This is a genomic window from Xanthomonas translucens pv. cerealis (assembly GCF_006838285.1).
Taxonomy (GTDB): domain Bacteria; phylum Pseudomonadota; class Gammaproteobacteria; order Xanthomonadales; family Xanthomonadaceae; genus Xanthomonas_A; species Xanthomonas_A cerealis.
In genome coordinates this window covers 4056537-4114207 of the sequence record NZ_CP038228.1, presented here as the reverse complement: position 1 = coordinate 4114207, position 57671 = coordinate 4056537, and the positions used below count along the sequence as shown (strand labels likewise).

Sequence of the window (57671 nt, the reverse complement as noted above, 5' to 3'; positions counted from 1 at the left end):
TGTGGCTGCGATCGCGTTGCGCGAGACCTCGGCGCCGGTGCCGGCCAGCGTGGCCAGGTCGGTCCACGGCTGGTCGATGCTGGCGGCGCTGGCCACCGGCATGCGCACATTGAGGCCCAGGCCGATCACCGCGCGCGCCGGCCCGGCGAACTCGCCGCCGCCTTCGACCAGCAAGCCGCCGAGTTTGTGTCCGTCGGCGAGCAGGTCGTTCGGCCATTTCAGCCCAACCGTGGCGAAGCCGGCCGCGCGCAGCGCCTCGGCCACGGCGACGCCGGCGGCCAGGCTCAGCCCGCCCAGCCGCCCCAGCCCGCCGTCGAAGCCGCGCGCCACCGACAGGTACAGATGCGCCGCCAGCGGCGAGGCCCAGACCCGGCCGCGGCGGCCACGGCCGCCGGTCTGGCGCTCGGCCAGCAGCACCTGGCTGCCGCGCGGCGGGGCCGGCCGCCCCAGCAGCGTGCTGTTGCTGGAGGCCAGGCTCCAGGCGATTTCCAGCCCGGCCAGTTCGGCGCGCGCCGCCGGCGCCAGCGCGGCGCGGATACGCTCGGCCTCGAGCAGTTCCAGCGGCCTTGCCAGCCCATAACCCTCGCCGGCGCGGCCGTCGATCTCCACCCCGGCCGCGCGCAGGCCCTGGATGCGCTTCCACACCGCCGCCCGGGTCAGCCCGAACGAACGCGCCAGGGCGTCGCCGGAAAGGCGGCCCTGGCTGAGCCGGGCCAGTAGTTCGCGCTCGTCCACGCCGGTTCCATCGCCTCGTTTCAATCCACACGCCCCTGAAGACGTGATTCGGAACGCAAAAGTATGCGGGAAGCGCCGGCCCAGCGCCCAGCGCCGGCCCCGCAGCGGGTGAAAACCGCGTTAGAATCGCGATTCACCGCCGCTCGCCCTGGATGCCGACGATGCGCCGCTTCCTGCCGTGCCTGATCCTGCTGTTGCTCCCACTGGCCGCCGCCCAGGCGTCCGAAGCATTGGCGAGCAAGCAGCGCAACGACTGCGTCTATACCGACGCGACCGACGCGGACGCCGTGCAGGCGCGCCCGGCCTCCACGGCGCGCCCGGCCTCCGCTGCGGCCAAGCCGGCGGCGCCAAGCGGCGGCGGCAGCGACAGCGACCTGGTGCCGCGCCTGCGCATGCCCAAGTGGCACAGCTTCCTGCCGGGGATGTTCCGCTGATCTCACGCTGGTTGCGCTGGCTGCGGCAGGCGCCGGTTGCGATCGACGACACGACCTGGCAGTTGGTGCGGCAGCGCTGCGCGTGGGTGGCGGCACTGGATACGCAACGCGAGCACACACTGCGCGCGCTGGCCGCGCACTTCCTGCAACGCAAGACCATCTCGCCGCTGGACGGGCTGACCCTGAACGCGGTGCAGCGCACCGTGCTGGCCGCGTTGTGCTGCCTGCCGTTGCTGGAATTTGGTGCCGACGGCCTGCGCGGCTGGTCGCAACTGCTGGTGTATCCGGATGCGTTCCGCGTGCAGCGCAGCCACGTCGATGCGGCCGGCGTGCTGCACGAATGGGAAGACGAGCTGATCGGCGAATCCTGGGACAGCGGCCCGCTGATCCTGTCCTGGGCCGACGTGCAGGCCGACCTGGACGACCCCCGCGCCGGCTACTGCGTGGCGGTGCATGAGATGGCGCACAAGCTCGACGTGCTAGACGGCGCGCTGGACGGCACGCCGCCGCTGCCGCGCGACTGGCACCGGCGCTGGGCCGCGGATTTCCAGCGCAGCTATGACGCGTTCTGCAAGCGCGTGGACCGCGGCCGCGCCAGCGAGATCGACGCCTACGCCGCCGAGGCGCCGGAAGAATTCTTCGCGGTGGTCAGCGAATACCACTTCTCCGCGCCGGAGCGGCTGCAGCGCGAGATGCCGGAAGTCGCCGCGCACCTGGAGCGGTTCTACGGCCGTTCTCCGTTCGCGGCGGCGTAAGCGCGACATGAAGTGCGCATGCGGCGATCACCGCATGGGGAGTGCCCGGCAGGAGTGGTTTCAACCGCGACAGCTGCAGCGAGAACCCCTCCGGCTCCGGATGCTGTCGGGACTGAAGTCCCTCCCACCATGCACCCCGCCGGCTCGCTGCAAGCCATTGATGTGGGAGCGACTTCAGTCGCGACGAACGGAGCGGTAGACCTCACTGCATCGAACGGCATCGACGCAGAGACCCCTCACACCGTGCACCCAGCCGGCGCGCCGTTGTTCCTGCAGCAATGCCATACCGCACACTTCACACCAGTTGCAGATCCCGCGCGTGCGCCTGCGGAAACAGCTGCTGCAATTGCGCGGCGACAGGCGCCACATGCGGCTCAGCAGGCCGGCGAACAGGTCGCGGAGTTGGGCGACACCGGATAGTCGCGATCCTGGAACAGCGTGTCCTTGCTCACCACGACCTGCTCGCCGGCGATGCGGCCGCCGTTGACCGCGCCGCCCATCACCCAATACGTGGTGCCGTGGCCGTGGTGGGCGCCCTTGTCGCCGTTCTCGCGGAAGGTGCGGCCGAACTCGGACAGCACCGCCACCACGGTATTGCGCCATTCCGGTCCCAGCGCCCCGGCATAGGCAGCCAGGCCCTCGGACAGGTTGCCCGGATTGGTCGCCAGCGGACCATCGATGCTGTCCTGGGTTTCGAAATGGCTGCGCGACAGGTCGTCGGTACCGGCGAACGGCACGAACGCGAGCTGCTTGGCGTTCCACCTCGGCGGCAAGCTGTCGCGCAACCGCCGGTTCAGGCCCCACTGCGCGTCCAGCGCGATGGCGCTGTTCAGGTTGGCCGGATCCGGCCGCGCGATCGCCAGGGTCGGCCGCGACGCATAGTAGAAATCGCTGGCTTAGAGAATCAGCAGGTTGTTGCTGTCGTAGCCGCAGGGCAGGAACACCACCAGCAAGCGCGGCGATGGCACCAGCGCGGCGGCGGCGAACAGGAAGTGGCGACGGTGCGTGGCAGGGACCTCGGTGATCGCTGGACGCAGCGCCGAGCGCGGCGCCCAGCGCTATGGGCCGGATCAGCAGTAATTGAAGTCGGGCGATGCCAGCGGGAACGCTTTCCACTCCTGCTGCGAGCGCGCCTGCGCCAGCGCCTTGCGGGTAGCATCGCCGAGCTGCGGCTCGATCGCCTGGTAGTACAGCGGCGTGGCAGTTGCGGGAAACCGCCGCGCAGCGGTCCGTGGCTGGTGAACAACTGGTTGTTGCCGCCGCCGATCGCGCGCGCGATCGGCCCGGAACTGTTCCAGGCGCTGGACTGCAGCGGCCAGCCGTCGGACCTGATCCGTCCGTAGCTCGGCTCGCCCATCTGGCTCCGCCAGCCCAGCAGCGGCAGCGGATTGACGATGGTCTGCCCCTCGTAGGCCAGGCGCAGCGACGACACCAGCAAGCGGTACCGATCCTTGAACTTGTGCGTCGCCTCGGCGGCCATTTCCCGCGCGGCGAACAGCACCTGCAGCACGGCGGCGATGTCGCCATCGATGTGCTGGAAGGTGCGCGCCATCTTCTCCACCAATGCCGGCGGCGGATCGTCGGCGACGAACTATTCGGCCAGGAGCCGCGACACGAAATGCGCACACGCCGGCTGGCGCACGATCAGCTGTACCGCGCTCGACCTCGTCGAAACCGCCGCCGGCGATGCGCTGGCCGAGCAAGGTCTTGTCGCCGGGCTGGTGCCGCGCCCGATTGAATTCGAACGTGCCGCGGCGCAGGTATTGCACCTGCTGCGGCGGCAGCAGCTTCGGCGGCGCATCGCGGCTGGGCGCGGCGATGCCGACGCCGGTGAGGATCAGCGCCAGTTGCTGCACGTCGTGCTGGCTGTAGCCGCTGACCACGCCCAGCGTGTGCAGTTCCATCAGTTCGCGCGCGTAGTTCTCGTTGACTCGGAGAACTTGCCCAGCGCGTGCGGGCGGATCGCGTTGTCGGTGTAGTCGGCGACGGTCCAGTGCAGGCAGCCCTTGTCGGCGAACACGCTGAAGTGGTTGCGCCAGCAGCGCATCGGCGCGCTGTTGCAGCGCCTTCTTCGCCGCAACCTTGGCATCGCCGCCGGGTATCGCCGATTTACGGCTGGCGCGTCTACAGCTCCTTGAGCAGCTCCTGTAACGGCATATGCACCGCCTCGTAACTATCGAGCGGCGCGCGCACCGGCGCAGGCGCGGCCGCGTCGCCGCGGGTGGCCTGCAGCGGATCGTTCAGGAAGCGCTTGCGCCCATCGTGCTGCAGTTGCGACCCGCTGGCGCTGTCCAGGCCGGTGGTCATCGATTGCAGCCAGCGCGCATCGTCGCGCTCGAGCACCTTCTGGCTGCCGGCGATGGCGGCCACGGTGAACAACACCAGCAACAGCGCCAGCAGCAGCCGCTGCGCGGTGCGCAACGCACGCAGTCCATGCACGCGCAGACGCACTACAGGACGATGCAGGGGCTCGGGCATGCGGCGCTCCTTGGACGGAAAGACCGGGTGTCACAACCAATGCAGTATCCGCGTCTGTGTACGCCAGGGGTTAAGCGGATGTCGGAAGCCCACCCGGCGTTTGCGCGGGATTCACCTGAAGCGCACGGCCCGGCTGCTACAGCCCCGGCGGCATGGTCACCAGGAAGCGCGCGCCGCCCAGTTCCTCGGAGCGGCTGACCTGCAGCTCGCCGCGATAGCCCTTGACCAGATCCTGCACGATCGCCAGGCCGATGCCGTGGCCATGCACGCGTTCGTCGCCGCGCACGCCGCGCTGCAGGATGTGCGCGACCTCCTCCGGCGCGATGCCGGGGCCGTCGTCTTCCACCGACATCACCAGACCGGCGCGGCGGCTGCCGGCGGCCGGGGCCGGACGCACGCTCAGCAGCACCCGCCGCCGCGCCCATTTGAAGGCGTTCTCGAGCAGGTTGCCGAGCAGTTCCTGCAGGTCGCCGGGTTCGCCGTGGAAACGCGCGCTCGGCTCGATGTCGAACTCGCACAGCACACCCTTGGCCGCGTACACCTTCTCCAGCCCGCGCACGATCTCCTCGGCGTTGGGTTCGATCGGCAGCGGCGCGGAGAACAGCTTGTGGCCGCTGGAAGCGGCGCGGCTGAGCTGGTAGGTCACCAGGTTGTTCATGCGCCGCAGCTGCGCGTCCAGTTCCTCGCGCAGCTCCAGGCCCTGGGTGCCGCTGTCGAGCTGGGTGCGCAGCACCGCCAGCGGCGTCTTCAGGCTGTGCGCCAGGTCGGCCAGGGTGTTGCGCTGGCGGTCCAGGTTCTCGCGCTCGCTCTCGATGAAGGCGTTGATGCTGTCGGTCAGCGGCTCCAGCTCGCGCGGATGGCGATCGCCCATGCGCACCGCTTCGCCGCGCTGCACCTTGGTCAGTTCGTTGATCACCCGCCGCAGCGGGCGCAGGCTCCATTGCAGGATGAAGGCCTGCAGCAGCAACAGGATCAGCCCGGCGCCGCCGAGGTTGAACCACACCCGGCCGCGGAACACGCGCAGCTGCGCGCCCAGCGCGCGGGTGTCTTCCATGATGTAGATGGTGACCGGGGTTTCCTTGTCGCGGCGCACATAGGCCAGGCCGATGCCGTAGCGGTAGACCTCGCCTTCGCTGCCGTCGATCTGGGTCATCGGCCAGGGGCCGTCGAAGGTTTCCTGGCGCGGCTCGAGCATGCCGCCCTTGGGCGGCAGCGGACCCTCGCTGGACATCGAGATCCAGCGTTCGTTGGGCATCACGATCTGCGCGTACAGGCCGCTGCCCGGCCGGTCGAAGTGCGGATCAGGCGGCGGCTTGTCGTTGTTGATGTACAGCGAGCCGTCGCGCGCCACGTCGACATTGTTGGCGTAGGCGGTGGCGTAGCTCTTCAAGCGCTCGCGCAGGTTGCTCAGCGCGGTGTCGGCGAAGGCTTGGTCCAGCGCATAGCCGGCCGCGGCCAGGAACGCCACCAGGCTCAGACTGGCGGCCAGCAGCTGACGCGCCTGCAACGAACGCGGACGCCAGCGCTTGTACCACTTGGGCCGTGCCACCACGCCGTCGCGTCCTTCGCTTGCTTGTCGCAGGCGCGTGGGATCAGCCTTCGGTGCGCGGGATGGCGAAGCGGTAACCGCGGCCGCGCACGGTCTCGATCGGCTTCAGTTCGCCGTCCGGATCCAGCTTCTTGCGCAAGCGCCCGATGAACACTTCCAGCACGTTGGAATCGCGATCGAAGTCCTGCTGGTAGATGTGCTCGGTGAGGTCGGCCTTGGAGACCAGTTCGCCGGCATGCATCATCAGGTACTCGAGCACCTTGTACTCGTAGCTGGTCAGATCGACGTTGCTGCCGCTGACGCTGACCGTCTGCGCGGCCAGATCCAGCGCCACCGGCCCGCATTCCAGGGTCGGCTTGCTCCACCCCGCGGCGCGGCGCAGCAACGCGTTGACCCGCGCCAGCAATTCCTCGACGTGGAACGGCTTGACCAGATAATCGTCGGCGCCCTGCTTCAGGCCCTCGACCTTGTCCTGCCAGCTGGAACGCGCGGTGAGGATCAGCACCGGGAATTTCTTGCCTTCGTCGCGCAGCGCTTTGATCAGCTCCATGCCCGACATCTTCGGCAGGCCGAGATCGATGATGCCCACGTCGAACGGCACTTCGCGGCCCATGTACAGGCCTTCCTCGCCGTCCTGCGCCGCATCCACCGCAAACCCCTCGCGCTTCAGGCGAGCAGCCAGGGTTTCTCGCAGCGGGGCTTCGTCTTCGACCAGAAGGATACGCATGAACTCTCCCTAGTGACTTACAGGTGGCCGGGGGCCGGGGCAGTGTGTGACAAGCTGAACCAGACTATCCAGGTCAGGGGTTATCGTCGCGTGGTGGTTCCTGCGCGTCGCTGGGGCGCGGCACGCGCGGGGGCGCCGTACGGCCGGGCTGCGGATCGTCCATATAACGCACGCGCCCACGGCCATCCATGTACTTGACGCGGTTGATATCGCGCCCGTCGAACGGCACGCGCTCGGCGCCGAGGATCTGTCCACCGGTGGACCGCTGCACCCGGCGCACCGCATCGGACAGCGAACTGCCGTTGTAGTCGCGCGGCCGGGCCGCCTCGCCAGGCGGCGCCATGGGCGCCACACCCGGCGGACCCGGCTGCTGCGCCCAGCCATCGGCCACGGCCATGAGCGCGAATGCGATCACGGCGGCGGTGCTGGAGCGGCGGAGAGTGGGCGAGGTCACGAGCTGGCATCCTAACGGACTGATCGGAAACGTTCAAAAATTGTGAAACCGTATGCCGGCCAGCGGCGCCACGATTCCGCAAAATTAAGCCAAATTCTTGATTTTTCGGGGTGAATCTGGTCTGAACTTTTCCCGCAGCAGCCGGAGGCGTTCAGTGAAATGAACTTCCGCTTCCATTCTTGCGAGCCGTTCCTGCCGTTGCCCGGCCCGCCTCGGCAAGGCTCTGCCGCTTCTGCCGCAGCGGCGCAGACTGCCGCGGCAAGCTGAACAAAATAACTGAACGGGCTTCCAAAAGGGAAGCGCGGCATTCGTCTGGACAGCTTGCGTTGGGTAGCGACGTGCGCGTGGCCCGCGAACCGCCGTGCGTACCCACACGTCGCTACGCCGCGACGCGGGGGGTTCCCTCGGTCACAAGCAACGCCTGTTCCAGCAGCGCCCAGTCCGCGCCCGGCCTGTGCGCGCCCTCGCTGAGTATCTGGCGGAACGCGCGGCCGCCCGGCTGGCCGTGGAACAGGCCGAGCAGGTGGCGAGCGATGTGCTTGAGGGCGACGCCGTCGGCCAGGCGCGCCTCGACATAGGGCCGCAGCGCGCGCAGCAGCTCGGCGCGGGGCCGCGGCATAGCGCCGGTCAGGGCCGCGTCCAGCCGGTGCAGCACGTAAGGATCGTGGTACGCAGCGCGGCCCAGCATCACGCCATCCACGGCATCCAGCTGCGCCCGCGCCGTGTCCACGTCGGCCAGCCCACCGTTGAGCACGATCTGCAACTGCGGGCGCTCGCGCTTGAGCCGGTAGGCCCAGTCGTAGCGCAGCGGCGGCACCTCGCGGTTCTCCTTCGGCGACAGGCCCTGTAGCCACGCGTTGCGCGCATGCACCACGAACAGCCCGCAGCCGGCGGCGGCGACCTGATCGACGAAGCCCAGGAACACCGCGTAGTCGTCGTCCTGGTCCACCCCGAGCCGGCACTTCACCGTGACCGGAATGTCTACCGCCTGCACCATCGCCGCCACGCAGTCGGCGACCAGCGCCGGCTCGCGCATCAAACAGGCGCCGAAACGCCCGGCCTGGACCCGGTCGGACGGGCAACCGCAATTGAGATTGATCTCGTCGTAGCGCCACCCCTGGCCGATCCGCGCCGCCTGCGCCAGCAGCGCCGGATCGCTGCCGCCGAGCTGCAGCGCCAGCGGATGCTCGACCGCATCGAAGCCCAGCAGCCGCGCGCGATCGCCCAGCACCACCGCATTGGCGTGCACCATCTCGGTATACAGCCGCGCCGACGGCGCCAGCAGCCGGTGGAACACGCGGCAATGGCGGTCGGTCCAGTCCATCATCGGCGCGACGGACAGGGGCAGGGAGGCGGCGTAGGCCGCGGACAGGTCGGAGGGCGGGAACGGAAGCGTCATCAGGCGTGGCGGTGTGCGCTGTCGCCTGCTGGCGGAAGCGTCAGATCATTGGCTTTCGGATCAATAGCTTACACGCTCGCCGTGAATGTTGCCGGTGAACGCCGGCGAATTCACTTGGCGCTTGACCCGCCGCCGCATCCGGCCTATCGTGCGCTCGCCGAAGGTATCCATCGCTTCATTCGGATGAAGGGATGGATTTAAACGGGAATCCGGTGAAGGCCGGCGCCGCAAGCGCCTGCCCATTCCGGAGCTGCCCCGCAGCGGTGAATGGAAACGACCTCCGTCAATGGCACTGGGCCGGCGCATGCCGGCCTGGGAAGCGGCGGACAGTAGGCGCGCAGCCGGCACGGTGCGCTCGTCCATCAGCCCGAATACCGGCCCCGGCCGGAGGACCTGTGCGTCCTCCGATTCGACCTGGCGCCTCCGCGGGGAGGCGGCCGGAAGCCGTGCCGTGGCCCTGCGCCGCGCCGCGCTCTTCCGCCTGCCCGCGTGGCGCCGGTTCGCCCGCGGGGGCGAAGGTCGCTGGCGTGGCGGGCGTCCCGTGCGAACGGGCGGTCGGCGCGCGGTTCCTTCGTTCCTCAATGCCTATGACCGCAATGAGGAAACGCAAATGACGATCGTGACCAACCTGGGCTTCCCGCGCATCGGTGCGCGGCGCGAGCTCAAACGTGCGCTGGAAAGCTACTGGCGCCGCGAAACCGATGAGGCAAGTCTGCACGACACGGCGCGGCAGCTACGCCAGCGGCACTGGCAACTGCAGGTCGAGGCCGGGGTGGAGCTGCCGCCAAGTAACGACTTCAGCCTGTACGACGCGATGCTCGACACCGCGTTCCTGGTCGACGCGATCCCGCAGCGCTACCGCGCACTGGCCGATGCCGATCCGCTGGCCGGCTACTTCGCGATGGCGCGCGGCACGCAGGAAGGCGGGCTGGACCTGCACGCGCTGGAAATGACCAAGTGGTTCGACACCAATTATCACTACCTGGTGCCGGAACTGGCGCGGCGCCAGCACTTCCGCCTGCGCGGCGACAAGCCGCTGGCCGAATTCCTGGAAGCCAAGGCGCTGGGCATCACCACGCGACCTGTGCTGATCGGGCCGGTGACCTTCCTGCTGCTGTCCAAGACCGTGGACGGCAGCGATCGCTGGGCGCTGCTGGACAGCCTGCTGCCGGTCTACGCCGAACTGCTGCAGCAACTCGACGCGGCCGGCGCCAACTGGGTGCAGATCGACGAGCCGGCGCTGGTGCTGGACCTGGACGAGGCCGCGCGCGAGGCCTATCGCCGCGCCTATGCGTTCCTGGCCAAGGCGCCGCGACCGAAGCTGCTGCTGACCACGTATTTCGGCGAACTGGGCGACAACCTGGAGCTGGCCGCGACGCTGCCGCTGGACGGCCTGCACGTGGACCTGGTGCGCGGCGTGGCGCAGCTGGACGCGGTGCTGCAGGCGTTGCCGGCCGGGCGCGTGCTGTCGGCGGGGTTGGTCAACGGCCGCAACGTGTGGCGCACGCCGCTGGAGAATGCGCTGACCCTGGCGCGCTACGCGGCCGGGCATGTCGGCCACGAGCGCCTGTGGCTGGCGCCGTCGTGCTCGCTGCTGCACGTGCCGGTGGACCTGGAACAGGAAAAGGCGCTGGACCGCGAACTGCACGCCTGGCTGGCCTTCGCCAAACAGAAACTGCAGGAGTTGCGCACGCTGGCCGACGCGCTGCAGGAGTTGCCGCATGCGCAGGCCGAATTGGACGAGGCGCGCGAGGCGTTGGCCACGCGGCGTTCCTCGGCGCGCGTGCATCGCCCCGAGGTCGCACGCCGGGTGGAGGCGTTGAGCGAGGACGCCGGACGCCGCCAGTCGCCGTATCCGCAGCGGCGCGACGCGCAACAGGCGGCGCTGCAGCTGCCGGCCTACCCGACCACCACCATCGGCTCGTTCCCGCAGACCGCGCAGGTGCGGCAGGCGCGCGCGCAGCACAAGGCCGGCAAGCTCGGCGATGCCGAGTACGACGCGTTCCTGGCCGCCGAAACCGAGCGCTGCGTGCGCGCGCAGGAGCAGATCGGGCTGGACGTGCTGGTGCACGGCGAGTTCGAGCGCAACGACATGGTCGAATACTTCGGCGAGCAGCTCGACGGTTTCGCCTTCACCAAGCATGGCTGGGTGCAGAGCTACGGCTCGCGCTGCGTGAAGCCGCCGATCATCTACGGCGACGTGCAGCGGCCGGCGCCGATGACGCTGCGCTGGACCCAGTACGCGCAGTCGCTGACCGACAAGCCGATGAAGGGCATGCTGACCGGGCCGGTGACGGTGCTGCAATGGTCGTTCGTGCGCGACGATCAGGAACGCGCGCAGACCTGCCGGCAGATCGCGCTGGCGCTGCGCGACGAAGTGCGCGACCTGGAGGCGGCCGGCATCGGCGTGATCCAGATCGACGAGCCGGCGATCCGCGAGGGCCTGCCGCTGCGCCGTGCCGACTGGCAGGCGTACCTGGACTGGGCCGTGCAATGCTTCCGCATCGCCGCGGCCGGGGTGCGCGACGCCACCCAGATCCATACCCACATGTGCTACTCGGAGTTCAACGACATCATCGAGGCGGTGGCGGCAATGGACGCGGACGTGATCTCGATCGAGACCTCGCGCTCGCGGATGGAACTGCTCGATGCGTTCGTGCGCTTCCGCTATCCCAATGCGATCGGCCCGGGCGTGTACGACATCCACTCGCCGCGCGTACCCAGCACGCAGGAGATGGTGCAGTTGCTGGACAAGGCGCGCGCAGTGCTGGATCCGCAGCAGCTGTGGGTCAATCCGGATTGCGGGTTGAAGACCCGCGGCTGGCCGGAAACGCGCAACGCGCTGGAAGCGATGGTGGCCGCGGCGCGGCAGCTGCGTGCGCAGCAGGCGCAGGCGGCGTAAGCAAGCGGCTTGAGCCGATGATGCCCGGCGTGCTGCACGCCGGGCATCGCCGCGCAGTGCATGGTTCATGCGCCGACGCTGGAAACAGGCTGCCCTGCCCCAATGTACTGCGCAGTGCGGTAAAGCATCCGCTGCGCAGACACTGGCCCATCCGTGCCACGGCCGTACCGGATCGCCACGGCGATAGGTTCGCGGTGCTGCAGCGCACGGTGAAGCTGTCATCTAGGCTGGGTATAACGCAGTCACGCTGCGGCGAGGTGGCGCTGCATCCGCTGCGCAGGCGTGCGATCGCGATCGCCCATCCTGCCTGGCTTCTCATTGTTCAAGGAAAAAAGCCGCCATGCCGACACTACCGGGCTTGTCCCTGCTGTCCACGCTGCTGCTGTCGCCCCTGCTCGCGCATGCGGCCGATCTGGTTCCCAAGCAACTGGCTGGCCCGCCCGAGGAATTCGCGCAGATGCGCGCGCCGGCACCGGCCGAGGCCGCGATCCTGTCCAAGAGCGCGTTGCTGCCCGTCGAATTCTCCTCCGCGCGCAGCGGCGCAGCCGCGCAATGGCAGGCGATGCTGCCAGTGGAAAACGGCAATTTGCGCTTCGTGCTGCTGTCCGGCACGCACGACTGGCAACCGCAATTGCACGCGCCCGGCGCGGCCAACGCGCACGCTGACGCCGTGAGCATCGTGCCGAACGCGGTCGCCACCCGCCTGGGCAGCGGCGACGCCGCGCTGCCGGCGCGCGAGTACCGCGTGGACGGCGCCGCCAACGGCAGCTGGACGCTGACCCTGCGCGCCGACGGCAGCGCCGCGCAACGCGGCTACCTGTTGATGGAAGGCGATGGGCGCACGCAGCTGGCGTCCTATCCCAGCGACCGCCGGCAACTGCACAGCGGGCAGCGCATCGGCCTGACCGCGATGCTCGGCGGCAGCGACCGCCACGGCGCCACCACGCTCGCCACCAATGCCGGGCGCATCCGCGAGGCGCAATTGCGCGTCACCGCGCCCGACGGCACGGTGACCCAGTGGCCGATGGCCGACGACGGCCGCCATGGCGACGGTGCCGCCGGCGACGGCGTGTATGCCGGCGATTTCCCGGCAAAGGCGCCGGGCAGCTATCTCGCGCAGGTGGTGGTGCACGGCGAGGACGCGGCCGGCCAGGCCTTCGTGCGCACCAGCGAACACGTGCTGCCGGTGCTCGACACCAGCTTGCGCATCGCCGCCGACGCGGTGAGCGCCAGCACGCAGAACGGCACCCGCCTGGCGCTGCCGATCCCGGTCAGCGCCGCCGGCCACGCGCCGGCGCACTACCGCGTGTTCGGCGAACTGTGGGGCACCGGCCGCGACGGCGGTGCGGTGCCGGTGGCCTGGCTCGGCGGCATGCTGGCGCCGCAGAACGGACGCCTACCGCTGAGCGTGGACGAACGCTGGATCGTCCGTGCCGGCGCGCGTGCGCCGTTCACGCTGCGCAACTTGCGCATTGAGGACCCGGACCATTTCGTGCCACTGGCCACACGCGACACGCTGGCGCTGACCTTGCCCACCCTGCGCCGCAGCAGCGTGGCGCGCGGCGGCACGATCGACGCCAGCATGCGCATGGGCGAGCGCCCGGCGACGCTGCAGCGCGCGGCGACCGCTGCGCAAGCGAGCGGCTCACGCCTGGTGCTGGTGCATGGCTACTGCTCGGGCGGGGTCTGGCCGGTGGCGCAGTTCAGCAATGCCTCGGCGTTCCTGGACGTCAACCAGAACCGCAGCAACGACCAGTTCGCGCAATTGCTGGCACAGTTCGGCAGCCAATGGAATTCGTTCGGCACGGTGGCCCATAGCCAAGGCGGCATGGCCGCGCTGCACCTGTACAGCTACTACTGGAGCGGGCTGGACAATGCCAGCGGCGGCCTTGTCATGCAGTCGGTGGGCACGCCGTACCAGGGCACCAACATGGCCGGCATCATGGCCACGGCGGGATCGTGGTTCGGCATGGGCTGTGGCAGCAACAGCGACATGACCTATGACGGCGCCAAGGCCTGGCTGGCGGGCATCCCGAGCTCGGCGCGGGCGCTGGTCAACTACTACACGACCTCCTTCGCCAAAACCCCCTGGTACAAAAACGACTACTGCAACGCGGCCTCGGACCTGGTGCTGGACGACCCGGAGGACGGCGTGGTCGAGAAGGTCAACGCGCAGCTACCGGGCGGGGTCAACCGCGGCCACACCACCGGCCAGTGCCACACCACCGGGATGCGCGATCCGGCGCAATACCTGGACGCCAGCCGCAACGCGACGATGAACGCCAACGCGGCGCGCTGAGCGACCGGGATGACCGGCCATTCGGCGGGTCATCCCGGCCTCACCGAAAAACGACCGTCCGATGGCCGTTGAGCAGGATGCGATGCTCGACGTGGCGGCGCACCGCGCGCGCCAGCACCAGCGATTCGGTGTCGCTGCCCAGGCGCACCAGCTCGCGCGGGGTCATCGCGTGGTCCACGCGGGCCACGTCCTGTTCGATGATCGGGCCTTCGTCAAGGTCGCTGGTGACGTAATGCGCGGTGGCGCCGATGATCTTGACCCCACGCGCGTGCGCCTGGTGATACGGCTGCGCGCCCTTGAAGCTGGGCAGGAAGCTGTGGTGGATGTTGATCGCGCGCCCGGCCAGCGCGGCGCACAGCGTCGGCGACAGGATCTGCATGTAGCGCGCCAGCACCACCAGGTCGATGCGTTCGCGTTCCACCAGCGCCAGCAGCTGCGCTTCCTGCTCGGCGCGGTTGTCGGCGCCGACCGGCAGGTGGTGGAACGGCACCGCGTAGGAGCGCGCCAAGCCGGCGAAATCGTCGTGGTTGGACGCCACCGCGGCGATGTCCACGCGCAGTTGCCGGCTGTGCGCGCGGAACAGCAGATCGTTGAGGCAATGGCCCTGCTTGCTGACCAGCACCAGCAGGCGCGCGCGGCGCCGCGCGTCGTGCAGTTGCCAGTCCATCGCGTAGTCGGCGGCGAGCGGCGCCAGCTGCGCCTGCACCGCGGCGACGCTGCCGTCGGCAGGCACATCGAAGTGCACGCGCAGGAAGAAACGGCCGCTCTCCTCGTCGCCGAATTGCTGCGCGTCGAGGATGTTGCAACCGTGCTCGAACAGCAGGCCGCTGACGCGGTAGACGATGCCGGTACGGTCCGGGCAGGACAGGGTCAGGATGTAGTCGGGGCGCATCCGGACAATGATAGAGGAGAATTCGGGACTTGGGACTTGAGATGGAATGGTCGGCTACGGATGTTGACAGGGCATCGGGGGTGGAATGCCGCTGGGGTATTGCCAGGTGTTTGCCAAATGCAGGAGCGGCTTCAGCCGCGACGGGCTTTACCGGTAGTGCCTGTCGCGGCTGAAGTTGCTCCTACCGGGACTTGCGCCAAGCCAACCGGTGCACGGTGGGAGGGACTTCAGTCCCGACGCTCTGCGGCAAAGGAAGCTACACCGCTTCGGTCGGCCGTCGCGGCTAAAGCTGCAGCATCCGCGTGCTGGCGGCAGGCGGCCTCGCCCGCGCGCCAGGCCGCGCTCACTCCGGGCGCAAGCGCAGCGCCAGGCGCCGGTTGACCTTCTCCAGCCGCGCAAGCGACTCTTCCACCGACATGCCGACCGCTTCGTGAGTGGCGATGTGCGCGCGCAGATGCGCTCGGTCGTCCAGGTCGCCGCGCACCAGGAACGCGTTCTCGGCCTGCTCCACCTCGCCCAGCTCGCGGCCCAGCACCACGTGACTAACCTGGTCGAAGCCGTATTTTGTCGCAAGCGGCAGCAGCCGCACCACCATGCGCTCGCTGATCGCATCCGGCACGCGGCCGCGACCATGCCGCCTGAACGCGCGGCGCCGCCGGCTCGCGCGTTCAGGCCTGCCCGGCGCGGCGTGCGGCGACCTTGGCCAACGCCGACCAGTCCAGCGCGCCGTCGCCATGCGCGATCGCGTCGATGAACTGGTCACGCAGCACCGCCGCCAGCGGCATCGGCACGTGCCGGCTCTCGCCGGCGTTCAAGGCCAGGCGCACGTCCTTGAGCCCCAGCGTGGTCTTGAAGCCGGCCGGGCTGTAGCGCTGCTCGGCGATCATGCCGCCGTAGTTCTGGTACGCCGGTGCGGCGAACACGGTACTGCTGAGCATGCCCAGGAAATCGGCTGCGTCCACGCCGTGCCCGCGCACCAGCGCCGAGGCTTCGGCCATGGTGCCGATGGCGCTGGCCAGGCACAGGTTGGCAGCCAGCTTGACCGCGTTGGCCTGCTCCGGCGCCGCGCCGAAATACCAGGTCTTGCGTCCGATCACATCGAGCAGCGGCTGCACCCGCGCCAGCGCGGCGGCGTCGCCGGCGGCGAGCAGGTTGAGCTGGCCGGCCGCGGCCACGTCGCTGCGGCCCAGCACCGGGATGGCCAGGTAGGCCACGCCGCATTCGGCATGCAGGGCACTCAGCTCGCGCGCCAGCGCCACCGAGATCGTGGCCATGTTGACGTGCACGCTGCCGGCCGGCAGCGTGTCGAGCGCGCCGCGCTCGAGCAGGGTCTCGCGCACTGCCGCGTCGTCGGCCAGCATCGAGAACAGCACCGGGCCGCGCACCGCGTCCGCCGGCTGCGCGGCCAGTTGCGCGCCGGCATCGAGCAGCGGCTGCGCCGCAGCCGCGCTGCGGTTCCACACGGTCAACGCATGCCCAGCGCGCAGCAGGTTGTGCGCGATGGGCTGGCCCATCGTGCCCAGACCGAGAAATCCGATGCTCATTGCAAGCTCCTTGCCCAACTCTGGGTGGATGCCGCGTCCTGCAAGGCGCAGCGCGGGCGCATCACGCGTCGAACAGGCCGCGCGCCGAACGCGGCTCGCAGCGCAGGTATTGCGGCGACGGGGTCAGTCTGGCGCCCAGCGCGGCGGCAGCGTGCCACGGCCAGCGCGGGTCGTAGAGGATGCCGCGGGCCAGCGCGATCGCGTCGGCCCGGTCCTCGGCCAGGATCGCCTCGGCGTGCTGCGGCTCGGTGATCAGGCCGACCGCGATCACCGGCATGCGCACTGCGCGATGGATCGCCTCGGCCTGCGGCACCTGGTAGCCGGCCGCCAGCGCAATCTGCTGGCGACGGTCGAGGCCGCCACTGGACACGTGCAGGTAGTCGCAGCCCTGCGCCTGCAGCGCCTGCGCCAGCGCGACGCTCTGCGCCACGTCCCAGCCGCCTTCGACCCAGTCGGTGGCGGAAATGCGCACGCCCACCGCGATCGAAGCCGATACCGCCGCGCGCACCGCCGCCCGCACGCGCAGCAGCAGGCGCATGCGGTTCTCCAGGCTGCCGCCGTAGGCGTCGTCGCGCCGGTTGCTCAGCGGCGATAGGAACTGGTGCAGCAGATAGCCGTGCGCGGCATGCAATTCGATCAGTTCGAAGCCCAGCCGTTCGGCGCGCTGCGCCGAGGCGACGAAGGCGGCGACGATGGCGTCGATGCCGGCCAGGTCCAGCGCCTGCGGCGGCGTGCCGTTGTCGGCGAAGGCCAGCGCCGACGGCGCCACGGTTTGCCAGCCGTTCGGCTGACCGGGTGCGATCGCGCCGCCGCCGTCCCACGGCTTGTGCGTGGACGCCTTGCGCCCGGCATGCGCGAGCTGGATCCCCAGCGGCATCGGCGACCAGCGCCGCACCGAGGCCAGCACGCCGCGCAGCGCCGCTTCGGTGGCGTCGTCCCACAGGCCCAGATCGGCGTAGCTGATGCGCCCGCGCGGCTCCACCGCGGTGGCTTCCAGGATCAGCAGGCCGGCGCCGGACTGCGCCAGCTGGCCAAGGTGGATGGTGTGCCAGTCGCTGGCCTGTCCATGCTCGGCCGAGTACTGGCACATCGGCGCGATGACGATGCGATTGGACAACGACAGCGGCCCCAGCGCGAGGGGCGAGAAGAGATGGCTCAAGGTGGCGTTCCGTGGGGCGCCCGCTGCACTGCGGGCAAGCTGCCATTGCACTCCTGCCGGCGCTGCCGATCAACCACTGCCGATGGATCAGTTCGTGCGCCGATTCGGAACGCGCCGCGCCGGAGCCGCTAGGCGGCCGCGCGCGGCAGCAGAAACTCCAGCGCCTGCGCGCAGGGCTGCGCCAGTTTCAGGCTCAGCAGGTCGTCGCCGCGGGTGCGGCCCAGGTTGACTGCGGCGATCGGCACGCCGGCCTTGGCCGCGGCCTGCACGAAGCGGAAGCCGGAATACACCATCAGCGACGAGCCCAGCACCAGCATCGCATCGGCCTGCTGTAGATGCGCGAAGGCGGCGGCCACGCGCTCACGCGGCACGTTCTCGCCGAAGAACACCACGTCCGGCTTCAGCACGCCGCCGCATTGCGTGCAGGCCGGCACCGCGAAGGCGGCGAAGTCCACGTCCTCCAGGTCGGCGTCGCCATCGGGCGCCTGCTCGGCCTGCAGCGTCGCCCAGTGCGGATTGCGCTGCAGCAGCTGGTGCTGGAAGTCCTCGCGCGGCAGGCGCCGTTCGCACTCCATGCAGCGCACCACGTCCAGGCGCCCATGCAGGTCGATCACCGCTGCGCTGCCGGCGGCCTGGTGCAGGCGGTCCACGTTCTGGGTCAGCAGCAGTTCGACCTGGCCGCGCGCTTCCAGCTGCGCCAGCGCCGCATGCGTGGCGTTGGGCCGGGCGTGGCCGAAGCGCGGCCAGCCGAGCAGGCTGCGCGCCCAGTAGCGCTGCCGCGTGGCCAGCTCGCCCATGAACGCCTGGTAGGTGACCGGCTGCGCGCGCTTCCAGTCGCCGGCAGCGTCGCGGTAATCGGGGATGCCCGAATCGGTGCTGCAGCCGGCACCGGTCAGCACGAACAGGCGCCGGTGGCGCGCGACGAACGCTTCCAGCGCGGCGGCCGCGGCGGCCGGTGCAGGCATGGGCAGGGCATGATCCGGCAATGTCTGGTGCATCGTACGGTGTCCTTGGGCGGTTGCGTTGGTGCGGCGTGGACCTGCGCTGCCAGCGACCCGATAGCTCCCATCTTGGGCCAGCCGCGCGGCAACGCAAGCGCCAGCATGCTGGCTTCGCAGTGCGGCATCTGCCGCGCGAAGACGGCGCGCGGCGCCGAATACGCGTGCAGCCGCAGCGCGCCACGCATTGAAAGCGCTGCAGAAACTGGCTACTGTCGAGCATCGGCAGGATGCATCGGCTGCGCGCAGCCTCGCTGCCACACGATGCCTCCGCAAGGAATGCCGCCCATCCCGATTCCGCGTCGTGAGCAGATTTTCCGATCCGATAGGCCAGCCGATCGCCGCCACCGCCACCGCCCCACTGCGGGTGGCGCTGCTGGAGGACGACGACGTGCTGCGCGACCGGATCCTGGTGCCAGGGTTGCAGCGGCACGGTTTCGAAGTCACGCCGCTGCGCACCGCGCAGGCGCTGTGGGCGGCGCTGGACGACCACCGCTTCGACCTGATCGTGCTCGATATCGGCCTGCCGGACAGCGACGGCTTCACCCTGACCCGGCAGCTGCAAGCGCAGCGCCCGGGGCTGGGCATCATCATCCTGAGCGGGCGCGGCGAGCAGCCGGATCTGGTGCGCGGCCTGATCCAGGGCGCGGACTCCTATCTGATCAAACCGGTACAGATCGAAATCCTGGCTGCCACGCTGTTCAGCGTGGCCCGGCGCGTGTCGCGTCCGTTGTCCTCGCCCAACGCGGTGGAGGAATGGCAGTTGCAGGACGATGGCTGGTGCCTGTTCTCACCCGATGGCCAGGCGGTGCCGTTGACCGGCTCCGAACGCAAGGTGGTGCAGAGCCTGTGGAGCGCGCGCGGGCGGCTGGTCACCCGCGATGCGTTGATCGGCATGCTCGGCGGCAACCTCGGCCTGGAAGTCGACCCGCATCGCCTGGATGCGCTGCTGCACCGGCTGCGGCTCAAGGTGCAGGAACGCACCGGCGTCGCGCTGCCGCTGAAGGCGGTGCGTGGCCAGGGTTACCTGCTCATGCCGCAGGAGCGCTGATCGCCGCCAGCGGCAGGCGCAGCACGAAGCAGCTGCCCTCGCCCGGCACGCTTCGCACCTCCAGGCTGCCGTGCGCCTCCTGTGCCATTTCGAAGGCGACCGCCAGCCCCAAGCCGGTGCCTTGACCAGCCGGTTTGGTGGTGAAGAACGGCTCGAACGCCTGCCGCTGCACGTCCGCACTCATGCCCACCCCGGTATCGGCGATCTCGATGCGGGCGCAGGCGCCGTCGCGGCGCAGGCAGATCGAGAAACTGCCGCCGCCGGGCATGGCATCGCGCGCATTAGCGGCGAAATTGAGCAGGGTCAGGTCGAGCCGGCTGCGGTCCAGGAACAGCGGCAGCGGTTCCGGCGCCACGTCCAGCTGCAAGCGCACGGTCGGCCCGAACAGTTGCCGCAGCATCGGCTGGATGCCGTGCAACGCCTCGCCGGCATCGAAGCGCTCGGGCACGTTCACTTCGCGTCGGCTGAAGCTCAACAGCTTGCGGCTGATCGCCACGCCGCGCTGCGCGGCCAGCGCCACGCCGTCCAGTGCGTCGGCCAGCGCCAGCGCATCGCGCGGCGGATCGAAATCCAGTTCGTGCACGCAGTGGCGCTGCTCGGCATAGCCGAGGATCGCACTGAGGACGTTGTTGAAGTCGTGCGACACGCCACTGGCCAGTTGCCCGACCAGTTCGATCTTCTGCAGATGCAGCAATCGCTGTTGCGCCTGCGCGCGCTCGCGCATCTCCACCCGCAGCCGCGCGGCGCTGCGCCGCGCGCGCCACAGGCTCTCGCGCAACGCGGCCACGGTGCGGTCGAGCACCAGGGTGATCATCAGATAGCTCAGCGCCAGCGACGGCAGGTTCTGGAACGGGCTGCGCGTGCCGCGCGGATCGCGGCCCCACGGGCTCTCCATGCCCACCCAGAAGATCAGCGTGACGCACAGGTACACCACCCACAGCGCGCGCCGCCCGATCACCAGGGCGGCCAAGGTCAACATCATCATCGGGTAGGGATCGAAGGCCTGCACCTGATAGCCGAAAGCCAGGTTGGCCACCACCGCCGAACACAGCACCACGGCGATGAACGCGGCGGCGGCCTGTTGCAGCAGGCCGCGGCGGATCATCCACACCCCGGCCCAGGCGGCCACGGACATCGCCGCGTCGGTGCCCACGTCCACCGCCAGCTGGCCGGCGGTCATCTGGATCTGCGGAGCGGTCAGCAGGTGGTAGAGCTTGTTGAGCGGGATCTCGCAACCGAGGAACAGGAACAGCACCTGCAGCGCAGGCGCATTGCGGCGGTCGACCGGATCGGCGATGGGGACGCGCCGCAGCCATGTCCACTGCCGACGCCACAGCCGGATCAGAAGATTTTGTGGCATGCGTCGCACCCAGACTCCCATGTCGGTGAGTCTAACGTGAGACTGAGGTGAATTTATCGGCATTGAAGGCGGCCTGGGCTTGCCGCCTTAATCGGGGCTAAACCCATTGCCGGGACCATCGTCCCAGCGCTTCCACGGAACCGCTCATGCCCGTCAAGCACATGCTCGCCCGCTCGCGCCACGCCCGCCCTTCCTCCACTCTGTCGCATGCTCCTTACAGCCTGCTGACGGTCGCGTTGCTGCTGGCAGCGGCGCCGTTGGCAGCCAGCGCGGCCGATGCGCCCGCTTCCGCCACGCCTGCCGCCCAGCCAGCCGCGACTACGGCTACGACCACGACAGCGGCAAGCAGCGGCGATGCGCAGCCCGCCGCGGACGCGGATCCCTCCACGCCAGTTCAGCCCGGCAGCCAGAACACCACCGGTTACTTCATGGCCGAGGGCCTGAACGACGGCAGCGACATCGCCGCCGCCGCGGGTCTGCGTGCCGTGGCGATGGGCGCCCGCGCCGACGCATCCGGTGCCTTCGCCATCGCCATCGGCCACCACAGCGTGGCCTCCGACGCCGCCGCCATCGCGATGGGCGACGGTGCGGTGGCCAGCGGCACGTCGGCGATCGCGATCGGCGGCAGCTTCTTCGGAAGCACCTACGGCGATGCGGCCGGCGCGCAGAGCACCGGCTTCGGTGCGTTGGCCGTCGGCACCGCCGCCAACGCCACTGCCGCCAACGCCAGCGCGCTGGGCTGGAACGCCAGCGCCAGCGGCGCCGGCGCCACGGCGATCGGCGCCATTTCCTCGGTCACCGCCGACCACGCCATCGCCGCCGGCGCCTCTGCCGTTGCCGGGGCAGAGCAGGCAAGCGCCTTCGGCTATGCCGCCAACGCCAGCGGCGTCGGTGCGATCGCCACCGGCGGCTACAGCGTGGCCTCCGGCTTCTTCGGGGTGGCCATGGGCTACAGCGCCATGGCCACCGGTGCCGGCGGCATCGCCATCGGCGACAACGCCTCCTCGTCCGGCCAGCAAAGCGTGGCGATCGGCGCCAGCAACGCCGGCATCCCGACCCAGTCCAAGGGCCTGGGCGCGGTGACCATCGGCGCCGGCAGCTGGGCACTGTCCGACTACGGCACCGCGCTGGGCTTCGACAGCCACGCCGACGCGACCTACAGCCTGGCGCTGGGCGCCCAATCGGTGGCCACCAGCAACAATGCCGCCGCAGTCGGCGCGCAGGCCTTCGCCGATGGCGAGGACGCCAGCGCCTTCGGCGCCATCGCCAGCGCCAACGCCGCCGGCGCAACCGCGCTCGGCAGCGGCGCCACCGCGCTAAGCGCCGGCAGCGTGGCGCTGGGCTACAACAGCGCCGCGACCGGCGCCAACAGCGTGGCGATCGGCGCCGGCGCGGTCGCCGATCGCGACAACACCGTCGCATTCGGCAGCGACGGCGCGCTGCGCCAGCTGACCTATGTCGCCGCCGGTACCGCCGACACCGATGCGGTCAACGTGCTGCAGCTGCGCAGCATCGCCACCGTGCTCGGTGCCGGCAGCGTGGTGGGCGACGACGGTACGCTCGGCGGCAGCGCCTACCTGATCCAGAGCCAGATCTACGGCAGCGTCGGTTCCGCACTGTCGGCGCTGGACGGCGCGCTGTCGACGCTGGACACCCGCGTCGGCCACCTTGCGCAGAGCGGCGGCGGCGGTGTGGCCGTCGGCAGCGGCAGCGGCGGGGCCCCCAGCGTCGGCGCCGACACCAATGCCGTGGCGGTCGGTGCCGAGGCCAGCGCCAACGGCCACAACGGCACCGCGATGGGCGCCAATGCGTTGGCCTACGGCCCCAACGACACCGCGATGGGCGGCAACGCCCGGGTCAACGCCGACGGCAGCACCGCGGTCGGCGCCAACGCCAGCATCAGCGCCGATGCCAGCAACGCGGTGGCGGTCGGCGAGAGCGCCACCGTCACCGCCGCCTCCGGCACCGCGCTGGGCCAGGGCGCCTCGGTCTCGGCCGACAACGCAGTGGCGCTGGGCCGCGGCTCGAGCGCCACCCGCGCCAATACCGTGTCGGTGGGCAGCGTCGGCAACGAGCGCCAGATCAGCAACGTGGCGGCCGGCAGCGCCGCCACCGATGCGGCCAATGTCGGCCAGATGCAGGCCGGGGACAGCGCCACGCTGCGCAGCGCCAACGCCTACACCGACAGCCGCATGGCCGGCTGGGACGACAACCTGACCAGGTTACGCAGCGACACCGACCAGCGCTTCCAGAACATGGACCGGCGTATCGACCGGATGGGTGCGGTCAGCGCGGCCTATGCCGGCATGGCGACGAACACCTCCGGCCTGACCGGTGCCAATCGGGTCGGCGTCGGTGTCGGCTCGCAGGGCGGCGAGAACGCGCTGGCGGTGGGCTACCAGCGCGCGATCGGCAACCGCGCCAGCGTCTCGCTCGGCGGTGCCTTCTCCGGCAATGAGAAGAGCGTCTCCGCCGGTGCCGGCTTCAGTTGGTGATGCCACGCCTCGCCGCATTGCCGCCGCATCCCTCCGACCTTCCGTAGAGATCCAGACATGACCGACATTTCCGCGTTTCCCCGCACCCTGCTGGCGCTGTCGCTGGGCCTGGCGCTGGCCTCGGGCGCGCATGCGCAGTCCGCCCCGCGCTTCTCCGTTCTGGAGACCGCCGCGCCTGGCCAGTCCAAGCTCTACGACGGCCTGATCGTCACCTATCGCGACGGCAGCAGCGAGCGCCGCGATGCGGCCGCCGCCGCCGTCAAGCTGAAGCAGATCATGGCCGCGCCGAGCGCCGCCAACATGTGGTCGAGCACCTACCGGCAGAGCGCGCCGGCGCTGAGCCGGGTGCGCCGGCTCGGGATCGGCGCCGATCTGGTCCGACCCGACCGCCGCCTGAGCCAGTCGCAGCTGGAGACGCTGATGGCCAGCCTCAAGGCCGATCCGGCGGTGGCGCACGTGGAGCCGAACCTGCTGCTCAAGCCGTTGCGCAGCACCGCGCAGGCCAGCGCCACGGCCGTCGCCGCGCCCAACGATCCAGGCTACGTGGTGCAGTGGCACCTGCGCACGCCGGACGGCCACCTGGAGACGCTGGCGCCGGAGACCACCGGCTACGCCAATCGCGGCGGCATCGACCTGCTGCCGGCGTGGCAGTACGGGACCGGCCAGGGCGTGGTGGTGGCGGTGATCGACACCGGCATCACCGCGCACCCGGATCTGGACACCTCGCTGGCCAGCGCCGGCTACGACTTCATCAGCGACGCGCTGAGGTCGGGGCGTGCCAGCGACGGGCGCGTGGCCGGCGGCTGGGACAGCGGCGACTGGACCACCGACGACAAGTACCTGGCGGCCAACGGCGGCTGCGCGCAGCCGGGCGAGCAGTCCAACAGCACCTGGCATGGCACCCACGTGGCGGGCACCATCGCCATGCGTACCAACAACGGGGTGGGCATGGTCGGCATCGCTCCGGACGCCAGGATCCTGCCGATCCGCGCGCTCGGCCACTGCGGCGGCACCACTGCCGACATCGCCGATGCCATCGTATGGGCATCGGGCGGCCACATCGACGGTGTGCCGGACAATACGCACCCGGCCGAGGTCATCAACATGAGTCTGGGCGGCGGCGGCCCCTGCGGGCAGGATACGGTCACCGCCAACGCCATCGCCAGCGCGATCGGGCGTGGCAGCTTGGTGGTGGTGGCCGCCGGCAACAGCAACGCGGACGCAGCTGGATTCAGCCCTGGCAGTTGCCCGGGCGTGATCAACGTGGCCGCCACCGGCATCACCGGCGGCCGTGCCTACTATTCCAACTACGGCAACAGCATCACCCTGTCGGCGCCGGGCGGCGGCGTCCATCCCAACGACGCGGCCAGCGGCTCCGGCTCGGTCCGCACCGGCCTGATCTGGTCCACTCTCAACAACGGCACGCACGGACCCGATCAACCGATCTATGCAGGCTATGCAGGCACGTCGATGGCATCGCCGCACGTGGCCGGCGTGGTCGCGCTGGCGATCAGCGCCGCGCTCAACGCCAATCGTCCGGTCCCGTCGCTGGCGCAAATGCGCGACATCCTGACCCAGACCTCCAATCCGTTCCCGGTCAAGCCCCTGCTGCCTCTGGGGGTCGGCATCCTCAACGCGGCCAAGGCTGTGGCGCGTGCCGCCGGCGCCGATGGCGGCGGCGAGGAAGGCAACGCCATCAGCATCGACCGCGGCACGCTGGGCAAGCTGTCCGCCGCGGCCGGCCAGGGCCAGTTGTACCGCCTGGAGGTGCCGCTCAACGCACGCAACCTGCAGATCCGCACGCTGGGCGGCAGCGGCCAGCTCAAGCTCTATGTGCGTTCCACGCGCGCCCCACGTGCGGACGGCAGCGATGCCGACTACGTCTCGGTGCGCAACGGCACCACGCAGAACGTGCAGACGGCAGTGCCGGCGACCGGGAGCTACTTCATCCGTCCGCTTGGCGGCAACGGTGGCTATGCCAACGTGACCCTGTCGGTGAGCTACTCGATGCAGTGACACGCCGATGAAGCCGGGAGTGGGGAAACGGGAATCGGGAATCGGAAAACACAGGCAATCGTCTTTGCTCTGTTCTATCGATTCCCCACTCCCCATTCCCCATCCGCTATTCGCCGCGCGGCGGGTGCGGACCGAAACGCCCGTACGGACGGCTGTCGTCGGCACCGCGGCGCAAGACCTGCGCGGCAACCAGTGCGATGCCCAGCAACAGCAGGCAGCAAGCGGCCAGCGCGTTCCAGCCGCCGTGTTGCCAGGCCGCGCCGCTGAGCGAGCCGATCAGGCTGGCGCCGCTGTAGTAGGCGAGCAGGTACAGCGACGCGGCATGGCCCTTGTTGCGCCCACCGAGGCGGCCGACCCAGGCGCTGGCCGCCGAGTGCGCGATGAAGAAGCCGATGGTCAGCAGCACGATGCCGGTGATGACCACCGCCAGCACGTGCGCGATGGTCAGCGCCACGCCCAGCGCTGCCACCGCGATGCCGGCCAGCACCACCGGGCCGCGGCCGAAGCGGTCCGACGCGGCGCCGGCCACCGACGAGGACACGATGCCGAACACGTAAGCGCTGAAGATCATGCCGAGCTGGCTCTGGCTGAGACCGAACTCCGGCCCGCCCAGGCGGAAGCCGGCATAGTTGTAGACGCTGACGAACACGCCCATCGCCAGGAACGGGATCGCGAACAGACAAAGCAGGTAGCGGTCGCGCAGATGCCCGCCCCAGGCCTGCAGGTGGAAGCGCAGGTTGATGCCGCGGCGGCGCACGAAATGCCGCGACGGCGGCAACAGCAGCACGAAGCCGACCGCGGCCAGCAGGTCGATGGCGGAGACCGTCGCCAGCGCGATGCGCCAGTCGAAGTGATCGGTGAGCACGCTCATGCCGATGCGCCCGGCCATGCCGCCGAACGCGTTGCCCGCCACGTACAGACCGGTGGCCGCGCCGAGCTTGGACGCCGGCACTTCCTCGGCCAGATACACCATCGCCACCGCCGGCACCCCGCCCAGGGCGATGCCGGACAGCGCGCGCACCACCACCAGCGCGCCCCAGTGCGGCAGGCACGCGGCGATCAGGTTGAGCACGGCGGCCAGCGCGATGGACACGAACATCAAGCCGCGCCGGCCGAGGTTCTCCGACACCGCGCCGGCGCAGAAGATCGCGATCGCCAGGCCGCCGGTGGCCAGCGACAGCGGCAGCGAACTGGTCGCCGCATCGACCCCGAATTCGCGCGCGAACGCCGGCAGCAACGGCTGCACGCTATACAGCAGCGAGAAGGTGGCGAAGCCGGCCAGGAACAGCGCCAGGCGGATGCGCAACAGCGGTGCATCGTCCGCGGCGTGCAGCGGCGGGCATTGGCTGGAAGAGGTCACGACGGCGCGGCACCAGGCATGGGCGGCCAGTATTTGCCTGCACCGATCCGGTGTCCAATATATGATCCAGGCATCCTCCATATCTTCTGGATATGACATGGAACTGCGCCATCTGCGCTATTTCCTGGCCGTCGCCGAGGCCGGCCATTTCACCCGCGCCGCCGCGCAGTTGGGCATCCAGCAACCGCCGCTGAGCCAGCAGATCCGTGCGCTGGAACAGGAGCTGGGCACACCGCTGTTCGTGCGTACCCCCGCGCGGCGCGGACCTCACCGAGGCCGGGCGCGCGTTCCGCATCGAAGCCAAGCGCGTGCTCGCCGACGTGGAACGCGCCGGCGATCATGTCGCGGCTGAAGCCTACAGAAGAGCCGAGCGCCGAACGCGCTCAGCCCAGGTGCGCGCGCACCGCTTCGTCGATCTTCGCCGGCGGCACGAAGCCGGGCACCCGCGCCACTTCCTCGCCCTGGCGGAACAGCATCAGCGTCGGCGTCTGGCGCAGGCCCTGGGCGCGGAAGAAGTCCTCGCCCACGTCCTCCATCTTCACCTTCAGCAAGGTCACACCCTGCGCGCTGTCGCTCTCGGCGAAGCGCTCCAGCGACTTGTCGAGCATGCGGCAGCCGGGGCAGTTGTCCTTGTTGAAATCCACCAGCACGCGCGGATGCGCAGCGATGGCGTCGGCGAACTGTTCGGCGGTGGCGACGGTGATGGTGGTGAACATGGAGCGGGACCTTGTCTGATGTCGGAGAATGCCTGGCGCAGCACGTCGCGACGCCGGCGATGCCATGAAAAAGCAGTTGCAAGAAATGCGGCGTCAGCCGCTGCCTTGCGGCGGCAACGCCACCGAGGCGCAGCCGCTGGCCCGGCCCACTGCAGGCTCGGCGGCCGCCACGTCGGTCGCCGCAGTGGAACCGGCCGCCGCCGCACGCGCGGCGCGCAGCGCCAGTACCTGCGCGCACCAGGCGTCGATCGCCGCGTTGTCGCGGTCCCCGTGCGGCATCTGCTCGATCTCCAGCAACGGATAGGCGCTCTCAAAGAAACGCGCGATGCGCTTGACCGCGCCGCAGTAGTACTCCAATCCCCACTGCGTCTCGCCGGTGCCGAACGCGGCGACCTCGATCCTCTTGCCGGCCGCCTCCACCAGTTCGGCGATGTAGCGCTTCATCTCCGCCGGGGTGCGCCCGGCGTTGTCGCTCCAGCTGCCGAGCAGGTGCAGGTCGAAGCCGGCCGCATGCGCGGCGTCGCCAAGCACGCCGTGCAGGGTCTGCACGTCGGTATGGATCAAGGTCACCTGATGCCCCGCGGCCTCGCACTGCGCCTGCACGCGGCGGGCGACGTCGCGGGTATTGCCGCTGAGCGAAGCGTAGGCGAGCAGGATATGCATGAGGCGGGGATTGGGAAGTCGGGATTGGGAATGACCAGCCGTTAGGCTTTGAGAAAGCCGGAAAGGTGGGGTTCGACCTTGCTGTTACGAATCCCTAATCCCGAATCCCCAACCCCTCACAGATCGTCGAAGCCGTTGTCCGAGTTGGTCTTCTTGTAGCTGGCGTTGCGCATCTCGAAGAAGTCGGTCTTGGTCTCGGTGAAGTTGTCCGCGTAAGCCTTGATCCACGGCATCACGTTGTCGCTGGCGTCGGTGTACAGCTTCTCGATGCCGAGCATGCCGGACATCTTGTTGGCGCGGTACTTCACGTACTGGATCATCTCGTCCACGTCGATGCCCTCGATGCCGTCCAGCACTTCGGCGGACCACTCGGTCTCCAGCCGGATCGCATGCTCGAACGCCTGGTGCACGTAGTCGGTCAGCTCGTTGCTCTGCAGCTCGGCGTTCTCGCCGATGATCGCGCGGATCAGCTCGCTGATGAACTTGGTGTGGGCCAGCTCGTCGCGGTTGATGAAGCTGATGATCTTGCCGGTGCCGGTCATGCGGTTCTGCCGCACCAGGTTGTAGAAATACGCGAAACCGGAATAGAAGTTGATGCCTTCCAGGATCGAGGACTGGATCAGCGAACGCAGCAAGGTCTCTGCGGTCTTGTCGCGCATGAAGTCGTCGTAGGCCTGCATGATCGGCTGGTTGCGCGCGATGATGGTCGGGTGCGTACGCGCGATCTCGAACACGCGGTTCTGGTCGGCCAGCCCGGCGATGGAGGCCAGCACATAGGAATAGCTCTCGTTGTGGATCACTTCCTGCTGGCCGATGATCGCCGCGTTGGCGTGCGCGGCCGGGTCGGTGATGTATTCGGCGACGTTGTAGATGAAGCGCGTCTGCGGCGAATCCAGCGTGGCCAGCAGGCCGATGATCGAGTCGTAGGCGTTCTTCTCGCGCGCCGACAGTTCGCCGTACTGTTTGGCGTCGCCCTTCATGTCCACCTCGTCGGGGATCCAGAAGTTGGTCGACAGCTCCTTGTACGCGCGATAGAACGACGGGTACGGGATGTCGTTCCAGTTGAGGATGCCGCTGGTGGTGCCGTTGATGATCCCGGTGGAACGGTTGGGATGCATCGGTTCGAGGATCTTGATGCGGTCGAGCGCAATAGCCATGGGTCGGATTCGGTAGTGGGTTAAACGGCGCCGGCAAGCGGCGCGGCGATGCGGGAGGACGCAGCGGGCGCATGGCGTTCCCGCGGGAAGGCCATGCGCGCGTCGGCGCCGCTACGGGGTGGCGATCAGCTCGAGCACCACTCGCATTCGCTGATGTCGATGTCGTTGGAGCGCACGTAGTAGGTGGTCTTCAGGCCTTCCTTCCATGCGGTCATGTGCAGGTCGAGCAGGGTGCTGGCGCGGATCGTGCTGGGCACGTAGAAGTTGAAGCTGATCGACTGGTCGACGTGGCGCTGGCGGCGCGCGTTCTGGCGCACGCTGGCGAACTGGTCGACCCGGTAGGCGCCCTTCTCGTAGTACGGATAGGTGTCCACGTTCAGGCCCGGGGCCACCACCGGGCGGCGGAAGTCCTTCTTCTCTTCGTAGTAGAACGCGCTGTAGATCGGGTCGATCGAGGCGGTGGAGCCGGCGATCTGCGCGGTGCTCATGTTCGGCGCCACCGCGATCATCCACGCGTTGCGCACGCCGTTGATGCTGACCTGCGCAGCCAGTTCCTGCCACTGCGCGCTGTCGTAGCCGCGCTTGCTGAAGTACTCGCCGTTCTGCCAGTCGCTGCCCTTGAACACCTTGTACGCGCCCTTCTCCTTGGCCAGCGCCAGGCTCGCCTGGATGGTCAGGTAGTTGATGCGCTCGTACAGCTCGTCGCAGTAGTCCTCGGCCTGCCGGGAATTCCACTCGATGCCCTTCTGCGCCAGCAGGTGGTGCCAGCCGAAGGTGCCCAGGCCGATCGCGCGGTACTTCTGGTTGGTGATGGTGGCCTGCGGCACCGGCAGATCGTTGAGATCGATGACGTTGTCGAGCATGCGCACCTGCACCCGGATCAGCCGCTCCAGCACGTCCGGCGACAGCAGGTCCGGCTGCGCGGTGACCGCACGGCCCAGGTTCACCGAGGACAGGTTGCACACCACGAAGTCGCCGGCCTGCTTGGTGGTCACGATCTGGTCGCCGCTGATCATCTCCTGGATGACCCGGGTCGGGCTCATGTTCTGCAGGATCTCGGTGCACAGGTTGCTGGAATAAACCATGCCCTGGTGCTTGTTCGGGTTCATGCGATTGACTTCATCGCGATAGAACATGAACGGGTTGCCGGTCTCCAGCTGGCTGACCATGATCCGCTTGAGCATGTCGATGGCCTTGACCACCTTGCGGCCGATGCGCTCGTCGGCGACCACTTCCTCGTACTTGGCGCGGAACGTGCCTTCGCCGCGCTTCTCGTCGAAGAAGTCCTGCAGGTACCAGCCCTTGACCTCCTTCACCTCGTGTGGGTCGAACAGGTACCACTCGCCGCGGCGCTCTACCGCTTCCATGAAGATGTCCGGCACGCACACCGCGGTGAACACGTCGTGCGCGCGCAGGCGCTGGTCGCCGTTGTTCAGGCGCAGGTCCAGGAACGCCTCGATGTCGCGGTGCCAGATGTCCAGGTACACGGCGATGGCGCCCTTGCGCTGGCCGAGCTGGTCCACCGACACCGCGGTGTTGTTGAGCTGCTTGATCCACGGCACCACGCCGCCGCTGGAATTCTTGACCCCGCGGATCGCCGAGCCGGACGAACGCACGTAACCCAGGTAGGCGCCAACGCCGCCGCCGTGCTTGGACACGCGCGCCACGTCGGTGTTGGAGTCGTAGATGCCCTGCAGGCTGTCGTCGACGGTGTCGATGAAGCAGCTCGACAGCTGCCCGCCGATCTTGCCGGCGTTGGCCAGCGTGGGCGTGGCCACGGTCATGTACAGGTTGGACAGCGCCCAGTAGGCCTCGCCGACCAGCTGCATGCGGCGTTCGCGCGGCTTTTCGTCCTGCATCAGGTACAGCGCGATGGTCAACCAGCGCTCCTGCGGCAGTTCGTAGACCTTGCGCGAGTTGTCGGTGGCCAGGTAGCGCGTGGCCAGCAGGTACAGGCCGTTGTAGGCGAACAGCTTGTCGCGCTCCGGGTCGATCATCTTGCCGGCTTCGGCGAGTTCGTCCTTGGAGTAGTTCTTGAGGATGTCGATCGAGTACACGCCGCGGTCGGCCAGGCTTTCCTGCAAACCGACGTAGGAGCCGTACTTCTCGCCGGCATCGTAGAAGCGGTTCTTGCTGGCGCGCTTGTACAGGCGATGCAGGTACAGGCGCGCGGCGAAGTACTCCCACTCCGGCGTGGCGATGTCTACGCGCGACTCGGCCTCGCGGATCAGGTAGTCGACCATCTCGTCGGCCGACAGGCTTTCCTTCTTCTCGACGAAGGCGAACGCCTTGCGCTCGTAGTCGGCCACGTCCAGCTGCGGGAACTCGGCATGGATCCGGTCCAGGGTGCGCTGCAGGCGCGAGCGATCGAAGGCCATGCGGCGGTTGCCGCCGTCCTTGACGATCCAGGTCACGGCGCGCTGGTCGTTGCTCGGCTCGCTGGCGGCCGCATCGGGCTGCGCCGCGGCGGCGGCGGCAGGCGTGGGATCGACGTCGGCGGTGTCGAGGGGGGCTGCGGCCGGCAGGCTGTGGGTCTGGCTCATGAAGGTCTCCAAGCGTGGTGCACCTGGCTGCCTGACCCTCGCAGGCAACGGTCCGACCGGATCAGCAGGTGGAGACGCGGTGTCGCAAAGACCGCAACGGCGCAGGCGCGAGGCCTACGGGCGGTCAACGCTTCACCGACCCTCTCCCCCCGGAGATGCAACGGTCGGCGCCGCGCTGTGTGCATCGCGCGGCTGTCGGCAGGTCTTCGGGCTGATGGGCGACGGCCGATGGCCGGTGTCCTAGCCCGTCGCTTCCCAAGGCAGGGCGCCTCAGTGCGGGGACGGGTTCGTTCCCAATTACCGCTGCGGGGCAGCGCAGGCTTGAGCGCTCGCGCGCCACACCGGCTTCCCTTTTGATCCCGCAACCTGGTGGCCGCTGGAACCGACCACCACAAGATAGTGGGGTCTCTGGGCGCCGTCAACGCTAAATGTAGTCATAAAACCGAAAACTCAAGCGGGGCAAGAGTTTGCCGTGGAGGGCGGCAAAACCCTGCGGCCGGGCGCCGGATCGCGCCTGGAGCGGGCCGTATCGCATACGCTGCAAGGGCTGCCGCGGCGGCACTGGCGGTGTGTCGCGATTGCCGCGGCGAGGCGCTTGCGCCGGCGTCAACCCGCCGGCCAGCGCTGCAGCAACAGCGCCAGTGCCGCCGCGGCGCTATCGCGCCAGTGCAGATCCGCGCGTGAAGACAGGCCGCTGGGCTCGGGATTGAGGTCGACCACGTAGGCGCCACGCTCCTTGGCGCACCGCGGTAGCCCGGCGACCGGATGGACCAGGCCGGAACTGCCGATCACCAGCACCAGGTCGGCCGCATCGGCGGCCGGCAACGCTTCGCCGAACCAGACCACGCCCGCCAGCCCCACACCAGTGCCGGGTCCGCCCGCCAGGCTTCCCAGGTAGCCAGTTGCTGCGGATCGAAGCGCGCCCACAGGCTGTCGTCGTGGCCACGGAAGGTCGGCACGCCGCTCTCGGCGGACATACCTGCGCCAGTGAGGACCAGCGGGCGACGCGCGCCCTGGATGAAAGCGGCGACGGTCTCGGCGTTGTAAGCGGAGCTGAGCATGGCACACGCAAAGATGATGGCCCTCGCGCTATTACATTGACCCAGTTCCACCTCAATCTGCAGCACAGCAATGCCGCCGCGGCTGTGGGTACCGCAAAAGGTTGGGTACGAAGGCGATGCAATCGCTATCGCCATGACAGGCGGCCCGCCACCATTCGTCCGCCAGCTCTGCCGCGCCGAGGGGACCCGGTAGATCAAAAGCAAAAGCAAAAGCAACAGCAGCGGCGACTCTCTCGGCCATGGGCCAACGACCGCCGCGCGTGTAAAACAGGGCGATCGCGCCCGCTCACATCCGGAACACGCCCGACCAAGTCGGTTCCGCCGGCACGTTCAAGGCCGTCTAGTTCTCCGCCGACCAACTGCCGCCCTCGCTCTCGATGGCGTCGCAGCGCATGCCAGGCTGGCTCGGCCATTGCCGTATGGCAGACAACAAAAAACCCCACCGCGCAGGACGCGCGACGGGGTCTTAGGACACGCCGCATCGATCAGTCGAGGACGACCAGATTCACGTCGATGTTGCCGCGGGTCGCGTTGGAGTAGGGGCAGACCTGGTGCGCCTTGTCGACCAGCGCCTGCAGCTCTTCGCGCGGCATGCCCGGCACCGCGATGCGCAGTTCCACCGCGATGCCGAAGCCGCCCGGGATCTGGCCGATACCGACGCTGCCTTCGATGCTGATCTCGCCCGGCAGCTTCTGCTTGTCCTGCGCGGCCACCGCCTTCATCGCGCCGATGAAGCAGGCCGAATAGCCGGCCGCGAACAGCTGCTCCGGATTGGTACCGTCGCCGCCGGCGCCGCCCAGTTCACGCGGGGTGGACAGCTTCACGTCCAGCGCCTTGTCGGAGGACACGGCGCGGCCTTCGCGGCCGCCGGTCGCGGTGGCGTGGGCGGTGTAGAGGATCTTTTCGGGTGAGGCCATGGTGGTTGCTCCTGATGAGGCGCGTCGCGCCGGTTGATTGCCAGCTATTTATTTAATAGCAAACTACTTAATTAACAGCACGTCATGGAGCGGTGGCGGCCGAGTGGCAACCGCATCAGCCACCGCCCAGGTTGCCACGCAAGGTTTCCAGTTGCTGCTTGAGCTGGCGCAGGTCCTGCGGCGAGCACGCCGCCGCGCAGAACACCTGCTCGGGCACCGCGCCAGCCTTGTTGCGCAGCGCACGGCCGGCGGCGGTCAGCCGCACCAAGACCTGGCGCTCGTCGTCGGCCAAGCGTTCGCGCGTGACCAGGCCGCCGGCCTGCAGGCGCTTCAGCAGCGGTGTCAGCGTAGCCGAATCCAGGAACAGGCGCTCGCCGATCGCCCCGACCGTGCGTGCACCCCCTTCCCACAGCACCAGCATCACCAGGTACTGCGGATAGGTCAGGTCCAGCGTCTTCAGCAGGCCGCGGTAGAGCTTGTGCATGGCCAGGTTGGCCGAGTACAGCGCGAAGCACAGCTGCTGGTCCAACTGCAGCGCCGCGTCGCGGCTGGGGATCTCGGCGGGGGTGCGCTGCCTCGGCATGCGCGCAATTTACATAGCGCACTATTTAATAGCAAGAAATTTAGCTCGCATCGATCGAGTTGCCTGCGGTTCCGCTCGTCGCAACCGATGCCCCGAGGCCACCTGAAGTCGCACCACAAATGGAGATTGGCGATACCGCTGCCTCCCGCTCTTTGTGGGAGGGACTTCAGTCCCGACGCACCGTGCCCGGCGAGTCCTCCGCTTCGTTCGTCGCGACTGAAGTCGCTCCGATAGGAAAAGCCTGGCGCGCATCGGGCGTACCGACACTTTGAAGGCATTGCCCGCGCAGGGATGCCACCACACTCAGGCGCGGTGCGCGGTGGCCAGGTACTCGGCGCTCTGCATCTCGATCAGGCGCGAGGCGGTGCGCTCGAAGGCGCCGGCCAGGCGCTCGCCGCTGTACAGCTGCGGCGGCGGGTCCTGCGCGGTGCAGACCAGGTTGACCTGGCGGTCGTAGAGTTCGTCGATCAGGTTGACGAAGCGCCGTGCCGCGTCCTCGTTCATGCGGTCGAAGTGCGGGATGCCGCCGAGCAGCACGGTGTTGAACTCGCGCGCGATCTCGATATAGTCGGCCGGCCCGCGCGGGCCTTCGCACAACGCGGCGAAATCGAACCAGGCGATGCTCTTGCCGCGGCTGCGCACCGGGATCTTGCGCGCCTCGATGACGATGTTGCCGCTACGCGCGGCTTCATTCCCGCTCAGTTCGCCCCAACGCCCGCCTAGCCATGCGTCGGACTGCGCGTCCAGCGGCGCGAGGTACACCGGCGAGCGGGTCAGCGCGCGCATGCGGTAGTCCTCGGTGCCCTCAGCGTAAAGCTCCAGGCAGTACTTCTGCAGCAGTGCGATGGCCGGCAGGAAGCTCTCGCGCTGCAGGCCGTTGAGGTACAGGTGCTGCGGCGCGGTGTTGGAGGTGGTGACCAGGGTCACGCCCTCGGCGAACAGGCGTTCCAGCAATCGCGCCAGCAGCATCGCATCGCCGATGTCGGTGACGAAGAATTCGTCCAGTACCAGCACGCGCAACCGGGTGCGCCATTCCTGCGCGATCCTGGCCAACGGATCGCTCTGCCCGGCGTGCTCGCGCAGGCGCTCGTGCACGCCGCGCATGAAACGGTGGAAGTGGGTGCGGTACTTCTGCTCGATCGGCAGGCCGTCGTAGAACAGATCGACCAGGAAGGTCTTGCCGCGGCCTACACCGCCCCAGAAGTAGAGGCCGCGCACCGGCTCGGGCTTCTTCCAGAACGCGGCCAGGCGATCCAGCCAGCCGTCCTGGTCGCTGTCCACGATTGCGTCGTGGATGCGGTCCAGCGCGGCCAGCGCGGCGTGCTGCGCCGGGTCGTCGCGCCAGTCGCCGCGCGCCACGCCGGCGGCGTAGCGCTGCGAAGGCGTGGCCGCGGCGCTCATTGGCGCGTGTCCGCGCAGCGCCCTGCCTGCGACCCTGCGGCCGCCTGGCGCCGCACGGCGCTCACGCCTGCTTCGCCGGGAGCCATGCCTTGACCCCGTGCTGCAAGGCGCCGCGCAGGTCGATCAGCTTGCGGTGGAAGAAATGGCTGGTGTCGGGCATGCGCACCAGCTCGGGCTGCTGCGGCAGCGTCTCCAGCCAGTCGTACACGGCCTGCGGCTCGACGATCTCGTCGGCGTCGCCCTGGATCACCAGCCACTGCGGCGGCGGTTCCACCCCGGCGAAATCCCAGCGCCCGGCGGGCGGCGCGATCGACACCAGCGCCTGCGGCTGCAGCGCAGCACTGGCGCGCAAGGACACATAGGCGCCGAAACTGAAGCCGGCCAGCCACAGCGCGTCGTGCGGGCGCTGCGCGCGCACCCATGCCGCTACTGCGGCCAGGTCCTGGTGCTCGCCGTCGCCATGGTCGAAACTGCCGGCCGAGGCGCCGACGCTACGGAAGTTGAAGCGCACCACATGTACGCCGAGTTCGCGCAGCGCGCGCGCGACCATCGTCACCACCTTGTTGTGCATGGTGCCGCCCTCGGTGGACAGCGGGTGGCAGACGATCGCCGTGACTGGCAAGGCGGCCACCGCGGCATCGGGCAGATCGACCGCGGCCTCGATCTGGCCGACGGGGCCGACCAGCGTCAACGCGCCGGATTCGGTAGGGAAAGCGGGAGAGGTCATGCGCTCATAATAGCGGGGCTGGGTGCAGGCCACATGCAGGCCGCGCGCACGCAGCGCTCTGTTCCCCGACCGGATCCCCTGCGCGTGGCGTTCGTTCTTCTGAGTGTGGTGTGCAGCGTGCTGGTTTCGGCGCTGCTGAAGCTGGCGCCGCGCCGGCGCGTCGACCTGGCCCAGGCGGTGACCTGGAACTACCTGGCCGCGGCGTTGCTGTGCGTGGCGCTGCTGCAACCGCCGCTGGCCGCGTTACGCAGCGCGCAGACGCCGTGGCTGGCGCTGCTCGGCCTGGCCGTGCTGCTGCCGGCGCTGTTCCTGGTGCTGGGCCGTGCGGTGGCGCTGGCCGGCATCGTGCGTACCGACGCAGCGCAGCGGCTGTCGCTGCTGCTGTCGCTGGCGGCCGCGTTCGCGCTGTTCGGCGAGCGCGCCAACGGCTACAAGCTGGCCGGGCTGATGCTGGGCCTGCTGGCCATCGCCGGCATCGGGCACCGGCCCGAACCGGTACCGGCCGGCACGCCGCGGGCGGCGCCATGGCTGCTGCTGGTATGGGCCGGCTTCGCCGCGATCGACGTGCTGCTCAAACGCATCGCCCAGGCCGGCACGCCGTTCGCCGCCTCGCTGCTGGTCGCCTTCGCGATCGCCTTCGTGCTGCTGCTCGGCGTGCAGCTGTGGCGGCACGTCCGCGGCATCCGGCCGCTGGCCTGGCGCAACGTCGGCGCCGGGCTGCTGCTGGGCACGCTCAACTTCGGCAACATCGCGTTCTATGTGCGCGCACATCAGGCGCTGCCGGACAGCCCGGCGGTGGTGTTCGCGGCGATGAACCTGGGCGTGATCGTGCTCGGCGCGCTGCTCGGCGTGCTGGCCTTCGGCGAGAAGACCAGCGCCTGGAACCGCGCGGGCCTGTTGGCGGCGCTGCTGGCGATCGTGTTGATCGCGGTCGGTGCGCGCGGCTAGCGGTGGTGCGTGCCATGGGTTGTGTCGCGGAGGCCTGCATGTGGAGATGGTTCGTGGCCAATGAACAGGCAAGCGAACCAGAAACGCCGACAGCCCCGGCGACCCCTCAGCGCCGCCACACCGGGAACGGATCGGCCAGTGCCTGCCAGGCCAATGGCCCGCGCCCCAGTTCCGTGTCGTCGAGCAGGCAGGCGTCGAGTTCGGCGCGCACCCGCGCTTCGTCCAGGCCGACACCGATCAGCGCCAGCTCCTGGCGGCGGTCGCCCCACAACGGATGCCACAACGCGCGCAACGCCGCGTATTCGCGCGCGTCGCCCACCTCTTCTGCCTGCGGCGGCGGCGCGCTCCAGCACGCACTGTGCTGCCGTTGCCAACCCAGCTCGGTGTAAGGCAGCGGCTGCGGCGGCAACGGCAGCGGGGTGTCCAGCAGGCCTTGCTCCACGCGTTCGCGCGCCGCGTACCAGAAACCGGCCGCCTGGGTCTGGGTGGCCGCACCGACGATGGACAGTTCGCCGACCCAATCCATGCGACTGGCCAGCCAGAAAAAGCCCTTGCTGCGGATCACCTCGTGCAGGCCGCGCTGCGCCAGGCGCGCGAAGCGCAACGGATGGAACGGACGCTGCGCGCGGTAGACGAAGCTGCCGATGCCGAACTGCTCGGTTTCCGGCGTGTGCTCGCCGCGCAGCGCCTGCATCCAGCCCGGCGCCAGCTGCGCGCGCACGAAATCGAAACGGCCGGTGTCCAGCACAAGGTCCAATGGCACATCGCCGTTGCGGGCCTCGACGATGCGTGCGTCGCGGTTCAGCGCGCGCAGCACCGCGCGGGTGCGCGCCACCATGTCCGCGCTGGCCAGGTCGCACTTGCCGATCACGATCACGTCGGCGAATTCGATCTGCTCCACCAGCAGGTTGACCAGGCCGCGATCGTCGTCGGCGCCGGCGTGCAGGCCGCGCTCGGCCAGACGCTCGGTCGAGCCGAAATCGCGCAGGAAGCTCACCGCATCGACCACGGTGAGCATGGTGTCCAACCGCGCCACATCGGCCAGGCTGCGGCCGTGTTCGTCGCGCACCGAAAAGGTGGCGGCGACCGGCATCGGCTCGGAAATGCCGGTGGATTCGATCAGCAGGTAGTCGTAGCGGCCGCTGTCGGCCAGGCGCTGCACCTCCTGGCGCAGGTCTTCGCGCAGCGTGCAGCAGATGCAGCCGTTGCTGAATTCGACCAGGGTTTCTTCGGTGCGGCTGAGCGCGGCGCCGCCATCGCGGATCAGCGCGGCATCGATGTTGATCTCGCTCATGTCGTTGACGATCACCGCCACGCGGCGGCCGTCGCGGTTGCGCAGCACGCGGTTGAGCAAGGTGGTCTTGCCGGCGCCGAGGAAGCCGGACAGGACGGTGACGGGAAGGCGGCGGTCGAGCACGGCGGACGAGGGCATGGGAGACTTTGGCAAGAGGCGCTGGAGGCGACCTTCGATTGTTACTATATAACATATGAATCCGCATCGAATCGCATGCCGGTGCGCTCCCTCGCCCCGGGGTTTGTGACGCGTCCGTAACGATCCTGTCCATCCGGTTCGGATGGCGGCGTCGGCGGATGTCATTGACTGCATCGCCGGGCGTCCGCAGTGTGCGCATCCGTCGAGGCATCACGATGCTGCATGCCAATTGCTCGCTTCAGACGAAACAACTTCGCATTGCTTGCGCCTGGAAGGCGTGCCATCACCTAGCGTTGCGCTATATCGATCACTGAGCGTTGGCCATGAAGCTGAAGACATCTTTTTTTAGCAAATCCAGGATCGCTCCTGAGCCAACCGCCACGCCTGCTGGCAATCACGCGCATGGCGCTGCCAAGGCCGATGGCGCGGCAACCGTCCCGCAGCCGTTGGGCCGCGCCCCTCGGTCCCATTCGGGGGGTATGCAGGGAGGCCGAAGGGCCTGCTCAGTTCGATGCAGAAATCATTGAATTCGGCACAAAAATCACTGCTTTCGCTGCAAAGAAAAATGTCCCAGCAGCAGACTGCAACTTCGCCACGGCCATCGCGCGAAGCGTCCGGACGGGCGAATGTCGCTGATCGCCGGCCAACCCCGACACCGGCGGCAACGGCCTTCGCTAAACAACAACGCCCTGCCATGCAGTCGCCCGGAAACGCGCCACCACGCACCACCCGGCCACCTGCTGCCGCCGCTCCGGCCCGTCCCGCGCCACAGGTCGGGCCGATGCGCCGCCCTGCCCATGCCCAGGCGATGGGGAGCATGCCATCGCGCGCCACGCCCACGCCCACGCCCACGCCGCACTATGGCAAACACGACGCATTGATCAACATGCTCCATGAGGAACGCGATCCGACCCCACTTGAGCAGCACTTGCTCAATGAGCTGAGAGTTGGAACCCCCCTACTGAACCAGCACAAGCCCTCACCGCACTATGGCAAACACGACGCATTGATCAACATGCTCCATGAGGAACGCGATCCGACCCCACTTGAGCAGCACTTGCTCAATGAGCTGAGAGCTGGAACCCCCCTACTGAACCAGCACAAGCCCTCACCGCACTATGGCAAACACGACGCATTGATCAACATGCTCCATGAGGAACGCGATCCGACCCCACTTGAGCAGCACTTGCTCAATGAGCTGAGAGCTGGAACCCCCGCACTGAACCAGCACAAGCCCTCACCGCACTATGGCAAACACGACGCATCGATCAACATGCTCCGTGAGGGACGCGATCCGGCCCCACTGAAGCAGCACCTGCCCAATGAGCTGAAGGCTGAATTGACCGTACCGAAGCACAGAGCCGACCAGGCCCAGGTCCGGGCCGAAACGCCAGTCGCGCAACATGCCGATCCAGAACGTTTGATCCACACCCTGAATAAGCAATTGGCTGAACTGAGCAAGGCGGATTACGCTATATCGACCAGACTGATAGATGAGAATCGCGGACCGACGCCCAAGGAGCAGGCTCTGCGCGACAGCCGCCTCGCCCTGATCATGAAGCGTAACCAGGTGCGGGATAGTCAACTTAACGAGATGCTGCAGAAGCTCGAGCCACTGGAGGAGATCACTCCACACAGGACCACGCAGAGCGTTTCGCACATCGTCCAGCAAGATGTCATGCATTCCAATGCGCGCAAATTGCGCGCTGTCCAGGAGCAAGGACTGGATTCGGCCAAGTTCACGCCACAATACGCGGACGCCAAGCGCCGTCTGCAGTCCTTGCGCGATAGCGGCGCGCGCCCCAAAGATGTGCAACGTCTCGAACGCATGATGCAGGGCTACGACAATCTTGTGAAGCTGGAAAAGATCGTTCAGGACACCGACGATCAGTTGGAGCGCATGGGCGCGCGACGGCTCATGGATAGCATTCCGACGACCCCCGAGGAACGGGAGCAGATGCGTGAAAAAGACTATGCCGAGGAGGATGAGGCAAACGCTCAGGGCTACTACTAATCCGAGCCGGATGGGACGCCTGCCCGCGTCGCGGCGAAATGCAATGAACGCCGGTCGGCATGGCAGTGAGATGCCAAGCCTGGACACAGGCAGCGAAGGCTATTTCAGGTCGTCCAGCATCCCGGCCATCGCGGCCCCCTGCGCTTGGGCGTCATGATCGCGCCATCGACACCGCTGTCGCCTGCAGCGGCAGCGGTGCATCCAGCAAGCGCGATGCGACGCGTTTGCGGCCCGCGGCGTAATGTTATTATATAACGCTATTGCGCCGGAGTCGCCGCCCATGAAATCCCTGCCCCACCCCTTCTTCGACGCCTCCGCGGTACTGTTGTCGGCGCTGTGCCTGGCGCACTGCCTGGCCCTGCCCTTGCTGGCTGCCGCCCTGCCGCTGTTCGGCGTGTGGGCGCAGGCCGAATGGGTGCATGGGCTGTTCGTGGCGCTCGCGCTGCCGCTGGCCGGGCTGGCGCTATGGCGCGCGCACCGGCAGCGGTCGCTGCCGTGGCCGCTGTGGACGATGGCTGTGCTCGGGCTATCCGGATTGCTGGCCGGTGCGATCGGGTTCCCCAGCGCGCAGGCCGAAACCCCGGTCACCGTGGCCGGTAGCCTGCTACTGGCGAGCGCGCACCTGTGGAATTGGCGGCGCAACGGGCATCGGCCCTGCTAGGGGATTGCGGATTGGCAAAAGTGGGGACGCGCGATCTGGACGCGCGCGCTTCCAGGATTCGAGTCAGCGGTTTCCTCAATCGCCACACTCGCGCCTCTCCACTTCCATGAATCCCGAATTCCGAATCCTGGCTCTCTGGGTCATGATCGAAGCTGCGCCATGAGCCGGGCAGATTGCGTTCGCGGTAGCCGTCGGCGTCTGGCCAATCCGCGTTGACGTGCCATTCGGCCGCGCCGCGTAGCTGCAGCGCCAGCGCCGGGCTCAGCAGGGCGTGGTCGAGGCGGCCGCTCAGGTCACGGTAGATGAAGCGGTAGGGCTGCTCGACATGCGCCTGCGCCAGCGCATCGCGCCGGCCGGCGTCGTGCAGCAGGCGCAGTGGGTCTTCCATCGCGTAGGCGTTCACCTTGGCCAGCTGCGCCTGGAATTCGGCCGCGTTGCGCGCGCCGTGCAAGGTCGGGACGCCGCCGCCGCCATCGCCGTTGAAGAAGTTCTCCAGGTTGAACGCGGCCACGCGCAGCGTGCCGGCGACCTGCGGCGGTGCCGGGGCCGGCACTGCGGTCAGCTGCAGCGGCGCGGCGGGACCAGGGTGGCATCGCCGCCGGCCTGCACGCGCGTGGTGACCACGCCTTCGAACACCACGCCCTGCGCGCTGTCGGCCGGCCGCAACTGTCCGATCGGGACCATCTGCGGCGGCGTCAACGCATGCGCGGCGGGCGCGCCGGCCACCAGCAGCAACGACAACAGCGGGGGCGACCGGCGCATGCGATCACTCTCCTTCGTGCGCCGGCATGCGGCGGGCATCGAATACGAACGCGCCGCCCGAAGGCGGCGCTGGCAACCCGAAGAATGCGGAAGTTACTTCAGGTTCGACAGCATCCAATCCACCGTGGCGTGGACCTGCGCTTCGCTGAGCGCCGGATTGCCGCCCTTGGGCGGCATGATCCCGCCATCGGGGCCGGTGTAGCCCTCGATCGCGTGCTTGTACAGCGTGTCCTTGCCTTGCGCGATGCGCGCATCCCAGTGCGAATGGTCCAGGGTCGGCGCCTTGCCGACGCCGGTGGTGTGGCAGGCGGTGCACAGGTTGTTGAAGATCACCTTGCCGTCGGTGGTGCCGCCGTAGGCGACCTGCGCCGAGGCCTTGGCCAGCGCCGCCGCCTGCGCGGCGGCCTGCGCCGCGGCACCGGTGCTGCCGGCGTAGACCGCGCCCACCGGGGCGATGCGCTCCTCGGTGCGCTTGAGCGCCACCGGCGAGACCTCCGGCGGAATCGATCCGTGCAAATACGCAGCGAACACGATCAGCCCGAGCGTGATGATGGCCAACAGGCCGATCACCAACGAGAACCGCTTGAGGAATTCGAGGTCGTAATTCCGCACATCACACCCCTTTGGCACGTGGTGACCGGACCACCGCTACGCAACCGAGTATAGCCAGCGTTTGCCGCGCACGGCAGTCAAGCGACGTCGCCAGTCGCAGACGATGCGTGCTGCATCGCAGCAGGTTTGCTGCGTTCGGGAAGACGCCATCGGCAGCGCGGTGTTTCCGTGCAGCACCGCTCACAAGCCAGTGGCGGCTGCGGCGCTGCTCCGCCGCTATGCCTTGCATGCGGCCCGGTCGCGGTCGACGCGCCGCTGCGCAGCGGCCGCCGGGTCGCTGCGCAAACGCCCTATCCGGTCTGCGCACTGCCGACCGCACGCAGGCAAAAGCCACATACCGCCTCGACCAGGCGCTCGCTGTCGCGCGGGCCGTCGCGGCTGGGCGCGGTCGGCCCGACCAAGGCTTCGGTGTAGGCGCCGACCAGGCAGGCCGCGGCCGCGTCCAGGTCCTGCGCCGGGAACTCGCCCGCGGCCACACCCTCGGCGAGGATGCCCTTGAACAGATCGCCGAACAGGCGCCGGCAGCGGATGCGCTCGGCATCCACCTCCGGCTCCACCGGCTCGGCGATGAAGGCGTAGGCCAGCCCAGGCCCGGCCAGCGCGCGGCGCACGAACGAGGCGATCGCCGCGCGCAGGCGCTGCGCCGCCGGCGCCGGTTCGGCGGCGATACCGCGCAGGATCGCCAGTTCGTGCTCCACCGCCGCAGTCAGCACTTCCACGAACAGCTCGGCCTTGGACGGGAAGTGGCGGTAGATCAGGCCGGTGGACACCCCCGCCTCGGCCGCCACCGCGGTCACCGGCGCACCGCGGAAACCGCCGGCGGCGACCAGCCGCCGCGCCGCCAGCAAGATCCGCTGGCGGTTGCCGGCAAGGCGTTCTTCCATCAGCGCGGAGCGTTTGTAGGCCATGAGTTGATTCTAAGTTCAATTAATGAATTATTGTTCACTTCTTTGTCGTTCCCGGCTACGCTGGGGTCCATTCCCCGGCGCCGCCTGGATTCTAGGCGTCCCGTCCGCCGCACGCCTGCCTCCGGAGCCCGCCATGCTGATGCCGTCGTTGAATTTCGAACTGGGCGAGGACATCGACCTGCTGCGCGACAGCGTGACCGGCTTCGCCGCGCGCGAGATCGCACCGCTGGCCGAGCAGGCCGACCGCGACAACGCGTTCCCGACGCCGCTGTGGCGCAAGCTCGGCGAGCAGGGCCTGCTCGGGTTGACCGTGGAGGAGGACTACGGCGGCAGCGCAATGGGCTACCTGGCGCACGTGGTGGCAATGGAGGAGATCTCGCGCGCCTCCGGTGCCATCGGCCTGTCCTACGGCGCGCATTCGAACCTGTGCGTGAACCAGCTGCGCAAGAACGGCAGCGCCGCGCAGAAGGCGCGCTACCTGCCCCGGCTGTGCAGCGGCGAGCACGTCGGCGCGCTGGCGATGAGCGAGCCGGGCGCCGGTTCGGACGTGGTCTCGATGAAGCTGCGCGCCGACCTGCACGGCGACCACTACCGGCTCAACGGCAACAAGATGTGGATCACCAACGGCCCCGACGCCGACGTGCTGGTGGTCTACGCCAAGACCGACCCCGCTGGGGGCGCGCGCGGCATCACCGCGTTCCTGGTCGAGAAGGGCATGCCCGGTTTCAGCACCGCGCAGAAGCTGGACAAGCTCGGCATGCGCGGCTCCAACACTTGCGAGCTGGTGTTCCAGGATTGCGCCGTGCCGGTGGAGAACGTGCTCGGCAGCGTCGGCGGCGGCGTGCGCGTGCTGATGTCGGGCCTGGACTACGAGCGGCTGGTGCTGTCCGGCGGCCCGCTGGGGCTGATGGCCGCGGCGATGGACGTGGTGATGCCGTACGTGCACGAGCGCCGCCAGTTCGGCGAGGCGATCGGCAACTTCCAGCTGATCCAGGGCAAGCTGGCCGACATGTACGTTGGCCTCAACGCCTGCCGCGCCTATGTGTACGCGGTGGCGCGCGCCTGCGACGCCGGCCGCACCACCCGCCAGGATGCCGCCGGCGCGATCCTGTATGCGGCCGAGAAGGCAACCTGGCTCACCGGCCAGGCGATCCAGGTGCTCGGCGGCAACGGCTACATCAACGACTACCCGACCGGACGCCTGTGGCGCGACGCCAAACTGTACGAGATCGGCGCCGGCACCTCGGAGATCCGCCGCATGCTGATCGGCCGCGAACTGTTCGAGCGGACCAAGTGATGTGATGCGTCGTGATGTGATGCGCTCCTACACGAAGTCTCTTTTCCTCCTTTCGATGGCCCTGCCATGAGCGTGATCCAGACCCAGTTGCAACCCGGCAGCGATGCCTTCGCCGCCAACGCCGCGGCGCTGCGCGCGGTGGTCGACGACCTGCAGCAGACCCAGGCGCGCATCGCCCAGGGCGGCAGCGAAGTCGCACGCGCCAAGCACCAGGCGCGCGGCAAGCTGCTGGCGCGCGCGCGCATCGACGCGCTGCTCGACCCGGGCAGCGCCTTCCTGGAAATCGCCCCGCTCGCCGCGCTGGGCCTGTACGCCGACGAGGTCCCGTGCGCCGGCGTGGTCGCCGGCATCGGCCGCGTGTCCGGCGTGGAGTGCGTGATCGTCGCCAACGACGCCACGGTCAAGGGTGGCACCTATTACCCGATGACGGTGAAGAAACATCTGCGCGCGCAGGAGATCGCGCAGCAGAACCGGCTGCCGTGCATCTACCTGGTCGATTCCGGCGGCGCGTTCCTGCCGCTGCAGGACGAGGTGTTCCCGGACCGCGACCATTTCGGCCGCATCTTCTACAACCAGGCCAACCTGTCGGCGCAGGGGATCGCCCAGATCGCCTGCGTGATGGGTTCGTGCACCGCCGGCGGCGCCTATGTGCCGGCGATGAGCGACGAGACGGTGATCGTGCGCGAGCAGGGCACGATCTTCCTTGGCGGCCCGCCGCTGGTGAAGGCGGCCACCGGCGAGGAGGTCAGCGCCGAGGAACTGGGCGGCGCCGACGTGCACACGCGCATCTCCGGCGTGGCCGACCATTTCGCCGACAACGACCTGCAGGCGCTGGCGCGGGTGCGCGCGATCGTGGCCCAGCTCAACTGGCGCAAGCCGACACCCGCGCTGGCGTTGCGCGCGCCGGAGCCGCCGCTGTATCCGGCCGAGGACCTGTACGGGGTGATCCCCGCCGACCCGCGCAAACCGTTCGACGTGCGCGAGGTGATCGCGCGGGTGGTCGACGGCTCGCGCCTGGACGAGTTCAAGGCGCGCTACGGCACCACCCTGGTCACCGGCTTCGCCCACCTGCACGGCTATCCGGTCGGCATCATCGCCAACAACGGCATCCTGTTCTCCGAATCGGCGCTGAAGGGCGCGCACTTCATCGAACTGTGCGCGCAGCGCGGCATCCCGCTGGTGTTCCTGCAGAACATCACCGGCTTCATGGTCGGGCGCAAGTACGAGCACGGCGGCATCGCCAAGGACGGGGCCAAGCTGGTAATGGCGGTGGCCTGCGCGAAGGTGCCCAAGTTCACGGTGGTGATCGGCGGTTCGTTCGGTGCCGGCAACTACGGCATGTGCGGCCGCGCGTATTCGCCGAATTTCCTGTGGATGTGGCCGAACGCGCGGATCGGGGTGATGGGCGGGGAGCAGGCGGCAAGCGTGCTGGCGACGGTGCGCCGCGACGGCATCGAGGCCAAGGGCGGCGCCTGGTCGGCCGAGGACGAGACGGACTTCAAGACGCCGATCCGCGAGCAGTTCGAGCGCCAGGGCCATCCGTATTACGCCAGTGCGCGGCTATGGGACGACGGCATCATCGATCCGGCGCAGACGCGACGGGTGCTGGGGCTGGGACTGTCGGCGGCGTTGAACGCACCGGCGGAACCGACCCGATTCGGGGTGTTCCGGATGTGAGCGGGCGCGATCGCTCTGCTTTGCAAGCGCGACGGTCATTGGCCGCCATGCGCCGCATGGCCGAAAGAATCGCCTCGGCCTCTGCCGTTGCCTCTGCCGTTGCCTCTGCAGTTGCCGTTGCTGTTGCTTTGCTCTTGATCTACCGGCCCCCCTCGGCGCGGCAGGCGCGGCGGGCGAATACCCGAAGGGCGGCGCGCAGGATGCGCGACGTTTTTCGCTGGCACATGGATGTGCCATCGAAAAATGCCCGTTGGGGCTGCGGACCCGGAGCGCGTAGCGCGGAGGGCGCGCTGCGGGGTGTGCTTTCTTTTGGTTACTTTTCTTTGCACAAGCAAAGAAAAGTGACCCGCGCCAGCGGAAGCTCTTGCTCTTGCTCTTGCTCTTGCTTCAAAGCTTCAAAATCTCAGTGCCAGAACCAAGACAACGACAACGGCAAAAGCTTTCGCCTTGCGGCGAGTCACTTTTCTTTGCTCGCGCAAAGAAAAGTAACCAAAAGAAAGCGCGCCCTGCCTAGCGCCCTCAGCGCTGCGCGCTCCGGGTCCGCGTCCATACCGGGGATTCGCGGAAGGGGCATCAAGCCCCTGCCGCGAACGGCGCACATCCATGTGCGCCGCCCTTCGGGTTTTTCCCCGCCATGGCCGCCGCTTCGGAAGGGAACCCAGTAAGTCAAAAGCAATGGCAACAGCAACAGCCAAAGCAACAGCAACAGCAACCGCAACCGCAACCGCAACCGCAACCGCAACCGCAACCGCAAGACACGACACCCCTTTTCCAGGCAACTGACCATGGCCACGCCCGACCTGCCGATGTTCGACAAGATCCTGATCGCCAATCGCGGCGAGATTGCCTGCAGGGTGATCGCCACCTGCCGCAAACTCGGCATCGCCAGCGTCGCCGTCTACTCCGATGCCGACCGCGACGCCCGCCACGTGCGCCTGGCCGACGAAGCGATCAACATCGGCGCCGCGCCCGCGCGCGACAGCTACCTGCGCGGCGAACGCATCCTCGACGCCGCCCAGGCCAGCGGCGCCCAGGCGATCCATCCCGGCTACGGCTTCCTGTCCGAGAACGCCGAGTTCGCCGAAGCCTGCACTGCGCGCGGCATCGTGTTCATCGGCCCGCCGCCGACAGCGATCCGCGCCATGGGCGACAAGAGCGCGGCCAAGGCGCTGATGCACGCCGCCGGCGTACCGCTGACCCCGGGCTACCATGGCGAACGCCAGGAGCCGGCGTTCCTGCGCGAACAGGCCAACGCCATCGGCTATCCGGTGCTGATCAAGGCCAGCGCCGGCGGCGGCGGCAAGGGCATGCGCCGGGTCGATCGCAGCGAGGACTTCGTCGCCGCGCTGGCCGCCTGCCAGCGCGAAGCGCAGGCCGCATTCGGCAACGCCCACGTGCTAGTCGAGAAATACGTGCTGCGGCCGCGGCATATCGAGATCCAGGTGTTCGGCGATACGCATGGCGAACTGGCCTACCTGTTCGAACGCGATTGCTCGGTGCAACGCCGCCACCAGAAGGTGCTGGAAGAGGCCCCGGCGCCAGGCATGAGCGCCGAACGCCGCGCCGCGATGGGTCAGGCAGCGGTGGAGGCGGCGCGCACGGTCGGCTATGTCGGCGCCGGCACGGTGGAGTTCATCGTCGCGCCCGACGGCGCGTTCTACTTCATGGAAATGAACACGCGGCTGCAAGTCGAGCATCCGGTCACCGAGTGCATCACCGGTACCGATCTGGTCGAGTGGCAGCTGCGCGTGGCCGCCGGCCAGCCGCTGCCCAAACGCCAGCATGAGCTGGCGATCCGCGGACATGCGCTGGAAGCACGGCTGTATGCCGAGGACCCGGCGCGCGGCTTCCTGCCCTCGACCGGCACGCTGCAGCATCTGCGCCTGCCGGCGGCGGACGCGCACACCCGCGTCGATGCCGGCGTCGAACAGGGCGACGTCATCGGCCCGCACTACGACCCGATGATCGCCAAGCTGATCGTCTGGGACGAGACCCGCGAACGCGCGCTGCGGCGCATGCAGGCGGCGCTGGCGGCGTGCCAGGTGGTCGGCGTGGCCACCAACGCCGCGTTCCTGCAACGCCTGATCGGCACCACGGCGTTCGCACAGGCCGATCTGGATACCGCACTGATCGAGCGCGAACATGCCGCGCTGTTCGAGACCGCTACGGCCACCGCCGAACCGACCTGGACACTGGCCGCGCTGGCCTGGCTGCTGCACGATCGCGCCGACGCAGCGCAATCGGGCGACCCGCATTCGCCCTGGGACCTGCGCGACGGCTGGCGCCTGGGCGAACCCGCGCCGCGCAACCTGATCCTGCAACAGGGCGATACGCGCCGCACGCTGCGCGCAGCGGCGACCGACGCAGGCTGGCGCATCCACGACAACGCCACCGATGCCGTGCTGCTCGCCTTCGGCAGCCTGCAGGAGCAACGCCTATTGGCACAGCTCGATGTGCAACGCGTGCACGCCGACGCGGTATTCGCCGGTAGCCGCCTGCATTTGTTCGTCGCTGGCCAGGCGCATCTGTTCGACCTGCACGATCCGGTCGCCGAGGCCGATCAGCCTGTCGCCGATGCCGGCGGGCTGACCGCGCCAATGCCCGGCCGCGTCGTCGCGCTGCTGGTCGCGCCCGGCACTCGCGTGGCGCGCGGCACGCCGTTGCTGGTGCTGGAGGCGATGAAGATGGAACACACCTTGCAGGCCCCTGCCGACGGCGTGGTGCACGGCTACCGTGTGCGCGAGGGCGAGCTGGTCGGCGACGGCGTGGCGCTGCTGGAGTTCGAGGCGGACTGAGCACGGGTCCGCACGCCGCGGCGCGCGCGCACAACGCAAGCACCTTCTGCTTGATCGCACTGCGGTGCGCAACCGCGAACGGCCGCGACACCGCAGCGAGCGCACGGCGGCCGCCGTGCACGGTCGCCATACCGGCGCCGACGCGTCACACTCGGCGCACGCCCGCAGCCAAGTACGCCGCCATGAAGCTCACCGCCCACGTTCTCGACGGCCACACCCTCGACGTGCGCCCGGCGCCGCGCGAGCGGCCGTGGATGGACCGCACCGACCAGCGCTACGCCTACCGCTGCCTGCCGCTGGACATCGCCAACGCGCACGGTTGGGAGCTGCTGTGCCAGAGCGGGTTCGAGGCCGAATGGAGCGGCGGCAACGCGCTCGACGCCATCCGTCTCCACCCCGACGTCGGCAACCACGCGCCAGCGGTCAGCCATTTCGGCTACGGCGTGCTCACCTTCCATGTGCCCTGCCTGTTCCGCACCGAGCCAGGCATGGACCTGTACGTGACCGCGCCGGTCAACCGGCCCAAGGACGGCATCGCCGGGCTGACCGGGCTGATCGAGACCGACTGGAGTCCGTACACCTTCACCATGAACTGGCAGTTCACCCGCCCCGGACGCGTGCGCTTCGACGCTGGCGAACCGTTCTGCCACTTCTTCCCGGTGCAGCGGCGGGTACTGGCCGAGACCGAGCCGCGCTGGCAACCGCTGTCGCAGACGCCGGAACTGGAACGCGACTATCAGGCCTGGATGCGCAGCCGCGGCCAGTTCCTGCACGACCTGCAGCAAGACGCTCCAGAGGCCAAACGCCAAGGCTGGCAGCGCAGCTACTTCCGCGGACCGGCGCCAGGACAGTGTCCGGCCGGGGTCGAGCATCGGGTCAAGTTGCGCGTGGCGCCGTTCACCCGCGACGAGGGCTGAGCTTGCTTCGGCGCATCGCCGAGGGGACGCCGCTGCCGATCCATGGCCGTATGCGCTTCGATGCGGATGTGGGCGATTCGACCGTGTAAGCGCCACCGCGCCGCGAACAACCACCATCAAGGCGCTTTGCCCTTGTCATGCGCGCAGGCCGCCTCGAACCACCGGCCGCGACGCTGAACAGCGTCGTCAGCCCCATCGCTGCGTTCGTCGCGGCTAAAGCCGCTCCAACAGAACGTGCGGTCGCGGGCTGTGTGCACTGTAGGGGCTTCAGCCGCGACCTCCGTCAAACATCGCCATCTCCCGCAGCTACGGTTCCAGCAAGCTGCCGCAACTGAAGACCCGACGCCGACGAGAAGTTGGTTGCTCAACACTGCTTCTGAACTACCGCAATGGAAGGGCGGCTAATGACACCACTGCCGCTCGCACGGCACGCCGTCGTGGTTGCCGTCCATCTGCACGCCAGGGCAGGTGCGCAGGCAATAGGTCGCTTCCTCGCACGAGGTCATCTGCGCGCAATGAGTGCGTCCGTCACACTGGAAGTGCTGAGCGGGTGCCGCTGCCGCGGGTACGGCCGGCGCTGTGGCTGTGGCCTGTGCAATGGAAGTGGGTGTCGTGACTGCGCTCGATGTCCTCGGTACGGCTACGCTCGGCGTCGGCGTGGCCGCGAAGCGCGGTGCGATCAGCGAATAAGCATAGGCACCGATGCCGATCACCAGCAGCATCGCGAGCACGCGGCCGAACGCGCTGCGGGCATGCGCATCAGCTGGGGCACGACGCGCTGTCGTGGTCGGAGCGCGCCCTGGGCGCATCTGTCTACTCATTGCCTCGGGACAATCGGCTAGAGTCGAAATGGTCGAGCAACACGACGGATTGCACGATGGGCGCGCATCCGCGTACAACGCCTTGGCTGGCCCCGCGTGGCAGCATCACCGCCCGCCCCGCAGCATTCTCCCCCGATGCTGCCTGCCACGTCGGCGCGTTTGCCGTGCGCTCGACATCGTTGCAGTGCCATGGAGTGCATGCCGGGCGGGGTGTCTTGCCCCGCCTGGCATGCGGCGTCTTGCTCAATGTCAGGAGCGTGAGGAAGGATCTGCTTCAAACGGGTATTCCCCCTGGCCCCTTTAGTTAGATCAGCGTGTATTGCCGCCCCTTTGCGAAAGCAAAGCCCAATCATTGCGAATCCAAAGCCAGCCAGAAGCACCAACATGGCATAGAGCACAAACACGATCGCCCAGTATCGCAAAGGATTTTGCGCCAAGACGGCGTGGATATCTCCGGCGTACCTGCTATTGAAGCGGACATAACCAGACTGGAGCGCGGGGCGTAGTGCATAGCCCCCCAGTGCGCCCAAGACCGATATGAAAGAGCCGCCGGCAATGAAGATCAGCGGCCTGCGTTTCGCTGGCTTGAGTGTGCTTGCGATGTATGCCGCTGCCAATGCAGCAAAAGGAAGGAACGCGATCGTCATCAACATAGGCACTGCTCGATTCTCCTTGACTTTTGGCGTCTTCGCTGGACGCCAACTTCCCTGGGATGGATTGGCGACTTCCAGCCAATCCGCACCGTCGCGTCTTTTGCACATCGCCACTGCGCGCAAAAACCGGACACACGACTTAGCGCCCCCTTACCCCTTCCCCACCGGCAACACCACATCCATCAACATCGCATCCTCCGGGTCCGGGGTGGCCTTGAAGCCCAGGTGCGCGCACATCGCCAGCATGGTGCGGTTCTCGCGCAGGACCTGGCCTTCGATGACGTTGAGGCCGAGCCAGCCGGCGTATTCGATCATGATCCGCATCAGCTGCCAGCCGATGCCGTGGCCTTTGAGGTCGGAGCGGATCAGGATGCCGTATTCGCCGCGGTCGTAGTCGGCGTCGGCGTGCAGGCGCACCGCGCCGAGCATGTCGCCGGTCTTGGGTTCGATCACCACCAGGGCGATCGAGCGGGCGTAGTCGAGCTGGGTCAGGCGGGCGATGAACTCGTGGCTGAAGTGCTTCACCGCCTGGAAGAAGCGCAGGCGCAGGTCCTCGTCGGTGACGCGGGCGAAGAAGCTGCGGAACAGCGCGTCGTCTTCCGGGCGCACCGGGCGCACCAGGGCGGTGCCGCCGTCGTTGAGCGCGATGCGCCGTTCCCATTCCTTCGGATATGGGAAAATCGCGAAACGCGGGTGGCCACGGCCCTTGTGCAGGCGCCGCGACGGCGCCACCGCCACGCGTGCGTCCAGCGCGATCACGCCGTCGCGGTCGGCCAGCAGCGGGTTGATGTCCAGTTCGCGGATCTCCGGCAGATCGGCGGCCAGTTGCGCGAGCTTGACCAGCACCATCGCTACGGCGCGCTCGTCGGCCGCGGGCACGTCGCGGTAGGCCTTGAGGATGCGGCTGACGCGGGTGCGGCCGATCAGTTCGTGGGCCAGGCGCAGGTCCAGCGGCGGCAGCGCCAGCGCCTTGTCGTCGATCACTTCCACCGCAGTGCCGCCGCGGCCGAACACGATCACCGGACCGAAGGTGGAGTCGTCGGCGATGCCGGCGATCAGTTCGCGCGCTTTAGGCCGCAACAGGGTGGGCTGCACCAGCACGCCGTCGATGCGCGCGTCGGGACGCGCGGCGCGCGCGCGGGCCACAATGCCTTCGGCGGCGTCCTGCACCGCCTGCGCGCTGACCAGGTTCAAGCGCACGCCGTCCACGTCGGACTTGTGCGGGATGTCGGCCGAATGGATCTTCACCGCGACGGCCAGGCCGTCGGCCAGCATCGGCGCCGCGGCCAGTGCGGCGTCGGCGGCGCTGGCCGCATGCACCACCGGCGCGGTGGGAATGCCGTAGGCGGCGAGCAGGCGGGTGGTGGCCAGCGGATCCAGCCAGGTCTGGCCGGCGGCCAACGCCGCATCGACGATGCCGCGCGCGGTGGCGGCGTCGAACACGAAATCCTCGGGCAGGCTGGGCGGGGTTTCCATCAGCGCCGCCTGCGCTTCGCGGTAGCGCACCAGATGCATGAAGCCGCGTACCGCGTCGGCCTCGGTGGCATAGGTGGGAATATGCGCGGCGTTGAGCACGGCGGTGGCGCTTTCGTCGTTGCCCAGCCACACCGCGAACACCGGCTTGTCGCGATGGTGACGCGGGCGCAGGCCCAGGGTGCGGGTCAGCGCCTGCGCGGCGTCGGCCGAGGAGGTGAAGGCGGTCGGCACGTTGACCACCAGCACTGCGTCGTTCTCCGGATCGGCCAGCAGCGCTTCGACGGCGGCGGCGTAGCGCTCGCCGTCGGCATCGACCACGATGTCCACCGGGTTGGCGTGCGACCACTCCTGCGGCAGCGCCTGCTCCAGGCGTTGCAGGGTGTGCGGCGACAACGCGGCCAGGGTGCCGCCGAGGTCGGCGAGCTTGTCCACCGCCAGGCGGCCGACGCCGCCGCCATTGCTGAGGATCGCCAGGCGGCGGCCGGGGAAGGTGCTGAGCCGGCCCAGGGTCTCGGCCGCGGCGAACAGTTCGTCCAGCGCGCGCACGCGCAGCAGGCCGGCGCGGGCGAAGGCGGCACCGTAGACCGCGTCGGAACTGGCCAGCGCCTGCACATGGGTGTCGGCATTGGGGTCGATGCGCAGCAGACGCCCGGACTTCACCACCACCACCGGTTTGGCGCGCGCCGCGGCCCGCGCGGCGGACATGAACTTGCGCGCGTCGTGGATGTGTTCGACGTACAGCAGGATCGCGCGGGTGCGGTAGTCGGTGGCGAAATAGTCGAGCAGGTCGCCGAAGTCCACGTCCAGCGCATCGCCCAGCGACACCACCGCGGAGAAACCGACCGAGCGCGCCACGCCCCACTCCACCAAGGCGGCGGCGATGGCGCTGGATTCGGAAATCAGCGCCAGATCGCCCGGCTGCGGGCAGTGCGCGGCGATGCTGGCGTTGAGCTTGGCGTGCGGGGCGATCACGCCCAGGCAATGCGGGCCGAGGATGCGCAGGCCCTTGGCGCGCGCGGCCGCTTCGACCCGCGCCGCGGCCGAGCTCGGGCCTTCGCCCAGGCCGGCGGTGAGGATGATCGCCGCGGCGACGCCGCGCCGCGCGGCGATGGCGACGATGCGCGGCACGATCCGCGCCGGCGCGGTGATGACCACCAGGTCCGGCACCCACGGCAGATCGGTGAGCCGGCGCACGGTGGGCACGCCGTCGATCTCGCGGTAGCGCGGGCTGACCCAACCGATCTGCCCGGGAAAGCCGGCGGTGCGCAGGTTGCGCACCACCGCGCGCCCGGCCGAGCGCTCGCGCGGACTGCCGCCGACGATGGCAACCGAGGCGGGGCGGAACACGGACTGCAGGTGGTAGGTGCTCATGGCGGGCGCAGGGCGGGCAAGCGGTGCGCCAACGGTACACGGGTGATGCTGGCGCGGGGATGATTGTGGAATGCGCACGCGCCGCGGCCAGCCACGTCGCGGCTTCGGCCGATGCGGCAAAGGCAGTAGGTTCTGGCGTGCACGCGTCGGGGGGTGCACTCCCACAGATCTCGCGAGTGGCTGCTGTCGTTCTTGTAGCAGAAGCTTCAGTCCCGACAGACACTGAAACCTGCCAGCTGCGCCGCTTGGTTCGCCGCGACTGAAGTCTCTCCCACAGTATCTGCGACTAGCGTGCTTGGGTGCGTTGTGGAAGGGCGCCGAGTGGCCTCGGGCCATCGGCCCGAAAGGATCCGAAACCTGACAACTTCGCCGCTTCGTTGGTCGCGGCTGAAGCCGCTCCACGAGCGGGCGCATTTCCTGCAAAGGCAGCATCTGGCGGGCTGCATCCGCGCTGTCGGAGCGGTCTCAACCCCGGCCGGCGGCTCCGAAGCCGGGCGACTTGCCGACTTCGGAACCCATCGCAGCAGATGACATCAAGTCACCGGCGTCACGCCTGCACAGGCCTACGAAGACTTGCCGCTTACTGCGCGGAAGGCGCCGCCGCTGCGCCCGCCGGGGCCGCCGCGGTCGCATTGCCCTTGATCACGCCGCAGGCCAGGCGGCCGCCGGCGTTGCCGGTGGGCTGGGTCTTGTAGTCGTCCGGATCGGCGTGGACGATCACCGCGTGGTTGAGGATGTCGAAGCCGTCGCCCTTGCCGATGTTGACGTTGTTGGACACCGGCGCGTCGATCGTGGCCTTGCCGTCGGCGTCGGCCTTCAGGTTCGGCATGTCGCCGCCGTGGTGCGGATCGGCACTGGCCTGGCCGTGTTCGGACTTGGCCGGGTTGAAGTGGCCGCCGGCGCTGCTGCCGTCGGGCGCGCTGCAATCGCCGAACTCGTGGATGTGGAAGCCGTGCTCGCTGTTGGGCTTGAGTCCGGTGATGGTGCCGGTGACGTGCACGGCGCCATCGACCGTCTCGAACTTGACCTCGCCGGCGACCTGGTTGCCCTGGGTCGGGCTCAACGCAGCGCTGGCGGCGGCCTGGGCGGGCATGGCGGTGGGCGCAGGTTGTGCGGCCGGCGCCGGAGCGGTGGCCGGCGTCGCGGCCGCAGCGGGAGCGTCGGCTGCGGCAGGCGCTTCGCGCTTGCAGGCGCCGAGCGCGAGGGTGGTGGCCAGGAACAGGACCGTGGGAAGCGTACGCATGGTGGTTCTCCTTGAGGGGCCGCGGAATGCGGACGGTCGCCACGGGGCAGGCCCCAGGCGGATGATCGGTTAGCGCAACACGCGGATCACGCCGCAGGCCACGCGCGCGCCGGCGTTGCCGGCCGGCTGGCTGCGGTAGTCGTCGGCATCGGCATGCGCGACCAGCGCGCGCCCGGCGATGTCGTTGGCCGCGCCGCCGCCGAGCACCACGCCGTGCAGCAGCACATCGACCTGGGCCACCCCATCGGCGTTGGCCGCGAGATTGTCCATGTCGCCGACAGGGTGCGTGCCACTGCCGACGCGGCCATGCGGACCACCGAGCGGATTGAAGTGGTCGCCGGCGCTACTGGCATCGGCCGCGCTGCAATCGCCGCGCTCGTGCACGTGGAACGCGAACGGGCGGTTGGGCTGCAGGCCGCCGACGGTGCCGGTGATGCGCACCCCGCCGGGCGCGACCACCAGCGACAGCTTGCCGCTGACCAGGCTGCCCGAGGCTGGTGCGAGCACCGCCTGCGCCTGCTGCGCGGTGCCGCTGCTGGGCATCGGCGGCGCTTTCGGCGGCGGCGGCGGTGGTGCTACCGGCGGCGCACTGCTGCAGCCGGCCAGTATCAGCAACGCGCTTCCCACGATGGCATGCAAGCTGTAACGCATCGGCATTTGCTCCTTGTGCAGCGAAACTAGAGGGAGGGCCGTTCACAGCTCATGAAGGCTGCGGCGGTGGCGCGGAAGTCTAACCGGCGCTGGAGCCCGTATCGGGACCGGGGACCATGGCCCCGGAAGAGCACGGCAACTGGTGGCTTGCGAAGTCTGCGGAACGATCAGAGCAAGACATCGCGCTTTTCCGGGTCCCCGGTCACTGGTGCCGAGTCCCGGCGCCACTCAGCGCCGCCGCCGCCCCGGACCCAGCTTGCGCGTGACCGTGTTGCGGCCCACGCCCAGGCGCGCGGCGGCCTCGGCGCGGCGGCCCTGGGTGAAGCGCAGCGCCACTTCCAGCAGCGCCTTGTCGAAGCGGTCGCGCGCTTCGGCGTGCAGGCCTTCGGCGCCGTCGGTCAGGCGCTGCTGCGCCCAGGCCGACAACTGCGCGTCCCATTCGCCGCCCTCGCCGCTGCGCTCGCGGCGGCTGCCGCGCAGCAGCGCGCTGTCCACGTCGTGCGCGTCGATGACTTCGGCCGGCGCCAGCGCGGCCAGCCGCCAGCACACGTTCTCCAGTTCGCGCACGTTGCCCGGCCAGGCGTAGCCGCGCAGCGCGTCCAGCGCCGCCGGCGACAGCCGTTTGGGAGGGGTGTCGAGCTTGCGCGCGGCCATTGCCAGGAAGTTCTCGGCCAGCTGCGGCACGTCGGCGCGGCGCTCGCGCAGCGGCGGCAGCTGCAGCCGCACCACGTCCAGCCGGTGCAGCAGGTCGGCGCGGAAGCGGCCCTGCTCGACCAGCGCTTCCAGGTCCTGGTGAGTGGCGGCGATCACCCGCACGTCGACCCGGATCAGTTCGCGGCCGCCGACGCGGAAGAATTCGTTCTCGGCCAGCACGCGCAGCAGCCGGGTCTGCAACGGCAGCGGCATGTCGCCGATCTCGTCGAGGAACAGGGTGCCGCCGTCGGCCTGTTCGAAACGGCCGATGTGGCGCCGCTGCGCGCCGGTGAAGGCGCCGGCCTCGTGGCCGAACAGTTCGCTTTCCAGCAATTCGGCCGGGATCGCCGCGGTGTTGAGCGCGA

Annotated in this window: 46 protein-coding genes, 4 pseudogenes and 2 riboswitches (2 of these 52 cut by a window edge); of the genes and pseudogenes, 15 read left to right on the top strand and 35 right to left on the bottom strand. The window is 68.9% G+C overall.

Features of this window, described 5'->3' with window-relative positions; genetic code table 11:
- Positions 1-735, bottom strand: the 5' portion of a protein-coding gene (gene birA / locus E4A48_RS18150) for a bifunctional biotin--[acetyl-CoA-carboxylase] ligase/biotin operon repressor BirA (protein WP_039006392.1). Its footprint begins 237 nt before the window's first position; only the first 735 of its 972 coding nucleotides appear in the window; its start codon is at positions 733-735; its stop codon lies off the left edge, out of view.
- Between the two features lie 161 nt (positions 736-896).
- Between birA and E4A48_RS18145 the strand changes: the two genes are divergently transcribed.
- Entirely contained in the window at positions 897-1169 is a 273-nt protein-coding gene (locus E4A48_RS18145) for a hypothetical protein (protein WP_176717140.1), read from the top strand.
- The gene (locus E4A48_RS18140) at positions 1136-1924 is read left to right on the top strand and encodes a M90 family metallopeptidase (RefSeq protein ID WP_052235023.1); all 789 of its coding nucleotides are present in this window, start codon (positions 1136-1138) and stop codon (positions 1922-1924) included. Before E4A48_RS18145 ends, E4A48_RS18140 begins: the two co-directional genes overlap by 34 nt.
- 295 nt (positions 1925-2219) lie before the next feature.
- Here E4A48_RS18140 and E4A48_RS18135 read toward each other — a convergent pair.
- The 6 genes and pseudogenes from E4A48_RS18135 to dusA form a co-directional block, all read right to left on the bottom strand.
- A pseudogene (locus E4A48_RS18135) lies at positions 2220-2949 on the bottom strand (DUF1501 domain-containing protein).
- Between the two features lie 45 nt (positions 2950-2994).
- A pseudogene (locus tag E4A48_RS21660) lies at positions 2995-4402 on the bottom strand (DUF1800 domain-containing protein).
- A 136-nt stretch (positions 4403-4538) separates the two neighbouring features.
- A complete protein-coding gene (locus E4A48_RS18125) occupies positions 4539-5909 on the bottom strand; it encodes an ATP-binding protein (RefSeq protein WP_176717141.1) in 1371 nt (456 codons plus the stop codon).
- A gap of 85 nt (positions 5910-5994) precedes the next feature.
- Positions 5995-6678 carry a response regulator transcription factor gene (locus tag E4A48_RS18120; RefSeq protein ID WP_003469280.1) on the bottom strand — a complete coding sequence of 228 codons (684 nt, stop codon included), beginning with the start codon at positions 6676-6678 and terminating at the stop codon, positions 5995-5997.
- Between the two features lie 73 nt (positions 6679-6751).
- Positions 6752-7075: a hypothetical protein gene (locus tag E4A48_RS18115; protein ID WP_409975476.1), complete on the bottom strand. Its 324-nt coding sequence runs from the start codon at positions 7073-7075 to the stop codon at positions 6752-6754.
- A gap of 436 nt (positions 7076-7511) precedes the next feature.
- Positions 7512-8531: a tRNA dihydrouridine(20/20a) synthase DusA gene (dusA, locus tag E4A48_RS18110; protein ID WP_058196285.1), complete on the bottom strand. Its 1020-nt coding sequence runs from the start codon at positions 8529-8531 to the stop codon at positions 7512-7514.
- Between the two features lie 143 nt (positions 8532-8674).
- Positions 8675-8928, top strand: a riboswitch (cobalamin riboswitch).
- A gap of 213 nt (positions 8929-9141) precedes the next feature.
- On the opposite strand from dusA, the gene metE reads away from it, so the two are divergent.
- Entirely contained in the window at positions 9142-11433 is a 2292-nt protein-coding gene (metE, locus tag E4A48_RS18105; RefSeq protein WP_142742900.1) for a 5-methyltetrahydropteroyltriglutamate--homocysteine S-methyltransferase, read from the top strand.
- Positions 11434-11773: 340 nt separating this feature from the next.
- Complete coding sequence (locus tag E4A48_RS18100; RefSeq protein ID WP_142742899.1) at positions 11774-13732, top strand: choice-of-anchor X domain-containing protein; 1959 nt, start codon at positions 11774-11776, stop codon at positions 13730-13732.
- A gap of 40 nt (positions 13733-13772) precedes the next feature.
- On the opposite strand, the gene purU is transcribed toward E4A48_RS18100, so the two are convergent.
- From purU to E4A48_RS18075, 5 genes are all read right to left on the bottom strand, one after another.
- Complete coding sequence (purU, locus tag E4A48_RS18095) at positions 13773-14624, bottom strand: formyltetrahydrofolate deformylase (RefSeq protein ID WP_003469272.1); 852 nt, start codon at positions 14622-14624, stop codon at positions 13773-13775.
- 343 nt (positions 14625-14967) lie between these two features.
- The gene (locus tag E4A48_RS18090; RefSeq protein WP_409976350.1) at positions 14968-15360 is read right to left on the bottom strand and encodes an XVIPCD domain-containing protein; all 393 of its coding nucleotides are present in this window, start codon (positions 15358-15360) and stop codon (positions 14968-14970) included.
- A complete protein-coding gene (locus E4A48_RS18085) occupies positions 15293-16168 on the bottom strand; it encodes an NAD(P)-dependent oxidoreductase (protein WP_039006411.1) in 876 nt (291 codons plus the stop codon). Before E4A48_RS18085 ends, E4A48_RS18090 begins: the two co-directional genes overlap by 68 nt.
- 61 nt (positions 16169-16229) lie before the next feature.
- The gene (locus tag E4A48_RS18080; protein ID WP_039006412.1) at positions 16230-17327 is read right to left on the bottom strand and encodes an NADH:flavin oxidoreductase/NADH oxidase; all 1098 of its coding nucleotides are present in this window, start codon (positions 17325-17327) and stop codon (positions 16230-16232) included.
- A gap of 128 nt (positions 17328-17455) precedes the next feature.
- Positions 17456-18292: an NAD-dependent protein deacetylase gene (locus E4A48_RS18075; RefSeq protein WP_237655400.1), complete on the bottom strand. Its 837-nt coding sequence runs from the start codon at positions 18290-18292 to the stop codon at positions 17456-17458.
- Between the two features lie 337 nt (positions 18293-18629).
- Between E4A48_RS18075 and E4A48_RS18070 the strand changes: the two genes are divergently transcribed.
- Positions 18630-19376 (top strand): response regulator transcription factor, encoded by a 747-nt coding sequence (locus E4A48_RS18070; RefSeq protein ID WP_080763407.1) that lies wholly within the window; start codon positions 18630-18632, stop codon positions 19374-19376.
- Here E4A48_RS18070 and E4A48_RS18065 read toward each other — a convergent pair.
- On the bottom strand, positions 19357-20736 hold the full coding sequence (locus E4A48_RS18065) for a sensor histidine kinase (protein ID WP_052235026.1): 1380 nt from the start codon (positions 20734-20736) through the stop codon (positions 19357-19359). The two genes, E4A48_RS18070 and E4A48_RS18065, sit on opposite strands and share 20 nt — an antisense overlap.
- 146 nt (positions 20737-20882) lie before the next feature.
- Between E4A48_RS18065 and E4A48_RS18060 the strand changes: the two genes are divergently transcribed.
- Positions 20883-23231, top strand: coding sequence for a YadA family autotransporter adhesin (locus tag E4A48_RS18060; protein WP_260607994.1), 2349 nt, complete (start codon positions 20883-20885; stop codon positions 23229-23231).
- Positions 23232-23288: 57 nt separating this feature from the next.
- On the top strand, positions 23289-25247 hold the full coding sequence (locus E4A48_RS18055; RefSeq protein ID WP_142742897.1) for a S8 family peptidase: 1959 nt from the start codon (positions 23289-23291) through the stop codon (positions 25245-25247).
- 106 nt (positions 25248-25353) lie between these two features.
- Here E4A48_RS18055 and E4A48_RS18050 read toward each other — a convergent pair whose 3' ends face one another.
- The gene (locus tag E4A48_RS18050; RefSeq protein ID WP_039006414.1) at positions 25354-26607 is read right to left on the bottom strand and encodes an MFS transporter; all 1254 of its coding nucleotides are present in this window, start codon (positions 26605-26607) and stop codon (positions 25354-25356) included.
- A 97-nt stretch (positions 26608-26704) separates the two neighbouring features.
- Between E4A48_RS18050 and E4A48_RS18045 the strand changes: the two are divergent.
- Positions 26705-26981: pseudogene (locus tag E4A48_RS18045) on the top strand (LysR family transcriptional regulator); the annotation flags it as partial.
- Positions 26982-26990: 9 nt separating this feature from the next.
- Here E4A48_RS18045 and E4A48_RS18040 read toward each other — a convergent pair.
- The 10 genes from E4A48_RS18040 to E4A48_RS18000 form a co-directional block, all read right to left on the bottom strand.
- Entirely contained in the window at positions 26991-27323 is a 333-nt protein-coding gene (locus E4A48_RS18040; protein WP_039006417.1) for a thioredoxin family protein, read from the bottom strand.
- 93 nt (positions 27324-27416) lie between these two features.
- On the bottom strand, positions 27417-27986 hold the full coding sequence (locus tag E4A48_RS18035) for a flavodoxin (RefSeq protein ID WP_039006419.1): 570 nt from the start codon (positions 27984-27986) through the stop codon (positions 27417-27419).
- Positions 27987-28102: 116 nt separating this feature from the next.
- A complete protein-coding gene (locus E4A48_RS18030) occupies positions 28103-29143 on the bottom strand; it encodes a ribonucleotide-diphosphate reductase subunit beta (RefSeq protein WP_003476601.1) in 1041 nt (346 codons plus the stop codon).
- Positions 29144-29268: 125 nt separating this feature from the next.
- Entirely contained in the window at positions 29269-31686 is a 2418-nt protein-coding gene (locus tag E4A48_RS18025; RefSeq protein WP_039006421.1) for a ribonucleoside-diphosphate reductase subunit alpha, read from the bottom strand.
- 180 nt (positions 31687-31866) lie between these two features.
- Positions 31867-32088, bottom strand: a riboswitch (cobalamin riboswitch).
- Positions 32089-32292: 204 nt separating this feature from the next.
- The gene (locus E4A48_RS21485) at positions 32293-32511 is read right to left on the bottom strand and encodes an SIR2 family protein (RefSeq protein WP_272929735.1); all 219 of its coding nucleotides are present in this window, start codon (positions 32509-32511) and stop codon (positions 32293-32295) included.
- A complete protein-coding gene (locus tag E4A48_RS21480; protein ID WP_272929734.1) occupies positions 32475-32747 on the bottom strand; it encodes a Sir2 family NAD-dependent protein deacetylase in 273 nt (90 codons plus the stop codon). Before E4A48_RS21480 ends, E4A48_RS21485 begins: the two co-directional genes overlap by 37 nt.
- A 485-nt stretch (positions 32748-33232) precedes the next feature.
- Entirely contained in the window at positions 33233-33664 is a 432-nt protein-coding gene (locus E4A48_RS18015; protein WP_003476604.1) for an organic hydroperoxide resistance protein, read from the bottom strand.
- Between the two features lie 115 nt (positions 33665-33779).
- A complete protein-coding gene (locus tag E4A48_RS18010; RefSeq protein WP_039006426.1) occupies positions 33780-34247 on the bottom strand; it encodes a MarR family winged helix-turn-helix transcriptional regulator in 468 nt (155 codons plus the stop codon).
- Positions 34248-34550: 303 nt separating this feature from the next.
- A complete protein-coding gene (gene zapE / locus E4A48_RS18005) occupies positions 34551-35648 on the bottom strand; it encodes a cell division protein ZapE (RefSeq protein WP_039006428.1) in 1098 nt (365 codons plus the stop codon).
- 61 nt (positions 35649-35709) lie between these two features.
- Entirely contained in the window at positions 35710-36375 is a 666-nt protein-coding gene (locus E4A48_RS18000) for an alpha/beta hydrolase (RefSeq protein WP_142742896.1), read from the bottom strand.
- Positions 36376-36408: 33 nt separating this feature from the next.
- On the opposite strand from E4A48_RS18000, the gene E4A48_RS17995 reads away from it, so the two are divergent.
- On the top strand, positions 36409-37323 hold the full coding sequence (locus tag E4A48_RS17995; RefSeq protein WP_409976349.1) for an EamA family transporter: 915 nt from the start codon (positions 36409-36411) through the stop codon (positions 37321-37323).
- 106 nt (positions 37324-37429) lie between these two features.
- On the opposite strand, the gene E4A48_RS17990 is transcribed toward E4A48_RS17995, so the two are convergent.
- On the bottom strand, positions 37430-38755 hold the full coding sequence (locus tag E4A48_RS17990; RefSeq protein ID WP_058196343.1) for a GTP-binding protein: 1326 nt from the start codon (positions 38753-38755) through the stop codon (positions 37430-37432).
- A 511-nt stretch (positions 38756-39266) separates the two neighbouring features.
- On the opposite strand from E4A48_RS17990, the gene E4A48_RS21315 reads away from it, so the two are divergent.
- Both E4A48_RS21315 and E4A48_RS17980 read left to right on the top strand, forming a co-directional pair.
- Entirely contained in the window at positions 39267-40769 is a 1503-nt protein-coding gene (locus E4A48_RS21315; protein WP_260607993.1) for a hypothetical protein, read from the top strand.
- A 280-nt stretch (positions 40770-41049) separates the two neighbouring features.
- Positions 41050-41430: a MerC domain-containing protein gene (locus tag E4A48_RS17980; RefSeq protein WP_039006438.1), complete on the top strand. Its 381-nt coding sequence runs from the start codon at positions 41050-41052 to the stop codon at positions 41428-41430.
- Between the two features lie 136 nt (positions 41431-41566).
- Here the strand turns inward: E4A48_RS17980 and E4A48_RS17975 are convergent.
- The 4 genes and pseudogenes from E4A48_RS17975 to E4A48_RS17960 form a co-directional block, all read right to left on the bottom strand.
- Positions 41567-42004, bottom strand: a pseudogene (locus E4A48_RS17975) (hypothetical protein); the annotation flags it as partial.
- A complete protein-coding gene (locus E4A48_RS17970) occupies positions 41989-42192 on the bottom strand; it encodes a hypothetical protein (protein ID WP_039006443.1) in 204 nt (67 codons plus the stop codon). The gene E4A48_RS17970 and the pseudogene E4A48_RS17975, both read right to left, overlap by 16 nt.
- A gap of 93 nt (positions 42193-42285) precedes the next feature.
- On the bottom strand, positions 42286-42804 hold the full coding sequence (locus E4A48_RS17965; protein ID WP_039006445.1) for a c-type cytochrome: 519 nt from the start codon (positions 42802-42804) through the stop codon (positions 42286-42288).
- Between the two features lie 290 nt (positions 42805-43094).
- The gene (locus tag E4A48_RS17960) at positions 43095-43712 is read right to left on the bottom strand and encodes a TetR/AcrR family transcriptional regulator (protein WP_039006447.1); all 618 of its coding nucleotides are present in this window, start codon (positions 43710-43712) and stop codon (positions 43095-43097) included.
- A 133-nt stretch (positions 43713-43845) separates the two neighbouring features.
- Between E4A48_RS17960 and E4A48_RS17955 the strand changes: the two genes are divergently transcribed.
- The 4 genes from E4A48_RS17955 to E4A48_RS17935 all read left to right on the top strand — a co-directional run bounded on the left by E4A48_RS17955 (position 43846) and on the right by E4A48_RS17935 (position 50398).
- Entirely contained in the window at positions 43846-45009 is a 1164-nt protein-coding gene (locus tag E4A48_RS17955) for an isovaleryl-CoA dehydrogenase (RefSeq protein ID WP_039006448.1), read from the top strand.
- 66 nt (positions 45010-45075) lie between these two features.
- Positions 45076-46686, top strand: coding sequence for a carboxyl transferase domain-containing protein (locus E4A48_RS17950; RefSeq protein WP_039006450.1), 1611 nt, complete (start codon positions 45076-45078; stop codon positions 46684-46686).
- A 785-nt stretch (positions 46687-47471) separates the two neighbouring features.
- Positions 47472-49481 carry an acetyl/propionyl/methylcrotonyl-CoA carboxylase subunit alpha gene (locus E4A48_RS17940; protein WP_039006452.1) on the top strand — a complete coding sequence of 670 codons (2010 nt, stop codon included), beginning with the start codon at positions 47472-47474 and terminating at the stop codon, positions 49479-49481.
- 182 nt (positions 49482-49663) lie between these two features.
- Positions 49664-50398 (top strand): DUF6065 family protein, encoded by a 735-nt coding sequence (locus E4A48_RS17935; RefSeq protein ID WP_039006454.1) that lies wholly within the window; start codon positions 49664-49666, stop codon positions 50396-50398.
- A gap of 401 nt (positions 50399-50799) precedes the next feature.
- Here E4A48_RS17935 and E4A48_RS17930 read toward each other — a convergent pair whose 3' ends face one another.
- From E4A48_RS17930 to ntrC, 6 genes are all read right to left on the bottom strand, one after another.
- Positions 50800-51120, bottom strand: a complete 321-nt coding sequence (locus tag E4A48_RS17930) for an excalibur calcium-binding domain-containing protein (RefSeq protein ID WP_260607992.1) — start codon at positions 51118-51120, stop codon at positions 50800-50802.
- Between the two features lie 116 nt (positions 51121-51236).
- Entirely contained in the window at positions 51237-51872 is a 636-nt protein-coding gene (locus E4A48_RS17925) for a hypothetical protein (protein WP_142742893.1), read from the bottom strand.
- Positions 51873-52022: 150 nt separating this feature from the next.
- Entirely contained in the window at positions 52023-54719 is a 2697-nt protein-coding gene (locus E4A48_RS17920; protein ID WP_142742892.1) for a bifunctional acetate--CoA ligase family protein/GNAT family N-acetyltransferase, read from the bottom strand.
- Positions 54720-55299: 580 nt separating this feature from the next.
- Positions 55300-55962, bottom strand: a complete 663-nt coding sequence (locus tag E4A48_RS17915) for a superoxide dismutase family protein (RefSeq protein WP_142742891.1) — start codon at positions 55960-55962, stop codon at positions 55300-55302.
- 69 nt (positions 55963-56031) lie between these two features.
- A complete protein-coding gene (locus E4A48_RS17910) occupies positions 56032-56613 on the bottom strand; it encodes a superoxide dismutase family protein (RefSeq protein WP_039009090.1) in 582 nt (193 codons plus the stop codon).
- 228 nt (positions 56614-56841) lie between these two features.
- Positions 56842-57671: the 3' portion of a nitrogen regulation protein NR(I) gene (gene ntrC / locus E4A48_RS17905; protein WP_142742890.1), read on the bottom strand. It continues 598 nt past the right edge of the window; the window shows 830 of its 1428 coding nt (coding positions 599-1428); its start codon lies beyond the right edge, outside the window; the stop codon is at positions 56842-56844.

Bases quoted from the DNA above. Each gene is read 5' to 3' on its own strand.
- E4A48_RS18145 (WP_176717140.1), top strand. From the start codon at position 897: ATGCGCCGCTTCCTGCCGTGCCTGATCCTGCTGTTGCTCCCACTGGCC.
- E4A48_RS18120 (WP_003469280.1), bottom strand. From the start codon at position 6,678: ATGCGTATCCTTCTGGTCGAAGACGAAGCCCCGCTGCGAGAAACCCTG.
- E4A48_RS18115 (WP_409975476.1), bottom strand. From the start codon at position 7,075: ATGGCCGTGGCCGATGGCTGGGCGCAGCAGCCGGGTCCGCCGGGTGTG.
- dusA (WP_058196285.1), bottom strand. From the start codon at position 8,531: ATGACGCTTCCGTTCCCGCCCTCCGACCTGTCCGCGGCCTACGCCGCC.
- metE (WP_142742900.1), top strand. From the start codon at position 9,142: ATGACGATCGTGACCAACCTGGGCTTCCCGCGCATCGGTGCGCGGCGC.
- E4A48_RS18100 (WP_142742899.1), top strand. From the start codon at position 11,774: ATGCCGACACTACCGGGCTTGTCCCTGCTGTCCACGCTGCTGCTGTCG.
- purU (WP_003469272.1), bottom strand. From the start codon at position 14,624: ATGCGCCCCGACTACATCCTGACCCTGTCCTGCCCGGACCGTACCGGC.
- E4A48_RS18090 (WP_409976350.1), bottom strand. From the start codon at position 15,360: ATGGCGACGGCGCGCTGGACTGGTCGGCGTTGGCCAAGGTCGCCGCAC.
- E4A48_RS18085 (WP_039006411.1), bottom strand. From the start codon at position 16,168: ATGAGCATCGGATTTCTCGGTCTGGGCACGATGGGCCAGCCCATCGCG.
- E4A48_RS18075 (WP_237655400.1), bottom strand. From the start codon at position 18,292: ATGCCTGCACCGGCCGCCGCGGCCGCCGCGCTGGAAGCGTTCGTCGCG.
- E4A48_RS18065 (WP_052235026.1), bottom strand. From the start codon at position 20,736: ATGCCACAAAATCTTCTGATCCGGCTGTGGCGTCGGCAGTGGACATGG.
- E4A48_RS18060 (WP_260607994.1), top strand. From the start codon at position 20,883: ATGCCCGTCAAGCACATGCTCGCCCGCTCGCGCCACGCCCGCCCTTCC.
- E4A48_RS18055 (WP_142742897.1), top strand. From the start codon at position 23,289: ATGACCGACATTTCCGCGTTTCCCCGCACCCTGCTGGCGCTGTCGCTG.
- E4A48_RS18040 (WP_039006417.1), bottom strand. From the start codon at position 27,323: ATGTTCACCACCATCACCGTCGCCACCGCCGAACAGTTCGCCGACGCC.
- E4A48_RS18035 (WP_039006419.1), bottom strand. From the start codon at position 27,986: ATGCATATCCTGCTCGCCTACGCTTCGCTCAGCGGCAATACCCGCGAC.
- E4A48_RS18030 (WP_003476601.1), bottom strand. From the start codon at position 29,143: ATGGCTATTGCGCTCGACCGCATCAAGATCCTCGAACCGATGCATCCC.
- E4A48_RS18025 (WP_039006421.1), bottom strand. From the start codon at position 31,686: ATGAGCCAGACCCACAGCCTGCCGGCCGCAGCCCCCCTCGACACCGCC.
- E4A48_RS21480 (WP_272929734.1), bottom strand. From the start codon at position 32,747: ATGCTCAGCTCCGCTTACAACGCCGAGACCGTCGCCGCTTTCATCCAG.
- E4A48_RS18015 (WP_003476604.1), bottom strand. From the start codon at position 33,664: ATGGCCTCACCCGAAAAGATCCTCTACACCGCCCACGCCACCGCGACC.
- E4A48_RS18010 (WP_039006426.1), bottom strand. From the start codon at position 34,247: ATGCCGAGGCAGCGCACCCCCGCCGAGATCCCCAGCCGCGACGCGGCG.
- zapE (WP_039006428.1), bottom strand. From the start codon at position 35,648: ATGAGCGCCGCGGCCACGCCTTCGCAGCGCTACGCCGCCGGCGTGGCG.
- E4A48_RS18000 (WP_142742896.1), bottom strand. From the start codon at position 36,375: ATGACCTCTCCCGCTTTCCCTACCGAATCCGGCGCGTTGACGCTGGTC.
- E4A48_RS17995 (WP_409976349.1), top strand. From the start codon at position 36,409: ATGCAGGCCGCGCGCACGCAGCGCTCTGTTCCCCGACCGGATCCCCTG.
- E4A48_RS17990 (WP_058196343.1), bottom strand. From the start codon at position 38,755: ATGCCCTCGTCCGCCGTGCTCGACCGCCGCCTTCCCGTCACCGTCCTG.
- E4A48_RS21315 (WP_260607993.1), top strand. From the start codon at position 39,267: ATGCAGAAATCATTGAATTCGGCACAAAAATCACTGCTTTCGCTGCAA.
- E4A48_RS17980 (WP_039006438.1), top strand. From the start codon at position 41,050: ATGAAATCCCTGCCCCACCCCTTCTTCGACGCCTCCGCGGTACTGTTG.
- E4A48_RS17970 (WP_039006443.1), bottom strand. From the start codon at position 42,192: ATGCGCCGGTCGCCCCCGCTGTTGTCGTTGCTGCTGGTGGCCGGCGCG.
- E4A48_RS17960 (WP_039006447.1), bottom strand. From the start codon at position 43,712: ATGGCCTACAAACGCTCCGCGCTGATGGAAGAACGCCTTGCCGGCAAC.
- E4A48_RS17955 (WP_039006448.1), top strand. From the start codon at position 43,846: ATGCTGATGCCGTCGTTGAATTTCGAACTGGGCGAGGACATCGACCTG.
- E4A48_RS17950 (WP_039006450.1), top strand. From the start codon at position 45,076: ATGAGCGTGATCCAGACCCAGTTGCAACCCGGCAGCGATGCCTTCGCC.
- E4A48_RS17940 (WP_039006452.1), top strand. From the start codon at position 47,472: ATGGCCACGCCCGACCTGCCGATGTTCGACAAGATCCTGATCGCCAAT.
- E4A48_RS17935 (WP_039006454.1), top strand. From the start codon at position 49,664: ATGAAGCTCACCGCCCACGTTCTCGACGGCCACACCCTCGACGTGCGC.
- E4A48_RS17930 (WP_260607992.1), bottom strand. From the start codon at position 51,120: ATGCTGCTGGTGATCGGCATCGGTGCCTATGCTTATTCGCTGATCGCA.
- E4A48_RS17925 (WP_142742893.1), bottom strand. From the start codon at position 51,872: ATGTTGATGACGATCGCGTTCCTTCCTTTTGCTGCATTGGCAGCGGCA.
- E4A48_RS17920 (WP_142742892.1), bottom strand. From the start codon at position 54,719: ATGAGCACCTACCACCTGCAGTCCGTGTTCCGCCCCGCCTCGGTTGCC.
- E4A48_RS17915 (WP_142742891.1), bottom strand. From the start codon at position 55,962: ATGCGTACGCTTCCCACGGTCCTGTTCCTGGCCACCACCCTCGCGCTC.
- E4A48_RS17910 (WP_039009090.1), bottom strand. From the start codon at position 56,613: ATGCGTTACAGCTTGCATGCCATCGTGGGAAGCGCGTTGCTGATACTG.